A 57,463-nucleotide genomic window follows, 5' to 3' on the forward strand; every position below is an offset into this window, starting at 1 on the left:
GCATCAGGGATGGGTTTGCCCCGGCCAGCATAGGAATTTCGTTAAACTGCAGCCCTTCCATTTCAAGGCGGAAATCCGGGCCCGCGCCGCCCTGCGCGCTACGGGAACTGGCGTAGAGCATCACGCCGCTCTGACTGCCGGTACGCAGGGTAATCATTGGTTTAATCAGCGCGATTTCATCCGGTGTCGCCACGATGTAAACCGAGTCTACGCTGCCGCTACCGGTGATCTGCTCATCCGTCGGTGGGGCTGGAATAGTAAGGCCGCCCACCGTTACGCCCTGCTGCTGCGGCAGGCTCGACGTGACCGGGCTTCCGGTCAGCGCAATGCCAGAACGTCCATTCAGCCCCATCCGCAATTCCGCGGTGGAACCAAATTTTTGCGCCAGCACCACGCCGCCGCTCAGTTTTTTCCACTCATCGGCGAAAGCGTTGCTGACGCGTTCACCCAGCGTACTGCGCGGAACCAGCAGCAGCGGAGCGTGACGACCCTGTTCATGAATATGGCGGGCGGCATCGCGGGCTTCATCTTCCGGTGAGAGGGCGAAATAACAGATGTTTGCGCGATTTTCGACATGCTCAGGCTGGTTCAGTGCCAGCACATTCAGCGTCGTGTTGCTGCGCATCAGCTCTTCAACGTTGTTTTTCAACAGCGGGCCGACCACGATACTGGCGCCATCCTGCTGAACCTGGTTGAGGATCTGATCCATCGACTGAGCGCTGGTATCGTAAATTTTCAGCTCAGCGCCCGCTGACGCCGGGTTAGGTGTTGTGGCTGGCGCGGAGGCCTGCGGAGCGACAGCGCTATTCGGTTGAGCAGGAGTGGATGACGCATCCTGCTGCGTTGTTGCCGCACTGTCCGTTGCCGCACTGCTTTGTGCCGCGCTAGTGGGTGCTTCAACTTGCCGGGCGTTGGGTGCGGCAACAGCTTGCTGCGCTGTTTCGCTGGTCAGATCGCTCACATTGGCCTGGGAGGGACTGACAACGGCAGCGTTGGCCGCCTGCGCGACCTGCGGTGCAACCGCCGGGCCGGAAACCTGCGCAATGCCGTTTTTCGCCGCTTCAAAACCTTGCTGAATCGCGCGGCTAAAGACCGCTGCCTGGCCGTTTAACGGCAGCAGCAGGGCGATTTTATTGGCGGAGGCAGGTTTGAAGTTTTGCATGTTCGACAGCTGGGTGGGCAACATTTTCGCCGCCGGGTTTTGCGGGTAACGTGTCTGCCAGTCGGTAATGCCTGCTTTCAGCATTTTCGGATCGTTGCGGTTATCGAACCACATACGTTGCAGATCGAGCCAGCCCTGCAGGGTAACTTCATCGGCGTTGATCACCAGCGCTCTCGCCTGATCCTGCGTCATCGAAGCAAGGGCTTGCCAGGTAGCGTCGATATTCTTCTGTTGCTCATCCGGTTTGGCCAACAGCGGTTGCTGAGCAATCAGCGCGCGCAGCAGCGTCAGAGAAGGTTTCCCCTGCGAAGCGGTAATGCCAATCTGCCAGTAACGCGCCTGCTGGTTTTTCTCAAGTTCAGCGGGGTCGATTTTATTTAATAGCGCCAGCGTACCGGCAAAATCTTTTGTTGCGAGCTTCATTTCTGCGGCAAGCAGTGCGCGTTCACGGCGCTGGTTATCGTTCAGATCCGACGGAAGCCGGGCAAAGAGTTCGCCAGCCTGCTGGGTTTTCCCCTCTTTGAGCAGTGCACGAATGGCGAGTAATTGCCAGTTGGTCTTGCTATCATCGGTGCTTTGCTGCATCTGTTGCAGGTAATAGCCAGAATCTGCCTGGGCTTCGCCCTGCATATGCGAGGTACTCTGGTCTGTCGAATGCGTACCGCAGCCTGCAAACAGCAGGGCGGCGAGCACCACAGGCAGACAGCGCGTGGCTTTCGAACGTAGAAATCTTGACGGTAGCATACTGTATCCAGTGATAATTTTTACGCAATGTTCAATATTAAATCGGCAATACGGATGAAACAATGAAACAACACCAATCGGCGGAGAATTCTCAAGGTCAGCTCTACATTGTACCTACTCCCATCGGGAATTTGGCCGATATTACGCAGCGTGCGCTGAACGTATTGCAAGCCGTTGATTTAATTGCCGCAGAAGACACACGTCACACCGGTTTACTCCTCCAGCACTTTGCGATCAATGCCCGTTTGTTTGCTCTGCACGACCATAACGAGCAGCAAAAAGCCGAAACGCTGGTGGCGAAACTGAAAGAGGGGCAGAACATTGCGCTGGTTTCCGATGCCGGAACGCCGTTGATTAACGATCCGGGCTACCATCTGGTGCGCACCTGCCGCGAGGCGGGGATCCGCGTTGTACCGTTGCCGGGACCGTGCGCGGCAATTGCTGCTCTTAGCGCCGCCGGGCTGCCGTCAGACCGTTTTTGCTATGAAGGTTTTCTTCCCGCCAAATCGAAAGGCCGTCGCGATGCGCTCAAAGCGCTGGAAACCGAAAGCCGCACGCTGATCTTTTATGAATCCACCCACCGCCTGCTGGAAAGCCTGGAGGATATGGTCGCCGTTTGGGGTGAATCCCGCTATGTGGTGCTGGCCCGTGAACTGACAAAAACCTGGGAAAGCATTCAGGGCGCGCCGGTTGGCGAGCTGCTGGCGTGGGTGAAAGAGGATGAGAACCGCCGCAAAGGCGAAATGGTGCTTATTGTCGAAGGGCATAAAGCGCAAGAAGATGATCTACCCGCCGATGCGCTGCGTACGCTGGCATTGCTGCAGGCCGAGCTTCCGCTGAAGAAAGCGGCGGCGCTGGCGGCCGAAATCCACGGCGTGAAGAAAAACGCGCTGTATAAATACGCGCTGGATCAGCAAGGATAATACCGATGAGCCGCTACGTACCGCCCTTTACCATTACACCTGGAATTCTGAATCAGGTCATTGAAATTGGTGAATTGTTGGGACACTGGGCGGCGCAGTCGGGACGTAATTCGCCGCTGTTACGTAAAAAGAATCGCATCCGTACGATCCAGGCCTCACTGGCGATAGAACACAATAGCCTGACCACGGAACAGGTCACCGCCATTGTTGAAGGGAAGCGTGTACTGGCTCCCTTAAAAGATCTCCAGGAGGTTCGAAATGCGATTAAAGCCTATGAAGCGATGCCGCGCTGGAAAAGCCATCGCATTAAAGACCTTCTGGAAGCACACCGCATTCTGACCTATGGGCTGGTTGATCAACCGGGCCAGCTACGCACAGGTGACGTGGGGATTTACCGCGACACGCGGCTAATTCATATGGCGCCTCCCGCGTCGAGGGTCGCGAGTTTAATCGATGATCTTTTGGCCTGGCGTAAATCAACCGATCTACATCCGTTAGTTGCCAGCTCGGTTTTTCATTATGAGTTCGAATTTATCCACCCTTTTGCCGATGGCAACGGACGAATGGGGCGTTTGTGGCAGACACTCATCCTGAGTGAATGGCGCGCAGAGTTGGCATGGCTCCCGGTAGAGACGATCGTTCACTATCAACAAGAGCGTTATTATCAGGTTTTGGGTGAATGCGATCGGGCCAGTGATTGCACAGCTTTTGTCGCCTTTATGCTTGCGGCAGTTCATAAAGCCCTGGTCGAAGGGTTAGATGGTCGTCAAAGCGTGTCGGAAGAAATGTCGGAACAAATGTCGGAAAAAAGCGTGATGCTCACTGAGGCTGAACGATGCGTCCTGGCCCTGCTAGCCGAGCGGCCAGAACTGACAGCCGATGCGTTATCCAGCGCGCTCAGGGTGAGCCCACGAACCGTAGAGCGCTATCTTCATTCCTTGCAACAAAAGAACAGGCTTGAGCGTGTAGGGGCGAAAAAAGGCGGTTTCTGGCGGGTGAAATAACGCCTCAATTAAGAGGCGTTTGTCTGATACGGAAAATCAGGTCACCGGAGCCGGGTTAAAGACCGCCAGCTGGTTATGCAGGCCCCATTGATCGGAGAAGGTTTTTTTGCGACCGCTGGCGACATCCAGAATAAAGTGGAACAGTTTCCAGCCCACATCCTCAATTGTCTCTTCGCCTGTGGCGATAGTCCCGGCGTTAATATCCATTAAATCGAACCAGCGATTCGCCAGCTCCGTGCGGGTTGCCATCTTAATCACCGGTACCGCAACCAGACCGTAAGGCGTCCCGCGCCCGGTGGTAAATACCTGTACGGTAATCCCGGAGGCCACCTGCTGCGTCCCACAGACAAAATCGCTTGCCGGCGTTGCCGCATAAATCAGACCGCGTTTGGTGGGCCGCTGGCCCGGAGAGAGCACTTCGGAAATGGCACTTTTGCCGGATTTGGCGATGGAGCCCAGCGCTTTCTCCACCACGTTCGCCAGGCCGCCTTTTTTATTGCCCGGTGAAGGGTTGGCGCTGCGGTCGGTTTTACCCATATCCAGATAGTTATCGTACCAGGCCATCTCTTCCAGCAGGCGTTTACCCACCTCTTCGTTGATAGCGCGGGGCGTCAACAGATGGATGGCGTCACGTACTTCCGTCACTTCCGAGAACATCACCGTGCCGCCGCAGCGGACGATCAGGTCAGAAGCGAATCCCACCGCCGGGTTGGCCGTGACGCCGGAAAATGCGTCGCTGCCGCCGCACTGCATGCCGACAACCAGTTCTGAAGCCGGGCAGGTTTCGCGTTTGCGCTGGTTCAGTTTCGCCAGGTGACGTTCGGCCACCTGCAGAATGTCTTCCACCATCGAGCGGAAACCGACGTGATGCTCATCCTGCAAACGCACAATGCTGGCACTATCAACGGGAATCGGCTGTACATCCTCAGTGCCCTGCAGCAGACGTTCCGGCTGCAACTTTTCACAGCCGAGGCCAATCACCATCACTTCGCCGCCGAAATTCGGGTTTAACGAAATGTTGTGAATAGTACGAATCGGGATCACCGCCGCCGGCGCGTTAATCGCTACACCGCAGCCGTACAAATGATTAAGGCCGACGACGCCGTCCACGTTGGGGTATTTCGGCAGCAGATCGCGCTCAATGATTTTCACCACATAATCAACCACGCCCGCCACACAGTGGACGCTGGTGGTGATACCCAGCAAATTCTTGGTGCCGACGCTGCCATCCGCATTGCGGTAGCCTTCAAAGGTATAACCTTCCAGCGGCGGCAGCGGCTCTGGCACTTTGGTCGCCAGCGGCAGCGTATTGAGGGGCGGCGCTTTCGGCAGCTCGACCATTGATTCATCAATCCAGCTTCCGCGTACAATATCGCGCATGGCGTAACCGATCACCTCGCCGTAACGCACGATCTCCCCGTGGTGGGGAATATCCACCAGCGCCACTTTATGTCCCTGGGGAATATGTTCAATAAGTTCCAGACCGTCGGCAAATCGGGTCCCTGCTTTTAATCCATTATCATTAACAATGATCGCGACATTATCCGTGTCATGAACCTTAATATAAAACGCCCCTGGCGGTTGCTGCCTAATTTGAATGTCGGACATTGTCAAGTAATCTCCAGCTAACTGTACGATGCATTACTCAATAAAAAAGAACCACGGTTTATTCTGCAATTAATTCAGAAATAAAAACACATTTGCTGAAATAAGAATGTCAGGAGTTAAGCTATTAAAACGTGATCTAAATCACTTATTATTGTGATCCCCCGTCTAACAAGGCTGTCGAATGCAAGAATTGTGCATTAGCGCCCAGCTATCTGTGCATATGCTCAAAATATTCTTTTTTATTACGCTTAAAATTGAGCAACGCTCCAGTGTATGACATGATGACGCTGTTTATACTGATGGCTAATAAAATCGAATTGTTAATTATCTGATGCCTGTTTTTCGCGCTTAAATAAAACCAGATAACACCTATCAAAATAATTATATTTAAATTTAGTGGTGCCCGAGGAAATTATAATGACTGTTGAACATGCCGTTGAAACAAGACGGGGATTTCCCACCCGTTATTTAATTTTACTGATTATATTTATTGTAACCGCAGTGAATTATGCTGACCGCGCTACCCTCTCTATTGCCGGAACCGAGGTGGCGAAGCAGCTGAAGCTTGATGCCGTATCAATGGGCTATATTTTTTCCGCCTTCGGCTGGGCCTATTTGCTGATGCAAATCCCTGGCGGCTGGCTGCTTGACCGTTTCGGCTCGAAAAAGGTCTACACCTATAGCCTGTTTTTCTGGTCGCTTTTTACCTTCCTGCAGGGCTTTGTCGACGTTTTCCCTCTCGCCTGGGCCGGCGTTTCAATGTTTTTTATGCGTTTTATGTTGGGCTTCTCCGAAGCGCCGTCGTTCCCGGCCAATGCCCGTATTGTTGCGGCCTGGTTTCCCGCTAAAGAGCGCGGCACGGCGTCGGCAATTTTTAATGCGGCGCAGTACTTTTCTCTGGCGCTCTTCTCGCCACTGCTCGGCTGGCTGACCTTCGCCTGGGGTTGGGAACATGTCTTTACGGTAATGGGTGCGATCGGTTTTGTGCTGACTTTCGCTTGGGTAAAGTTTGTCCATAACCCAACGGATCATCCGCGTATGTCCCGCGAAGAGCTGGAGTACATTGAGAAAAATGGCGCGGTTGTGGATATGGACCACAAAAAGGCAGACGATGGCAAAAATGCGGGTCCGAAACTGGGCTATATCAAGCAGATGCTCTGCAACCGCATGATGCTCGGTGTCTTTTTTGGGCAGTACTTCCTGAACACCATTACCTGGTTCTTCTTGACCTGGTTCCCGATTTATCTGGTGCAGGACAAAGGCATGTCGATCCTGAAAGTCGGTTTTGTCGCCTCTATTCCCGCGCTGTGTGGTTTTGCCGGCGGCGTACTGGGCGGCCTGTTCTCTGACTATCTGATTAAGCGTGGCTGCACGCTGACCGTGGCGCGTAAATTTCCTATCGTGGTCGGCATGTTACTGGCTTCAAGCATCATCCTGTGTAACTACACCGATAGCACCGTGCTGGTTGTCGCGCTAATGGCGCTGGCGTTCTTCGGTAAAGGGTTTGGCGCGCTGGGCTGGCCGGTCATCTCCGACGTCGCGCCAAAAGAGATAGTGGGTCTGTGCGGCGGTGTCTTCAACGTATTCGGTAACGTGGCGTCTATCGTAACGCCGCTGGTCATCGGCTATATGGTAAAAGAGTTGCATTCATTCAACGGTGCGTTGGTATTCGTAGGCTGCTCGGCGCTGATGATGATGGTTTGCTACCTGTTTGTGGTTGGCGACATCAAACGTATGGAACTGCAGAAATAAGCAACAACTTATTAAGGTACAAAAGATGAATAACGATATCTTCCCCAACAAATTCAAGGCAGCGCTGGCGGCGCAGCAGATGCAAATCGGCTGTTGGTCTGCGCTCGGTAGCCATATCAGCACGGAAGTTCTGGGTCTGGCTGGCTTTGACTGGCTGCTGCTGGATGGCGAGCACGCGCCCAACGACGTGCTCACTTTTGTACCGCAGTTAATGGCCTTAAAAGGCAGCGTCAGCGCGCCGGTTGTGCGCGTACCGACCAACGATCCGGTGATCATCAAGCGCCTGCTGGATATCGGTTTCTATAACTTCCTGATCCCGTTTGTCGAAAGCGAAGAAGAAGCGGTGAACGCCGTCGCGGCGACCCGTTATCCGCCGGAAGGGATCCGCGGCGTTTCTGTTTCCCACCGCGCGAATATGTTCGGCACCGTGCCTGACTATTTCCGCCAGTCCAACGTCAATATCACTATCCTGGTGCAGATCGAAAGCCAGGCGGGCGTGGATAATCTCGACGCGATTCTGGCAACCGACGGCGTAGACGGCGTGTTTGTCGGCCCGAGCGATCTGGCGGCCACGCTGGGTTACATCGGCAATGCGGCGCACCCGGAAGTACAGCGCACTATCCAACATATTTTTGCCCGTGCCAAAGCGCACAACAAACCGAGCGGCATCCTTGCGCCCGTTGAAGCCGATGCCCGCCGCTATATCGAATGGGGCGCAACGGTGGTTGCCGTAGGCAGCGATCTGGGCGTGTTCCGTTCGGCGACGCAGAAACTGGCCGACACCTTTAAGAAATAATCAAACCACCCTTACAGAGAGAGACGCAATTATGACGATGAAAGTGGGTTTCATTGGCCTGGGTATCATGGGTAAACCAATGAGTAAAAACCTCATTAAAGCCGGTTACTCACTGGTGGTCGTTGACCGTAACCAGGACGCGGTTGCAGAAGTGATGGCCGCAGGCGCAGAGACGGCTACCAGCGCGAAAGCCGTGGCTGAACAGTGCGATGTGATTATCACCATGCTGCCGAACTCCCCGCATGTTAAAGAAGTGGCGCTGGGCGAAGGCGGCATTATCGAAGGTGCGAAAGCCGGAACGGTGCTTATCGATATGAGTTCCATCGCGCCGCTGGCCAGCCGTGAAATCAGCGAGGCGTTAAAAGCGAAAGGTATCGATATGCTGGATGCGCCGGTCAGCGGCGGCGAACCGAAAGCCATCGACGGCACTCTCTCCGTGATGGTCGGCGGTGACAAAGGGATTTTCGACAAATATTACGACCTGCTAAAAGCGATGGCGGGTTCTGTGGTGCATACCGGTGATATCGGCGCGGGCAACGTCACCAAGCTGGCGAACCAGGTGATTGTGGCGCTGAATATCGCCGCCATGTCAGAAGCCCTGACGCTGGCGACTAAAGCGGGCGTGAATCCGGATCTGGTTTATCAGGCTATTCGCGGTGGGCTGGCGGGCAGCACCGTGCTGGACGCCAAAGCACCAATGGTGATGGATCGTAACTTCAAACCTGGCTTCCGTATCGATCTGCATATCAAAGATCTTGCCAACGCGCTGGATACATCGCACGGCGTCGGCGCGCAGCTTCCGTTGACCGCCGCGGTAATGGAGATGATGCAGGCCCTGCGCGCAGATGGTCTCGGTAACGCTGACCACAGCGCCATTGCGTGCTACTACGAGAAACTGGCGAAAATCGAAGTCACTCGTTAACAAGAAGGGCGCACGCTGCGTCCTTGATTCCTTCTCTTTGCATCTCTTCAGGCCGCTCATGGCCTGAAGGGTGAAGTGCGCGGCACTATCAGGCTCACAATTATGAAAATCGTCATCGCCCCAGACTCTTACAAAGAAAGCCTTTCTGCTGCCCAGGTAGCGCAGGCGATAGAAAAAGGATTTCGGGAAATTTTTCCCAATGCTCAATACGTTTCCGTACCGGTTGCGGATGGCGGTGAAGGGACGGTGGAAGCCATGATTGCCGCCACAAAAGGCACGGTACGCAGCGCGAAAGTGACAGGCCCGCTGGGTGAAAAGGTCGATGCCTGCTGGGGTATTTCTGGCGATGAGCAAACCGCTTTTATTGAAATGGCGGCGGCGAGCGGGCTGGCGCTGGTTCCGCCTGAATTACGCAACCCTTTGATTACCACTTCGCGCGGCACCGGGGAATTAATTTTGCATGCGCTGGATCATGGGGCAACCAACATTATTATCGGCATTGGCGGTAGCGCCACTAACGACGGCGGCGCGGGCATGGTGCAGGCGCTGGGGGCGAAATTAACCGACGCCAACGGCACTGAAATCGGCTACGGCGGTGGCAGTCTGTTAAGCCTGAACGCCATCGATCTTTCCGGGCTCGATCCCCGTTTGCAGCGCTGCAGGCTTCGCGTAGCCTGCGATGTGACCAATCCGTTGACCGGCGAACAGGGTGCGTCGCGTATTTTTGGTCCGCAAAAAGGGGCGACGGAAGCGCTGATTGTCGAGCTGGATCAAGCGTTAAGCCACTTTGCCGATATCATTAAAAAATCACTGCGCGTCGATGTGCGAAACGTGCCGGGTTCTGGTGCGGCGGGTGGCATGGGCGCCGCGCTGATGGCTTTTCTGGGCGCAGAACTGCGAAGCGGTATTGAGATCGTCACCCAGGCACTGAACCTTGAAGAGCATATTCACGACTGCACGCTGGTGGTGACGGGCGAGGGGCGTATCGACAGCCAAAGCATTCACGGTAAAGTGCCGATTGGCGTGGCGCAGGTGGCAAAAAAATACCATAAACCCGTTATCGGTATCGCCGGGAGTTTGACCAGCGATGTGGGCGTTGTGCATCAGCACGGCATTGAGGCGGTGTTTAGCGTGCTAACCAGTATCGGTACGCTGGAAGAGGCGTTTCGCGGTGCGTTTGACAATATTTATCGCGCTTCACGCAATATCGCCGCCACCTTGCAGGTGGGAATGTTGACGGAAGGGTGACAGGGGCGCGCAAACCCTCTATACTGCGCGCCGAAGCTGACCAGACAGTCGCCGCTTCGTCGTCGTCCCTTTCGGGGGAGACGGGCGGAGGGGAGGAAAGTCCGGGCTCCATAGGGCAGGGTGCCAGGTAACGCCTGGGAGGCGCAAGCCTACGACCAGTGCAACAGAGAGCAAACCGCCGATGGCCCACGCAAGTGGGATCAGGTAAGGGTGAAAGGGTGCGGTAAGAGCGCACCGCGCGTCTGGCAACAGTTCGCGGCACGGTAAACTCCACCCGGAGCAAGGCCAAATAGGGGTTCACAAGGTACGGCCCGTACTGAACCCGGGTAGGCTGCTTGAGCCAGTGAGCGATTGCTGGCCTAGATGAATGACTGTCCACGACAGAACCCGGCTTATCGGTCAGTTTCGACTCTTAAAGACGCCCGCAGGAGAAATCTCGCGGGCGTTTTGTTTTTGAGCTGATGAGATGAATGACTGTCCACTCCGCTTTCTATGAAAGAACGCGGCTTACCGGTCAGTTTCGACCATTAAAGACGCCCGTAAGAGACATCTTGCGGGCGTTTTGCTTTTTGCGAGAGATGAATGACTGTCCACTCCGTTTTTCATGAAAGAACGCGGCTTACCGATCAGTTTCGACTCTTAACAGAACCCCGCTTCGGCGGGGTTTTTGCTTTTTGCGAGAGATGAATTACTGCCCACTCCGTTTTCTATGAAAGAATGCGGCTTACCGGTCAGCTTCGACTTCTTCTAAACAATATGTTGTTCTTTTTCAGTCCATTAAGGGCGAAAATGTGACACTGGCGGTGTTCTTTAACCGAATATTAAGAAAGGGAATTTGGCTTAAATCTAATACTTGTTGTGCATGCGGGCATTGATTGTAAAATGACCACGGCGAGCATTTCCACAATAAGTAGAGGGATTTATGACCAGATCATTGGTAAGGCTTGGGGACAAAACTACAAGTGGTGGAGAGGTCTTATCAGCTTCCTCATCGATTATTGAGGAACGAAATATTGTCTTGAATGGCGATATGGCATGGTGCCCAAAGGAAACCTGCAACGGGCTATTTCAGATAAATGGCACTGCGTACCACTTTGCGGAAGACAAACCTTGCGTAGCTACTGGGGATCGTGTGTTGTGTCACTGTAAAGACAATCAAGTGCTTGGCACGACAACAATATGGGTAGAAGATAGTCCCGAAGATCCTTTCGAGGAGCAACGCAAGCGTGCAGCAGAATGGCCGATAACAAAAGCGATTGCAGCAGCGGCAGCCCTAAGTTCTATACCTGTTTTTGCGAAATCCTGTCTACGCGGTGAAGGTTGCACAGACGCTGGAACAGATCAGGAATCCGTCGATAATTTTGGTTATGCAGGTTTTTACCGGGCATCACCTCAAGCGGCACAATTAAAAGAAGAATCCATCCAGCACGCGCAAGCGGCAAAGAAACATAAGCCAGCCGAACCAACATCGCCACCGGAAGATACTCACCCCTGGTATAAACGCCTCTTCAATTCCCCGGATACAAAACAGGCCGCGGCAGCCGCAGGAATGGCTACAGCAAGAGTAGCGACAACCTCCGGGATAACTACTGGTGCAGCGACTGAAGCCGGGTATGCGGCGTTACAGCAGATTGGCGGCACTCTTTCTACCGCTGGTCGCTGGATTGCTCCCAGCCCCCCAACAGTGCTCCTCTTTGGTATGTTCTACTCGCCAAAACTTAACAGCGGTGAGCAAGATTACATCAACAAGATGCGGCTTGAGCAGGCAGCCCAGAATAAAGAAGATGTTCCGACTCGTGTTCGCTTTCGTTGGGAAGCAGACCAGAACGGGATGATAAGGCCGAAAGGTTTTCATGTCAGTGCCAGAGGTGGGCAGGACAAGGTTCCGGTTCGAATGCTTCAGAAGAACACCACCACCGGGAACTATGAATTCTGGGAAGACGGCACAAGTAAGCCAACAATCATATGGACACCAGACGATCCTGGATATGTATCTCCATCCAATACCGGGAATCGGGACAACGTATACGTCCCTCCGAGTGTACTGGTTTACCCTGAAAGTGAAATCAATAGCCCGTGGTCAACAGAAACGCCAGCACCTGGCGAGCGTCCATTCAGGGATTATATTCTGGTACACCCAGCCGGAACATTTGACCCGATTTATGTGTACCTTAGCAAAAATCCTGATGATCCAATTTGGACAAAAACTAAGGCAGCTGCACCAGTGGAAAATGCTTACGGTCATTGGGTCAAACATGGGCATGAATTCCAAGATAAGTCCTTCAACAACTCGAAAGAGTACGTTGATGCTACCCATGATTTTGTTAGAACACCACCCGCAGGAACGTTAACGAAAGTCCGGCAGAATGGCGACGTAATGTACTATCACCCGGCGACAAATACATTTTCCGTTAAAACAAAAGACGGCGTACCAAAGACAATGTTCAAGCCTAATGGTGGTCTTGAGTACTGGGAGAAACAAAAATGACCGATTCTAAACACTCATGTCCTTGCTGTGGCCAATATGAATTTCCCGAAGAGGGAAGCTATGAGATTTGCCCCGTATGCACCTGGGAAGATGACCCTATTCAAACAGAAGAGCCTGATTATAAAGGCGGAGCCAATGTTATGAGTTTAAACGAAGCGCGTGAAGCATTCCGTCGAGGCCGAAAAGTTAAATAACATTGCTTTGCACAGGAATGCCTGATTCCATCGGCCAGGTTTTCCTGGCCTGTCTTTTCCCCTTTGCCGCTCGGTTTATCACCGCCTCTAATAAACATAGATACAAAAAGCCCGGCAAATCTCCGCGTAAAAGCGCTACCTTAGTTATATACAGTCTTGAAACCAGCCTTCGGGAGCCGCTGTTGTATGCAACAAAAAACATTGATCATTATTCAGGTGGGAGACGCCCCGGAGCCGTTGCGTGAAGCGCATGGTGATGTCCCGCACTGGTTTTGCCAGGCGATAGGTTGTTCTACCGACGACGTTGAAGTGGTTCGCGTGTTTGAAGGCGAAGCGCTGCCCGCGCCGGACGCGCGTCGGGCGGCGATTATTACCGGTTCCTGGGCGATGGTTTCTGACAGGCTTCCCTGGAGCGAAAAAACCGCCGCGTGGATCCGCGAGGCAATGGCGATAGAGATGCCGCTGTTTGGCGTCTGTTATGGTCATCAGCTGATCTCGTGGGCTTTAGGAGGCGATGTTGAATACCATCCGCAAGGGCGTGAAGCAGGTACAAAAACCGTTTACCTGAATTCGGCGGCAGCTAACGATCCGCTGCTTAGCCATCTGACTGAAAGTTTCCCTGCCCATCTTACGCACCGACAAACGGTGACGCGCTTGCCGCAAGGCGCAGCGGTGCTGGCTTCTTCCGACCATGATAACCATCAGATTGTCCGCTACGGCTCGCGCGCAATATCGGTACAGTTCCATCCGGAAATGACGCCAGAGATCGCCCGCGATCTGCTGCGTTTGAACCGTGCAAATATTGTCAAAGAGGGCACTGATGCCGACAGTCTGGTGGCGGGTGTATTACCCGCGCCGGGTGCGGCAGAGATTCTGCGCCGCTTCGTACGCGAGGTGACCGAGCGCAACGATGGGCTGCGGCTGTCTGACGCTGCCCGGTAAGCCTTTAGTAAGGTAATAAAATAAGCCCCGGTGATGTACACCGGGGCTTATGACTTAGGCTAGCGCTTCTTCTTCTGCAAGACGAACTTCGGCTTCGGCAACGATAGCTTCCAGTTCTGTCAGCATCTCTTCGAAGCCGAATCGAGCCAGGGTAGGGCGAGGGATTTGCTGTGTATCGTCAATAATGACGTTAAAGGTATTACTCATCATTTTATATACTCACTTAATGCAACTATCACACGGGTAAATCTATCAGCAAAGCGCGAAGCGGCGTATCGGCGACCAGCGTTATGTTAGCTTCGTCACGAATAAACGCACCGTCACCGCATGTTAACGCTTCTTTGCCTTCTCCGTCAGTTACGGCATGTACCGTACCGTGGATAGACTGCAAATAAGCACGCGGGCCATGCAGCTGAATTTGTAACGCTTCTCCTTTTGCCAGCTCAATATGATGCAGCCACACTTGCTGGCGAAGCTGCAGACTTCCCTCGCTACCGTCAGGGGAAGCCAGCAGCTGCTGTGATGCATCAGAAATAGTCATCTTTTGCACCGGCGGGTTTTCCCGTTCCGGGCACGCATCCAGCCAGATCTGCATCCGCGTTAACGACTTATCTTTGCTTAAATTATGTTCGCTATAGCTGATGCCCGGCTGGGTAGCTATCAGCAGCGCTTCACCGGCTTTCGCCTGAACATGATTGCCCTCGCTGTTGCGGTATTCCGCTTCACCTTCCAGAATCAGGTTCAGAATGTCCACTTTCGGATAGGTGCGTGGCTGGAACGAAGCGCCAGGCGCAAGCACTTCCTGATTCAGTACGCGCAGGGAGGCATAGCCGAGCAATTTCGGGTCAAAGTAATGTCCAAAAGAAAAGGTGTAGCGGGCCTGAAGCCAGCCGAAGTCAGCTTGTCCGCATTGTTTTGCAGTACGGGTTGTAATCATAATGGTTGACCTCTCTTTGCTTAAAACAATGTTAAAGGTATGGACGCTGCATTGTTAGCCAGATATTCTGCCCGGTATGTTCAAATTTCCTGAATGAGAACGCTTATGGCTAAAGAAAGGGCGCTGACGCTGGAAGCGTTACGCGTGATGGATGCAATTGACCGTCGCGGCAGCTTCGCTGCGGCAGCGGACGAGCTGGGACGGGTGCCTTCTGCCCTCAGCTACACTATGCAAAAACTTGAAGAAGAACTGGATGTGGTGCTGTTTGACCGCTCCGGGCACCGCACCAAATTTACTAACGTCGGGCGAATGCTGCTGGAGCGTGGACGCGTGCTGCTGGAAGCCGCCGATAAGCTCACAACCGATGCTGAAGCGCTGGCGCGCGGCTGGGAAACCCATTTGACACTGGTGACGGAAGCGCTGGTACCGACGGTTAAGCTATTTCCGTTGGTGGAGCGGCTGGCGGCAAAAGCCAACACGCAGTTATCAGTCATTACTGAAGTGCTGGCCGGGGCGTGGGAGCGGCTGGAGCAGGGGCGCGCCGATATCGTAATTGCGCCGGATATGCATTTTCGCTCCTCGTCCGAAATCAACTCGCGCAAACTCTATTCGGTAATGAACGTCTACGTGGCCGCGCCGGATCACCCTATTCATCAGGAACCGGAACCGCTGTCGGAAGTGACGCGCGTGAAGTACCGCGGCGTCGCCGTTGCGGACACTGCGCGTGAACGTCCGGTGCTGACGGTGCAGCTGCTGGATAAACAGCCGAGGCTGACGGTAAGTACTATCGAAGATAAACGTCAGGCGCTGTTATCCGGCCTGGGGGTGGCGACCATGCCCTGGCCGCTGGTCGAAGAGGATATTGCCGCAGGCCGCTTGCGCGTGGTAAGCCCGGAATACACCAGCCAGGTGGATATTATTATGGCCTGGCGGCGAGATAGCATGGGCGAAGCGAAAGCCTGGTGTTTACGGGAAATCCCGAAGCTGTTTGCCGGTAAGTGAATCCTGCAGCCAGCGCTGTGGCTCCGGGGGTTTTACAGGAAAGCTTTCGGCTGTGGGCCGAAAAGATTTTCTTGCCGTGTACCGTGCTGGCTGTAAAACGCCAGCAGCATCAGCCAGCCAATAACCGGAAACAGCAGCAGCAACAGCCAGCGCCAGCTTCGGTTTGTATCGTGCAGGCGGCGCACCTGCACCGCCAGCCCCGGCACGAGCACCAGCAGGGCATACAGCAGGCTTAAAATATGCCAGCCAACAATCTTGTCGACCACATACAGCACGCCAAAGAGAACGGTATTGACCAGCGTGAACATCCAGAACTCGCGGCGATGCGCGCGCCCGTCGAAGGTCGCGTAGTTTCTCAATACCCTAAAATACCAGTCCATTCTCAACCTCGGTCAACGGTCAATTCGTTGTTTTCTAAACAATCCCTGTAAGAATAGACGGCAAAAATACAAAGCGAGAACCCGCAGAGAAATAATTTGGGCGCGAGAACACGCGCCCGTGATATCAGGCGAAACGCAGATCGCGCCCGTGGGGTTCATCCAGATCCTGCCACGGCCCGATAGAGATAATGCCGGTCGGGTTAATGGTCTTGTGGCTGCGGTAGTAGTGGTTGCGGATATGGGCAAAATCAACGGTTTCGGCGATGCCCGGCGTCTGGTAAATGTCGCGCAGAAAGCCGTGCAAATTGAGGTAATCGCTAATGCGGTGTTTGTCGCACTTAAAGTGGGTGACATACACCGGATCAAAACGAATAAGCGTCGTCCACAGGCGGATATCCGCTTCCGTTAAGCGATCGCCGGTCAAATAGCGGTGCTGGCCGAGAATTTGTTCGAGGCGTTCCAGTGCGTTAAAGACATTGACTACCGCATCGTCGTAAGCCTGCTGGCTGGTGGCGAAACCGGCTTTATAGACGCCGTTATTAACGTTGTCGTAGATCCAGCCGTTCAGCTCATCAATTTTTTCACGCAGCTGGGGCGGATAGTAATCACCGGCTTTCGCGCCCAGGCCATCAAAGGCAGTATTGAACATGCGAATAATTTCCGCCGATTCATTACTGACAATGGTGTGATTCTTTTTATCCCACAGCACGGGAACCGTGACGCGGCCGGTGTAGTTAGGGTCGGCGTGGAGATAGAGCTGATAGAGGAATTCGTGCTGATAGAGCGTGTCGCCCGTCGCGGCCGGGAAATCATCGTCAAATGTCCAGCCATTCTCCAGCATAATTGGGCTGACCACGGAAACCGAAATAAAGGGTTCGAGCCCTTTTAAGGTACGCAGGAGAAGCGTACGGTGCGCCCACGGACAGGCGAGTGAAACATACAGATGATAACGATCTTTTTCGGCGGCAAAGCCACCTTCGCCAGACGGTCCGGGCGCGCCATCGGCGGTGAGCCAGTTGCGAAACGCCGATACCGAGCGCTGAAAACGTCCTCCGGTGGATTTGGTATCGTACCAGGTGTCGTGCCAGACGCCGTCAATCAGTTGTCCCATTTTTTCCTCCTTCTGCATAGCAAAAGCGAGGAGTAATCTCCTCGCTTGCATCTCTTCACTCAGTATAGAGCGCTTACCATTTTTTATTCAGAACGCGGTCGATACTGATAGCGCCCGGACCGGTGATACCCAGCAGCAGGAAGCCGCCAGCGATGGTCAGGTTTTTCATAAACATCAGCGAATTGACGCCTTCAGCAAAGTTGCTGTGGAAGATAAACGCGGTCAGCAGGGTGAAGCCCGCGGTAAACAGCGCCGTAGTACGGGTCAGGAAACCGAACAGAATCGCCAGACCGCCACCAAACTCAAGAAGAATTGTTAACGGCAGGAAGAACCCCGGGACGCCCATTGCTTCCATATATTGCTGGGTGCCTGCATAACCGGTAATTTTGCCCCAGCCGGCGACGATAAACAGAATCGGCATCAGAATACGAGCAACGAGGAAACCAACATCTTCTAATTTTTTCATCTTTCTCTCCAGGAAACCACAATAGCGGCTAACAGTAAATTGTCCGCAATTACGGGCGGATGCCGCGTTATTGCTGTCGATGGAGAGGATAGTAATCGTGACGGGAAAAGATTGTTAGCAAGGAAAACTGTCGAAATTATTCAAAAAAACTGAGCATATAAAAAACAAACGGGCGATAAGTGATTATCGCCCGTAAATGCCGTGCCGCGAGAACGTTTAGCGCGGTGCGTTGAGTGTGGTTTTCACTAAGCGCCACAAGCTCCACGCACCCAGACCGCGTTTGGCCCAGCGCATTAACATATTGGGATGGCGTACCGTCCAGATTGCCATCGCGCTGCTGCCTACCAGCGCCCATGAGCGCAGGCTAAGCAGGGTGTTCCAGCCGCGATCGTAAGCGCCGGTTGACTCCAGCCAGTCGCGGCGACCGGCGGTGAGATCCAGACGCTGCTGTTGGATCTCACTGAGTAAACGCGCTTTACGCTTTAGACGTTCCGCTTTGCCGCTCACTTATCTTCCTCCAGCAAGGCGCGGTCGTTTGCCAGCTCCTGGCGAGTATGGCGCAGAAACGTCGAGGCTCGCGATTTGCGCAATGTCCAGATGCCGCCAATTAATGCCAGCACCAGCAATACGACAGTGGTTGCAATCATCGCGTTCAGGCGATATTGCGGATCGATGGCCCAGATAATCAGGACCATCAGGCTCATTAGGCCAAATGCGGCGAAAAGCATGGTCAGCCCCACCATAAGCAGCAGCTGGAATAAGTTCGCTTTCTCTTCTTCCAGCTCGACAACTGCCAGCCGCAGGCGGGTTTCGACCATTTCCACAAGGATAGTCACAATGCGTTGACCTATTCCGAGTACGCTTTTGCCCGGCCCTTGCGCGTGTCGTGACTCCATCATATTAACGACGCGACAGCAGCACGCCCAGCATCACGCCTGCGGCGGCGGCGATACCTACGCTGGCCCACGGATTATCGCGCACATACTCATCGGTACGCTCTGCCGCTTCACGGGTTTGACGAGCCAGCGCATCGCCGGTTTCGCCCAGACGATGGCGGCTTTCGCGCAGCGCCTGTTCCGCTTTGGTACGTAATTTACTCAGCTCTTCCTTCGACTTATCACTGGAATTGCTCAGCACTTCTTCCAGCGTATCCGCCAGGGATTTCAGTTCAGCGCGCAAATGATCAGAATTATCTTTCGACATAATTTTCTCCGGCTAAGTGAGTGGTTATTTCCATAAAGTCAGTAGTCACGCGCCTCAAGGACTTTCAACTCTTGTTGTGCCTCTTTTAGCTTGTGCTCGCGTTTGCTCATTTTTTCCGCATCGCCTTTTTGCTTCGCCTCGTTGAACTCACGGCGGCGCTCGGCAACCTCTGCTTTCTGTTCGGCAATTTTTTTCTGATGGGCGGCGCGCAGCTTCGTGTCGGAGCAATTGGCGCGCACTTCCCGTAGCGCCTTGTTTAACCCGTTGATCCGGCTCTGATTGTTATGCTTCTCGGCATAGCTGATTTCGCGTTGGATCTCGTGTTCTTTTTCCTGGCACGGCGATGCCGCGTGAGAAAATGCGCTCACAGAAAGGAGAGCCAGCGCCAGTGCGATGCGGTTGTTCATCTTCGAGAACCTTCCATTGTTGACCGACGAAACGAAAGTGACGCCAGCGTCCAGTGACATTAAGTGAAATGTGGTTCCGTGTACTCAAGCATAGTAAGTAAACGGCTAAACACCAAAGTAAGTGAAAAGATTCAGAATCCTGGAAAGGTTAACCGAATCGATGCGTTGAATTACGCAGGCGGGTGAGCCAGGCCGAGGTGGAGTTATTGTCATCATCCTGGGCAGCGATGATATAGCCCTGAGGCAAGCTGCGATCCAGCACGGCTTTCGCCGCGGCGCTTTGGGCGCTGGAATCAAAGGTGATTAATAGCGTGTCGTTTTGCGGGGTAATGCTTTTGAAATGAATACCGTTGGCGTCGAGATGATGCCAGACAGAGAAACCATCCGGCACGCTCACGTTTTGCGTGAGCGGGCGAATCGCCAGCGTGGAGTCACTATTTTGTAGCTTCGCCCAGGTGAAAAACACCATGCCAAAGATGGCTATCGCCGTGATACCCATCAGTAATCCGCGTACAAAGGGACGTTGCAATTCCATGAACTTAACCCCGGTTGCGATATTTTTTCTTCCACAGCACCACCAGCGAGCCAGCAAGGCCAATTACCAGTAATACTACCGGAAGCAACATCAGGCAGGACATCAGCGCATCTTCGTATTTACGAAATACCGGCGTCTTACCCAACAAATAGCCTAAGGTGGTGAGTATCAGCACCCACAGCAGACCGCTCACCCAGTTAAAAAACTGGAAGCGCGCATTACTCAGACCAGAAAGTCCGGCAATAGTTGGTAACAGAGTGCGAACAAAAGCAATAAAACGGCCAATCAGCAGCGCGGATAGCCCGTGTTTATGAAAAAGATGGTGCGAACGCTGGTGATAATGGGCAGGCAGATGGGAAAGCCAGTTTTGCACGATGCGCGTATTTCCCAGCCATCGCCCCTGGATATAGCTCAGCCAGCAGCCAAGACTTGCCGCTACGGTCAGTAATAACACCGTTTGTACATAACCCAGCGCGCCTTTCGCAATCAGCACGCCAACCAGAACTAACAGGCTATCGCCCGGAAGAAACGCCGCCGGTAGCAGACCGTTTTCCAGAAATAAGATGACAAACAAAACGAAGTACAGCATGCCGATCATGCCGGGCTGCGAAAGCGTCGCGAAGTCCTGAGCCCAGAGGGCATGGAGTAATTGGTTTAAAAGTTCCATTCAAGGTTCCTGGTACATCGGTTTACGTCACGTCCAGACCGGCACGGCGATAGCTTTAATATATTATGGTCGCTCGTGGCACATTTGATGCAGCATATCCTGAGAAAAGACGCTGTGAGCAAGCACTAACTCATGCAATGACAAATGCATCCGATTGTAACAAAATTCTACATTATGAGTCAGTCGGAAAAGTGCGTTTCGGTGATGATTTTGCTTGCCGCAGCAGGGGGAGGCGAGGCTATTTACAAAGGCTGACACTCTAGACGGTTTACTTACCTTAAACCGGCGCAGGCGCAGTATAAGTATGCGCCTGACAGAGCTTTTTTACTTGCCGCCGGTCGCGACGGTATCAAGATGCACAACCGGGTTTTCTGCGAACAGATAGCGATCGGCATTGAACTCGAAATCATCGCTGGTTTCGTTAAATAGCATCAGTTTGGTGTTTTCCAGGTGCTGCCACATTGCCACCTTAGCGGCATGGGGATCTTTGCGAATCAGCGCGCGCAGAATATGGTCATGATCATCACACCAGTTATCGACGGTGCGCAAATCGATATGGTCATGCAATTTTTTCCAGTACGGGTTATGTACACGCTGCGTCCACATTTTCTCGACGATAGCCGCCAGCGCCGTGTTCTGCGTCGCCAGCGCAACCTGTACATGGAACTGCAAATCCCACTCAGAATCGCGGAAGCACTTCTCTTTGCGCGCGTTATCCTGAATTTCCATCAGCTTCATGATGTCCTGCTTCGTCACCTGAGTGGCGGCGAATTCAGCGATATTGCTCTCGATAAGCTGACGCGCCTGCAACAGTTCAAACGGACCGTAATTGGCGAACTCCATGTTTTCATCGGGAGCCTGAGTGTAGCGCGGTACATTAGAGATAACATGAATACCGGAGCCTTTGCGGACTTCGACGTACCCTTCCACTTCGAGCATGATAATGGCTTCACGAACCACGGTCCGGCTTACGCTTTTCTCATCGGCGATAAAGCGTTCAGCGGGCAGTTTGTCACCCACAAGATAGACGCCTTGCTCAATACGATTTTTAAGCTCGGCGGCAAGCTGCTGGTACAAACGTCGTGACTCGGAGATTTCCATATGTGAGCTCCTGGGAAAGAAGGGCAATGATAGATTTGTTATACCACTTTTACGGCTTTCTCACCATCGCGGAGAACAAAAAAGCCGCCCTAAGGCGGCTAATATTCGTTCTGTTTCACGCGACGCACTGTTGGGCTACCTTGCCCGTTACCGCTTTCTTTAACGGGCGATTCGCTTAGTGGCTACTGCCGTGTCGCGTGAAATTTTCAGGCTAACAAAGTCCGTGAAGCGTTAACTTTGTGCTGCCGGGCCGCCAAGGGAATGTTCTTTAACAACCTCGTCGGCGGTTTTGTTTTTCAGCACCGTCCAGATAACTACGGCACCCATCAGGTCGAACAGCGCCAGTACGGCGAACAGCGGGCTAAAGCCAATGGTATCCGCCAGTGCGCCAACCACCAAAGCAAACATGGTGCTTGCGGTCCAGGCGGCCATACCGGTCAGGCCATTCGCCGTTGCCACTTCGTTACGACCAAAGACGTCAGAAGAGAGGGTAATCAGCGCGCCGGACAGAGACTGGTGAGCAAAACCACCGATGCACAGCAGGCCGATAGCAACATACGGGCTGGTGAACAGACCAATCATGCCTGGGCCAATCATCAGTACCGCACCCATGGTAACAACCATTTTACGCGAAACAATCAGGTTCACACCGAACACGCGCTGGAACAGCGGCGGCAGGTAACCACCCACGATACAGCCGAGGTCAGCAAACAGCATCGGCATCCAGGCGAACATGGCGATCTCTTTCAGGTTAAAGCCGTAAACCTTGAACATGAACAGCGGGATCCACGCGTTAAACGTACCCCAGGCCGGTTCTGCCAGGAAACGCGGCAGGGCGATACCCCAGAATTGACGGGTGCCCAGAATCTGCCATACGGACATTTTCTTACCGTTGTTGGCCTGGTGTTGTGCTTCCTGGCCACCAATGATGTACTCGCGCTCTTCTTCGCTCAGTTTTTTCTGATCGCGCGGGTGTTTATAGAAGTAGAGCCAGGCCATTGCCCATGCAAAGCTCAGCACACCGGAGATGATGAACGCCATTTCCCAGCTGTGCATCACGATTGCCCACACCACCAGCGGCGGTGCGATCATGGCACCAATTGAAGAGCCAACGTTGAAGTAACCCACCGCGATAGAACGCTCTTTCGCCGGGAACCATTCAGACGTGGCTTTCAGGCCCGCCGGGATCATTGCTGCTTCAGCGGCACCTACCGCGCCACGCGCCAGCGCCAGACCACCCCAGCTTCCCGCCAGCGCAGTCGCGCCGCAGAATATCGCCCAGGTAATCGCAAAGAAGGCATAACCAATTTTGGTGCCCAGAATATCCAGCAGGTAGCCGGCAACGGGCTGCATAACGGTATAAGCCGCGGAATAGGCCGCGATGATATAAGAGTATTGCTGAGTGGAGATGTGCAGCTCTTCCATCAAGGTTGGAGCAGCTGCCGCTACGGTGTTACGTGTCAGGTAGCCAAGCACGGTGCCGACCGTCACCAGTGCTATCATGTACCAACGTAATCCTTTGATTTTACGCATGTAAACCTCATCGTTATGTTATTACCGCTTTTCGCGGCCATCCTTCGATCGCGTTCGCAGGATGAAAACGGGGAGGACGTCCGGGATATCCCCCGATACGGCCCAAACCTTGCCATTAGTAAGCGTGTTTAAGTCGGTATCCCTACCCAAAAGTCCGATCAACGTATTGTCGGGAATGCATTCCGTCGGCTTATATGTTCGACGGCAGGAAAGATAACTTGTCATACAACTTGAAAAGGTGAGTGACATCACAAAAGCGTTTTTCTTTGTGTGGTCTTTAGCTTCGCTGGGTCAGGCCAGTAATGGCGCGGGCTGGCGGGATGTTTGCCCGTTCGGAGTGTCAGTTTTTGTATGCTTTTATTGATCCAACTCACGAAAATATCTTCGGGTTGTAGAAATTGGTGTGATAACTTTGTCAGCATTAAAGGTAAGCATCAGACGCACTCGTTTAGAGGAAGACGATAATGACCCCGTTTATGACCGAAGATTTTCTGCTCGACACCGAATTTGCTCGCCGTCTGTACCACGACTACGCAAAAGACCAGCCGATTTTTGACTATCATTGCCACCTGCCGCCGCAGCAGATCGCTGATAACTACCGCTTTAAAAACCTGTATGACATCTGGTTAAAAGGCGATCACTACAAGTGGCGCGCAATGCGTACCAACGGCGTGCCTGAGCGCCTTTGTACCGGCGATGCGACCGATCGTGAGAAGTTTGACGCCTGGGCAGCCACTGTGCCGCATACTATTGGCAACCCGTTATACCACTGGACGCATCTTGAGCTGCGTCGCCCATTTGGTATTACAGGTAAGCTGCTGTCGCCGTCTACCGCCGATGAAATCTGGAACCAGGGTAACGAACTGCTGGCGCAGGATAAATTTTCTGCGCGCGGAATCATGCAGCAGATGAATGTGAAAATGGTCGGCACCACCGACGATCCGATTGACTCGCTGGAACATCACGCCGCTGTAGCGAAAGACACTAGCTTCAGCGTGAAAGTGCTGCCGAGCTGGCGTCCGGATAAAGCGTTCAATATTGAACAAGCCACCTTCAACGATTACATGGCGAAACTGGGCGAAGTGTCTGATACCGACATTCGTCGCTTTACGGATCTGCAAACCGCGCTGGGCAAACGCCTGGATCACTTCGCGGCGCACGGCTGTAAAGTTTCCGACCATGCGCTGGACGTTGTGCTGTTCGCCGAAGCGAGCGAAGCGGAGCTGGATAGCATCCTGGCGCGTCGCCTGGCGGGTGGAACCCTGAGCGAGAAAGAAGTGGCGCAGTTCAAAACTGCGGTACTGGTCTGGCTGGGCGCGGAATACGCCCGTCGCGGTTGGGTGCAGCAGTACCATATTGGCGCGCTGCGTAACAACAACCAGCGCCAGTTCAAACTGCTGGGGCCGGACGTAGGCTTCGACTCCATTAACGACCGTCCGCTGGCAGAAGAGCTGTCAAAACTGCTGAGCAAGCAGAATGAAGAGAACCTGCTGCCGAAAACCATTCTGTACTGCCTGAACCCGCGCGATAACGAAGTGCTGGGCACCATGATCGGTAACTTCCAGGGCGAAGGGATGCCGGGCAAAATGCAGTTCGGTTCCGGCTGGTGGTTTAACGACCAGAAAGATGGCATGGAACGTCAGATGACGCAGCTGGCGCAGCTGGGCCTGCTGAGCCGCTTTGTCGGCATGCTGACCGACAGCCGCAGCTTCCTGTCTTACACCCGCCATGAATATTTCCGTCGCATCCTGTGCCAGATGATTGGTCGCTGGGTCGCCGCAGGCGAAGCGCCGGCGGATATTCAACTGCTGGGCGAAATGGTGAAAAACATTTGCTTTAACAATGCGCGTGATTACTTCGCGATTGAACTGAACTAAAGCCGTTTGAGGTTGATATGCAATACATCAAGATCCATTCGCTGGATAACGTTGCGGTAGCACTGGCGGACCTCGCTGAAGGCGCGGAAGTCGTTGTCGACAACCAGACCGTTCGGCTGCGTCAGGCGGTAGCGCGCGGGCATAAATTTGCTCTGCAAGCCATCGCCAGCGGTGAAAATGTTGTCAAGTATGGTCTGCCAATTGGACATGCGACATCAGATATCGCGGCGGGCGAGTACATTCATTCTCATAATGCCCGGACCAATCTCAGCGATTTGGACGAGTATAGCTATCAACCTGATTTTCAGGATGAAGGCGCCCAGGCGGCGGATCGTGACATTCAGATCTACCGCCGTGCGAATGGCGAAGTGGGGATCCGCAACGAGTTGTGGATCCTGCCAACGGTCGGCTGCGTAAACGGCATCGCCCGTCAGATCCAGACCCGTTTCCTGAAAGAGACGCAGGATGCCGAAGGTACCGACGGCGTCTTCCTGTTCAGCCATACCTACGGCTGCTCGCAGCTGGGCGACGATCACATTAACACCCGCACCATGCTGCAAAACATGGTGCGCCACCCGAACGCCGGTGCGGTACTGGTGATTGGTCTGGGTTGTGAAAACAACCAGGTCGATGCCTTCCGCGAGACGCTCGGTGAATTCGATCCGGAACGTGTCCACTTTATGGTCTGCCAACACCAGGATGACGAAGTGGAAGCGGGGCTTGAGCACCTGCACGCATTGTATCAAGCAATGCGTAATGACAAACGTGAACCGGGCAAACTGAGCGAGCTGAAATTCGGCCTCGAATGCGGCGGCTCCGATGGCCTCTCCGGCATCACTGCTAACCCGATGCTGGGCCGTTTTTCCGATTATGTTATCGGCAACGGCGGGACTACCGTGCTGACGGAAGTACCGGAGATGTTCGGTGCGGAACGTATTCTGATGAGCCACTGTCGCGACGAAAGTACCTTTGAAAAGACCGTTACCATGGTCAATGACTTCAAACAGTACTTTATCGCACACAATCAGCCGATCTACGAAAACCCATCGCCGGGTAACAAAGCGGGCGGTATCACGACTCTGGAAGAGAAATCACTGGGCTGTACGCAGAAAGCGGGCGCCAGCCAGGTGGTGGATGTTCTGCGCTACGGCGAACGCCTGAAAACCCACGGTCTGAACCTGCTGAGCGCACCGGGTAACGATGCCGTTGCCACCAGCGCGCTGGCGGGTGCGGGCTGCCATATGGTGCTGTTCAGTACCGGTCGCGGTACGCCTTACGGCGGGTTTGTGCCGACGGTGAAAATCGCCACCAACAGTGAACTGGCGGCGAAGAAGAAACACTGGATCGACTACGATGCCGGTCAGCTGATTCACGGCAAAGCGATGCCGCAACTGCTGAACGAATTCGTCGATGTTATCGTTGATATCGCTAACGGCAAAAAGACCTGCAACGAGAAAAACGATTTCCGCGAGCTGGCTATCTTCAAAAGCGGCGTCACGCTCTAACGTGTAAACTTTCGCGCCATGCAACAAGGCTCGTTCATGTTCCCGGTCGCCGGGAAATGGATAAGCTAGCCGCGTTGCCTGGCGCGATGTTTTTTCCGCAATGCGTTATCCGGAACCGTTTTTACCCTACAAGGATTTTCCATGACCACGTATTGGCTTGCCCAGGGCGTTGGCGTGATTGCCTTTCTGGTGGGTATTACCACCTTTATCAACCGTGATGAACGGCGCTTCAAAAAACAACTCTCGGTCTACAGCGCCATTATTGGCGTGCACTTTATGCTGATGGGCGCTTTTCCCGCCGGTTCCAGCGCCATGCTTAACGCTATCCGCACCCTGATAACCTTGCGTACCCGCAATCTGTGGGTAATGGTGCTGTTTATCGCGCTGACGGGCGGCTTAGGGTTGGCGAAATTTCACCACCTGATAGAGCTATTACCGGTTGCCGGCACCATCGTCAGTACCTGGGCGCTGTTTCGCTTTCAGGGTTTACCGATGCGCTGCGTGATCTGGTGCTCAACGGGCTGCTGGGTGATCCACAATATCTGGCTCGGATCGATAGGCGGTTCGCTGATCGAAGGCAGTTTCCTGGTGATGAACGGCCTGAATATTATTCGCTTCTGGCGGATGCAAAAACGCGGCATCGATCCGTTTAAGATCGAAACCGCGCAGCAACAAGAGAAACCTGCCGCCCGCTGACGGCAGGCGTTTACTCCAGCCCTTTTTTCTTGTCGTTCTGATGGTTAACCCAGGCGTTAATCACCATCGTCAGCACCAGGATCCCACCGACCACGCCCAGCGAGATGGCAATCGGGATATGGAAGAAGTCGACAATCAGCATTTTGACGCCAATAAACACCAGAATCACTGACAGGCCATATTTCAGCATCGAGAAGCGCTCCGCCACGCCCGCCAGCAGGAAGTACATCGCACGCAGCCCCAAAATGGCAAACAGGTTAGAGGTCAGCACAATAAACGGATCGGTGGTGACGGCGAAGATCGCCGGAATGCTGTCGACGGCGAAAATCACATCGCTCAGTTCAACGAGGATCAGCACCAGCAGCAGCGGCGTGGCAAACAGCAGGCCATTTTTGCGCACAAAAAAGTGCTCATTCTCAATGGTATCCGTCATGCGCAGATGGCTGCGCAGCCAGCGCACCAGCGGTTTGTCGCCAATGCCGGTTTCATCCTCTTTCGCCAGCGCCATTTTGATCCCGGTAAACAGCAGGAATGCGCCAAAGACATACAGCAGCCACGAGAACTGGGTGATCAGCCAGCTGCCGGCGAAAATCATAATCGTGCGCAGCACAATCGCCCCGAGCACGCCATAAACCAGCACGCGGCGCTGCAGGGCAGCAGGCACCGAGAAGTAGCTAAACAGCATCAGCCAGACGAAGACGTTATCCACCGCCAGGGCTTTTTCAATCAGATAACCGGTGAGGAACGCCAGCGCCTGGGTATCGGCGACGGCGCGACCTTGCGTTTGCGAGAGATACCACCAGAAGGCGGCATTAAAGAGTAATGAGAGGGAGACCCAAACGACCGACCAGACGGCCGCCTGCTTCATGGACATCGTCTGCGCGCCGCGACGTCCCTGAAGCAGAAGGTCGATGGCCAGCATAATCACCACCACGATGGCGAAACCGCCCCATAACATCGGTGTGCCGACAGTATTCATATTCAATCCTCACTAAAACAAAAACGGCTAACATCGGAAGAGGTTAGCCGCTTGCTTTAGATGCAGGGAGTCTCGCCTTCCGGCAAGGTCTCACTTACGTCTCTTTCGACGCCCGGCGACCGGATGCGTAAACGCATCGTAATGACGATCCACCGGCAATGAAGTTACTCCCCTTTGCGCGTAACAAAATATGTCAGCGTGGTGATTCCGTCAATGACACCTCGGCTCTGCTTTACGAACTTTTACGCAGGGAGCTGGGCACTGATATCATCCGCCGGGAAAACAACCCCCGTTTGACGGCGGATCTCCGTAAGCAGTTTGGCTGTGATCCGGCTAACCGCCAGCCCCGGATGGTTAACCTCGTTCTGTTCCACCAGACGGGCAAACGTCTCGGCTTCATAGAGCATAGTGTTGATATGTTGCGGCTGCGTCAGCTCCTGCGCTTTACCGCCGCGCGGCACAAACGAGACGTTCTGGCATTCGGAGATTTTCTCAATCACCAGCGATCCCGCTTCGCCCTGAATTTCACTGGCCAGCACCGAATCGCTTACTTTTGAGTGCTGCAGCGTGACGCTGAAATCACCGTAATGCATTACCACCACGCCGTGGGCATCGACGCCGCTTTCCAGCAGGCTGGCGCAGGCCAGGACGCTATGCGGCTCGCCCCACAGCGCCACGGCGGAGGCCAGGCAGTAAAAGCCAATATCCATAATCGAACCGTTAGAGAAGGCAGGATTAAAGGTATTGGGATTCTCGCCGTTGAGATAGCGCTGGTAGCGCGAGGAATACTGGCAGTAGTTAATAAAGGCCTTGCGCAGCTTACCCGCTTTCGCCAGCGACTGTTTCAGTAAGATGAAATTGGGCAGGCTGGCGGTTTTGAAGGCTTCAAACAGCACCACCTGATTTTCCCGCGCGCAGGCGATAGCCGCTTCCACTTCACGCAGATTAGAGGCCAGCGGTTTTTCGCAGATCACATGCTTTTTGTGGCGCAGAAAAAGCTGGCTTTGGGAAAAGTGCATGGCGTTCGGGCTGGCAATATAAACCGCATCAATCGCTTCGCTTTGCGCCATATCCTCAAGGGAGGTAAACAGATGTTCGACGGGATAGTCGCTGGCGAAATGTTGCGCCTGTTCAAGGCTGCGGGAAAAAACGGCGGTGAGTTTATATTTGCCCGTCTCATGGGCGGCATCGACAAACTGGCGGGTGATCCAGTTGGTGCCTATGACAGCGAAACGTATCATACAGACGCTACTTCTCCGTAAAGGGGGTCTTAAATCACTCTAGCATGACGGGGTGACAAAACCAGTATGCGGCAGCGCAGAAGCACAAATGGCGTTGTCCGACCCGCGAAACTACTTTAGCGCCAGATGGGTGAGCCACAGGCGGGTATCAAACTCCAGTTGGTGATATTGCGGCTCCATATGGCAGCACAGCTGATAGAACGCTTTGTTGTGGTCTTTCTCTTTCAGATGCGCCAGTTCATGTACCACGATCATGCGCAAAAACGCCTCCGGCGCGTCGCGAAAAACCGTCGCCACGCGAATTTCCGCTTTCGCTTTTAACTTACCGCCCTGCACGCGAGAGATCGCCGTATGCAGACCAAGTGCGTTATTTAACACATGGATTTTACTGTCAAACATCACTTTATTGACCGGCGCGGCGTTACGCAGAAACTGATTTTTCAGCCCCTGCGTATAGTTATAGAGCGCTTTATCAGTGGTGATATCGTGCTTTTGTGGGTAGCGCTTTGCCAGCACCTCGCCAAGCCTGTTCTGTTCAATCAGGGAAGTGACCTGCGTAAGCAAGGATTCAGGGTAGCCCTGAAGATAGAGAAGGGTATTCATGGCGAAATGTGTTTACATCTCCGGTTAATTAAGCGATAAAACGCGCGAATTTTAGCATTGCGGAGGGGCGATGAGCCAGGTTGAATTACTCGGACAGACATTCACTTTAGACAGATTCCCTGTCGGCGTGGAAGAGGCGGCGCTGCAAGCGTGGGATGCGGCGGATGAATACCTGCTGCAACAGGTGAATGAGGTCGACGGCCCGGTTCTCGTCTTTAACGACAGCTTCGGCGCGCTGGCCTGTGCGCTGGCGCAGCATCACCCGGTTTGCGTTAATGACTCCTTTATTGCCGGTCTGGCGACGCAGCATAACTTGCGCATTAACTCGCTGGACGAAAACAGCGTTACGCTGCAGGACAGCCTGAGCCCGCTGCCGGCGAATCCGGCGCTGGTGCTGATTAAAGTGCCAAAACAGCTGGCGCTGCTGGAGCAGCAGCTGCGCGCCTTACGAAGCGTTGTCACGCCGCAGACGCGCATTATCGCCGGGGCGAAAGCGCGCGATGTTCATAACTCGACGCTGGCGCTGTTTGAGAAAATCCTCGGCCCGACCACCACTACGCTGGCGTGGAAAAAAGCGCGGCTGATTAACTGCACCTTTAACGCGCCGGAACTCAGCGAGAACGACATGATCGCCCGCTGGCCGCTGGACGGGACCGACTGGACGATTCACAACCATGCCAATGTCTTTTCCCGTAGCGGGCTGGATATTGGCGCGCGCTTTTTCCTCCAGCATCTGCCGGAAAATATCGAAGGCGAAATGGTGGATTTAGGCTGCGGCAACGGCGTGCTTGGCCTGCAACTGCTGGCGCAGAACCCGAACAGCCGCGTGCTTTTTGCCGACGAGTCGGCGATGGCGGTGGCCTCCGCGCGGCTCAATGTTGAGGCGAACCTGCCGCAAGCCGCTGAGCGCAGCGACTATATGATCAATAATTCCCTCTCCGGGCTGGAGCCGGATCGCTTTGACGCGATTGTCTGTAACCCGCCGTTTCATCAGCAGAGCGCCATTACCGACCATATTGCATGGCAGATGTTTAACGATGCCCGTTTCTGCCTGAAATATGGCGGCGAACTGCGCATTGTCGGTAATCGTCATCTCGACTATTACCGCAAGCTAAAGCGTGTTTTCGGTAACTGCGAAACCCTCGCCACCAACAATAAATTCGTGGTACTGAAAGCGGTGAAAGTACGTAAAAAACGCTAACAGAAGTCGGCCCGCAGCGCGGGCCGCTTTGTTCTAGATGGCCAGCGCCAGCTTCGTGCCCTGCGCAATCGCCCGCCGGGCATCCAGCTCCAGCGCCACGTCACAGCCGCCAATCAGATGCACCGTTTTACCCGCTTCGCGCAGCGGCTCCGCCAGCTCGCGTTTTGGCTCCTGGCCTGCGCAGATCACCACATGATCCACCGCCAGCAGTTGCGGTTCGCCGCCGATCAACACGTGCAAACCTTCATCGTCAATCTTTTGATAACTCACCGCCGGGATCATTTTCACCCCGCGCGACAGAAGCGTCCCGCGGTGGATCCAGCCGGTGGTTTTGCCTAAGCTTTCGCCGGGTTTACTGGCTTTACGCTGCAGCATCACAATCTGTCGTGGGCTTTTCGGTAGCTGCGGGCCTTCCGGGCGCAGGCCGCCGGGTTCATTCAGGCTGGTATCAATGCCCCACTCCACGCAAAACTCGGCGATATTCTGGCTGGTCGGTTCGCCTGGCTGGCTTAGATACATCGCCGTATCAAAGCCGATCCCGCCGCAGCCAATAATGGCCACGCTTTCCCCCACCGGCACTTTATCGCGCAGCACGTCGAGATAGTTCAGCACTTTTGGATGGTCGATCCCGTCGATCGGCGGCATTCGCGGTTCGATGCCGCAGGCCATGATCGCTTCGTCAAACTCCATAAGCATTGACGGATCGACGCGTTGATTTAGACGCAGTGCGACGCCCGTTAAATCGATCATCCGGCGGTAGTAGCGCAGGGTTTCATAAAACTCCTCTTTACCGGGGATCTGTTTGGCGACATTAAACTGCCCGCCGATCTCCGCCTGGGCGTCAAACAGCGTGACGCTGTGGCCGCGTGCGGCGGCATTCACCGCAAACGCCAGCCCGGCAGGACCTGCGCCAATCACCGCCAGGTTTTTCTTAAGCTGTGCGGGCAGCACCGGCATCAGTGTTTCATGACAGGCGCGGGGGTTAACGAGGCAGGAGGTGACTTTGCCGGCGAAGATCTGATCGAGGCAGGCCTGGTTACAACCGATGCAGGTATTGATCTCATCCGCGCGGCCACTTTGCGCTTTCGATAACAGCTCGGCATCGGCGAGAAACGGGCGCGCCATCGACACCATATCCGCATCGCCGTGGGCGAGGATCTCCTCTGCCACCTGCGGATCGTTAATGCGGTTGGTGGTGATCAGCGGGACGTTGACTTTGCCTTTCAGCTTGCGCGTCACCCAGCTAAAAGCACCGCGCGGCACCGGCGTAGCAATGGTTGGAATGCGCGCTTCGTGCCAGCCAATCCCGGTATTGATCAGCGTCGCGCCCGCGGCTTCTACCGCTTGCGCCAGTTCGATGGTCTCTTCCAGCGTACCGCCGCCTTCCACCAGATCCAGCATCGACAGGCGGTAGATAATAATAAAGTCACGGCCCACGCGTTCGCGCACGGCGCGCACCACGGCCAGCGCAAAGCGCATGCGACGGGCATAATCGCCGCCCCATTCATCTTCGCGTTGGTTGGTACGTGCGGCGAGGAATTCATTAATCAAATAGCCTTCCGAACCCATCACTTCAACGCCGTCGTAACCCGCCTGCTGGGCCAGCTGTGCGCAACGGGCGAAATCTTCAATTAAAGCGAGAATCTCATCGTGGCTCAGTTCATGAGGGGTAAAGCGGTTGATCGGGGCCTGGATTGCCGAGGGCGCAACCGGGCGCGGCTGATAGCTATAACGCCCGGTATGCAGAATTTGCAGGGCAATTTTGCCGCCCTCCTGATGCACCGCCTCGGTTACCCGCTGGTGATGGGGAAGCTGGCTGGCATCGTGCAGTACCGCGGCCCCTTCCATCGTCACGCCGGAAAGGGCAGGGGCGACGCCGCCGGTAACGATCAGCGCAACACCGTGGCGAGCGCGCTCGGCATAGAACGCCGCCAGCCGCTCTGCGCCATCGGGGCGCTCTTCCAGCCCGGTGTGCATGGAGCCCATCAACACTCGGTTTTTTAGCGTGGTAAAGCCCAAATCGAGAGGGGCGAACAGCGACGGGTAATGGCTCATGCTCTCTTCCAATGTAAAATAATTGTTATGTGGTCGGATGAGTTCTACTTTAGCCGTCGCGGCGTAAAAGGGAAAAGGCGGAGCGAATGATTGTGATGGGATTCAAATATCCCCCTCCTGAGCGGAGGGGGAAAAGCGTCAGGAACTGGTGGTCAGGCCGGGCGCTTGCCATAACGAGGTGGTTAAACCGCTGTCGACCAGGCCAAGCTGATCGGCATAAATTTTCTGCCATTTCAGCATCATGTCGTCATACAGCTCACGATACTCCGGGTTCGGCGTAAATTCGCGGCTCCAGCGCACCAGCCGTTCACCCGTTGCCGCCATATTGTCATACAGCCCGGCACCAACGCCTGCGGCAATCGCGCAGCCGAGGGCGGTTGCTTCTTTCACCTCCGGCACGCGCACCGGCAGCCCCGTCACATCGCTGAGGATCTGGCTCCACAGCGCGCCTTTCGCCCCGCCGCCAGCAAACACTAAATTGTCGAACTGCACGCCGGAGAAATGCGATATCTGCGCCAGATTGCAGGCGGAAACTATCGCGGCGTTCTCTTCCAGCGCTCTGAAAAGCGTTGCTTTATTGCATTTTTCCGCGTCGATAGAGAGGTTAATAAACGACGGTGCAGCGTGATACCACTGCTTAAAATGCATCGCATCGGAGAAAATCGGCATCACGCCCCAGGAACCCGCCGGAACCCGGCTCGCCATCTCTTCAAGCAGCGCATAGGCATCCATCCCCATGCGCTCGGCAATCAGCTTCTCTTCGGCGCAGAACGCATCACGAAACCAGCGCATCGTTAAGCCGGTGAAAAAGCTTATCGACTCGGCCTGCGCCATACCGGGAATAACATGGGGATTAACGCGAATATTCATCTGCGGATCGGTACGTACCTGCGGCAGATTCACCACCTGCTGCCAGAACGTGCCGCCGAGCACGGCACTTTGCCCGGCGCGCACCACGCCCAGCCCAAGGGTGCCTAGCTGCACATCGCCGCCGCCCATCACCACCGGCGTGCCTTCGCGCAGGCCGCACTCTTGCGCAGCCTGGTGCGTCACTTCCCCCAGCAGGCTACCGGTCTCTTTCACCGGTGATAATAAATCCGCCCGTAACCCGGCCATATCCAGCAGGTCGGGACGCCAGTCGCGGGTAAAGAGATCGAGCATACCGGTTGTTCCGGCATTGGAAGGATCCACCGCCAGCCAGCCGGAAAGGCGCGAGGCAAGCCAGTCGCTGATCATGGTAATAGTGGCGGTATCGCGATAGATCTCCGGGCGGTGGTGCGCCAGCCATAACAGACGCGGCATCGCGCTGAGGGCCAGCGTCTGGCCGGAAACGCGATAGACTTCGGCTTCGAACTGCCAGTCGTGGATCTCTTTTAACTCGGTCACTTCATGGCTGGCGCGAGAATCAACGTTGGCGCAGGCCCAGATGGCATCGCCATTACGGTTATAGAGCACAATGCCTTCGCGCATGGAGCAGCAGGCGACGGACTGAATATCCGCCCCGCTAAGCCCGGCGTTTTGTAGCGCCTGGCGAATGCACTGACAGGCAAGCTGCCAGTTGCTATGAATATCGAACTCCATCGAGCCGGGGACGTTTTCCACACTGAGGTGTTTCCACTCGGCCTGGCCGACGGCAATTTGTCGCCCGCTTAAGTCGAAGATCACTGCCCGGATGCTGCCCGTTCCTGCATCTAACGCTAAAAGGTAACTCATGGGTTGTGCCCCCTCGCCAGCATCATAGATGAAACTGTGATCCTCGTACGGTCGTAAATATAGTTCAGCGCCTACGCTTTTGAACGTTCTTCACTCCAAAATCACTTGTTCTATCACAGCTTTTTGCGGGAGGCAGAATGGCGGATTTAGATGACATAAAAGATGGCAAAGAGTTTGGCATTGGTACGCCACAGCAGAATGTGCCCTTCACCCTAAAGGGCTGCGGCGCGCTCGACTGGGGCATGCAATCGCGACTGGCGAGGATTTTTAACCCGCAAAGCAATCGCACGGTGATGCTGGCGTTCGATCATGGTTATTTTCAGGGGCCGACCACCGGTCTTGAGCGTATTGATTTGTCTATAGCCCCGCTGTTTGCCGAAACCGATGTGCTGATGTGTACCCGCGGGATTTTGCGAAGCGTAGTGCCGCCAGCCACCAATAAACCGGTGGTGTTACGCGCTTCCGGCGGTAACTCAATGCTGTCGGAACTTTCCAATGAATGCGTGGCGGTGACCATGGAAGATGCGCTACGGCTGAATGTCTGTGCGGTGGCGGCGCAGATTTATATCGGCAGCGAGCATGAGCACCAGTCGATCAATAACATCATTAAACTGGTGGATGCCGGTAACCGTTACGGCGTGCCGACGATGGCCGTTACCGGCGTCGGGAAAGAGATGGCGCGCGACGCCCGTTATTTTTCGCTGGCCAGCCGAATCGCTGCCGAAATGGGCGCGCAGTTCGTGAAGACCTATTTTGTCGACGAGGGATTCGAAAAAGTGACCGCCAGCTGCCCGGTGCCGATTGTCATCGCTGGCGGGAAAAAGCTGCCGGAGCATGAGGCTCTGGAGATGTGCTTCCGCGCAATCGATCAGGGCGCGTCCGGCGTGGATATGGGGCGCAATATCTTCCAGTCCAGCGCGCCTCTCGCCATGCTTAAAGCGGTAAAAAAAGTGGTCCATGAGAAAATGCACGCCCGCGAGGCTTACCAGTTCTGGCTGGAAGAAAAACAAGGAGAGCAACCATGAATGTCACGTTAGTGGAGATCAATATCAAACCCGATCGCGTCGACGAGTTTTTACAGGTGTTTCGCGCTAACCATGAAGGGGCGATTCGTGAGCCGGGGAATTTGCGGTTTGATGTGTTGCAGGACCCGAAAGTGAAAACCCGCTTTTTTATTTATGAAGCCTATCAGGATGACGCCGCCGTACAGGCTCATAAAGAGACGCCGCACTATCTGGCCTGCGTGGAGAAGCTTGAGGAATTAATGTCGGAGCCACGTAAAAAACGCTGTTTTATCGGCGTGATGCCGGAGTAGCAAAAAGCCCCTCTCCCCGCACGGGGGAGGGGTGAAAGGGGTAACTCAGGCAAGCTCGGTGGTGACCCGCAGCGCCGCCAGCGCGTTGGATGCCGCTTTCAGCACCTGCTCACACTGTTCAATGGTTAACGTCAGCGGCGGTTCGATACGAATAGTCTTCGCGTTATTGAGGGTGCCCGCCACCAGCACGCGCTGGCGGAACATCTCACTGGCAAAGTTGTAGCCCGTTTCGTTATCGACAAACTCAATCGCCATCAGCATTCCGCGACCGCGAACATCCTGCACCAGATCCGGATACTGACGCGCCAGCGCGCCAAAACCATCCAGCAGCATGTCGCCTTTCTGCTCCGCCTGCGCTGGCAGATTCTCCTCCAGCAGCACATTAATGGTCGCCAGCGCTGCCGCACAGGCCAGCGGATTGCCGCCGAAAGTAGTGGTATGCAGGAAGGGGTTATCAAACAGCACGGAGAACACTTCTTCCGTCGCCACCGTTGCACCGATAGGCATCACGCCGCCGCCCAGCGCTTTGGCAAGACAGAGAATGTCCGGCTGCACGTTTTCATGTTCACAGGCAAACATTTTCCCGGTACGTCCCATCCCGGTTTGCACTTCATCAAGAATGAGTAGCGCGCCAAACTCATCGCACAGCTTACGTACCGCGGTTAAATAACCCGCTGGTGGGATAATCACGCCGCCTTCACCCTGAATCGGTTCGAGAATAACCGCCGCAACATCATCGCCGGTTTTGTGACATTCGCTGAGCAGCATGCGCATCGCCTCGATATCGCCAAACGGCACATGGCGAAAGCCCGGCAGCAGCGGCATAAAGGGTTTGCGGAAGGCAGACTTGGCGGTAGCGGAAAGGGCGCCAAGAGATTTACCGTGAAACGCGCCGCTGGTGGCGACAAAGGTAAATTTGCCGCGTGGCGACTGGTACGCTTTGGCGAGTTTCAGCGCCGCCTCGACGGATTCCGTACCGCTATTGCAGAAGAAGCTGTATTTGAGTTTGCCGGGCGTTAACGCCGCCAGGGTTTTTGCCAGCAGTGCGCGTAAAGGATCGAGCAGTTCCTGGCTATGCAGAGGTTGTTTGGCGAGTTGATTCTGAACGGCGGAAACCACAACTGGATTACGGTGCCCCACATTAAAGATACCAAAGCCACCCAGACAGTCTAAAAACTCCTGACCCTGGGTGTCGACAAGCGTATTTAAACTGCCTGCTTGCCACTCTACGGCTCCGTAATCCCCGCCGGCGGTAACAGATTTTCGGTACTCTAAAAACCCCGGATTAACATGCTCTTTAAAGTAATCCACCACCTCTCGATTTAATGCCTTCATCTCCTCATGGTCGAGTGTTCGCTTTTCAATGAGATTCAGTGCGTGAGCGCTGCACGCTAAAGCTGATGCGCTGGAAGGTAACCTGTTCAAAATAAGCTCCAGGGGCCGGCGTATCACATGATACAGATATAATTATTGCAGGGTTTACGCCACTTCAGAGCGGGCGATTTAATTCGGGATAAACGCCTGTGGACCACCGGGGTGCGCAAGATTTAATCACGCCGGTGCGTTATTATCCCTCTCTTTTGTGATTAAAAATTGTTCAGTAGAGACATCCCGACGGCAGTATTGCGCCAAACTAGTGCAATAAATGCGCAATTTAAGGGCGTTTAGCCCGGCTAATTCGGTTGATAACGCAACGAAACTATTAAAATCAGCATGTTAGCGAGCCTGCAAATAACTAGGTTTTTGTACGAACTGCGATCTAAATCAAATTTAACAACTAAAGATAAAAACATTAGCGCCGAAATAACATTTGCCAGAATTTTTAACAGCTCTATAACCTGCACAGGACGCAACCATGTCTTCTCCTCCTTTTGTCAGCCAGCAGCGCTTTATGCTGGACGATGACACCACGCTTATGTCTACCACCGACCAGCAAAGCTACATCACCCACGCCAACGATGCGTTTATTCAGGCCAGCGGCTATTCACATAATGAACTGCTCGGCCAACCCCACAATCTTGTTCGCCACCCGGATATGCCAAAAGCGGCGTTTGCGGATATGTGGTTCACCCTGAAAAAAGGGGAGCCGTGGAGCGGTATCGTCAAAAACCGCCGTAAGAATGGCGATCATTATTGGGTGCGGGCCAATGCTGTGCCGATGGTGCGCGACGGCAAAGTGACGGGCTATATGTCGATTCGCACTCAGGCGCAGGAAGAGGAGATCGCCGCCGTTGAACCGTTGTATCAAGCTTTAAATGCAGGTCGCAGCAATAAACGTCTCTATAAAGGAATGGTGATAAGCCAACGCTGGTGGGGAAAAGTCGCGGCAATGCCGCTGCGCTGGCGGGCGCGCAGCATAATGACGTTGCTGTGGGGTGCGCAAGGAATCGGCTTGTGGCTCAGCGGTGCACACGCTGTAACGCTGGCGGTAAGCACGCTGGCAATGTGGCTGGGCTGCCTGGCCTTCGAGTGGCAGATTGTCCGCCCGGCAGAAAACGTAGCCCGCCAGGCGTTAAGCGTCGCCACCGGAGAACGAAACAGCGTCCAGCCGTTGAACCGCAGCGACGAGTTAGGCTTAACCCTGCGCGCGGTCGGCCAATTGGGGCTGATGTGCCGCTGGTTAATCAACGACGTTTCGACGCAGGTGCATAGCGTGCGAAGCGGCAGTGAGACGCTGGCGAAAGGCAATCAGGATCTCAATGAACGCACCCGCCAGACGGTGGTGAATGTGCAGCAGACCGTCGCGACCATGAGCCAGATGGCGGCGTCGGTACAAAATAATTCACAAACCGCCTCTGCTGCGGACCAACTCTCCAGCTCTGCCAGCAGCGCCGCCACTCACGGCGGCAAAGCGATGGAAACCGTGGTGAAAACCATGGATGAGATTGCCGACAGCACCGGGCGCATCGGCTCTATCACTACGCTGATAAATGATATTGCTTTTCAGACCAATATCCTCGCATTGAATGCGGCGGTAGAAGCGGCGAGAGCGGGCGAGCAGGGTAAAGGGTTCGCGGTCGTCGCGGGGGAAGTGCGCCATCTGGCGAGCCGCAGCGCCAGCGCGGCAAATGATATTCGCAAACTGATCGACGCCAGCGCCAGCAAAGTGCGGTCCGGCTATGACCAGGTCCACGCCGCAGGCCGCACGATGGATGATATTGTCACGCAGGTGCAAAACGTGACGGCATTAATCGGCCAGATAAGCCAGTCAACATCGGAGCAGGCGACGGGACTTTCCGAGCTGACGCGCGCGGTGGCAGAGCTGGATGCCATTACGCAGAAAAATGCCGATCTGGTTGAAAAAAGCGCGACGGTGTCGGCGATGGTTAAACATCGTGCTGGCCGTTTGCAGGATGCCGTCTCCGTACTGCATTAATTGTTTAACGAATTAAAAACCACCGGTAGCGTTACCGGTGGTTTTTTTTACTCATCTTGACCTTCTGCTGCTGCAAGGACGCTATCGTCCGCTGTTTAATGAATCAGTTATTAAATACTCTTCGCAAAGTGAACTATTACTTTTTGCGCATAAGTTTATTCACAATTAACAATATATGTAGCGATATTAATATTTTTACAGAAAAATAGTTTTTCCGTAGATATAACGATCGATAAATGTTCATCAATCGTTGTTGGCTATCATCTGATGCGTTAAGTAACTAAAAAAACGATCAAACTCATAAAGTTAGCGCTAACGTTACCGATAACGCCTACTGGCGACACTCTTTTTAATTTGTGTCAGGGACTTAAGCGCGTCAGTCGGATAATGGCGTGGAACTTTCGTCAATAAATAAACAGATCCGTGGAGAATATATGTTTTTACGTGATGTAAAAATCGGCACGAAATTATTTCTGGCGTTCGGCTTTTTTATTGCGTTGATGATAGTGAGTTCCTCTCTTTCGCTGTTCAGTTTGAATCGCGCCAATAATGGTATGCAAGGAATAGTACATAACGATTATCCGACGACGGTAAAAGCCAATCTGCTGATTGATAACTTCCAGACCTTTATCAGCACCCAACAATTGATGCTGCTGGATAGCGACGGCAAATGGTCGGGAGAATCGCAAAAGCAGCTTGCCGAGATCAGCGCCCGCATTAGCGCCCTGCTGGAGGATTTGTCGAAAAACCTGCGTGATGAACCGTCGCAAAAGATCCTTGCCGAAATCCGCACCGTGCGCCAGCAGTACCTTGATTCGCGCTTTCGCATTCTCGACGCGGTGAAAAGAAACGATCGTGCCGGGGCGATTCAAGAGATGATGACCAACACCATTGTCATTCAGAATGCCTATAAAGATCGCGTTCAGGCGCTGATTGCGATTCAGGACCAGCACATGCGCGACGCAGGCGAGTCAGTGCAGAACGACTTCAGCTCCAACCGTTTACTGCTGATCCTGCTGGCTATTTTTAGCATTGGTCTGGGCAGCCTGATTGGCTGGTATATCGTGCGGATGATTACCCGCCCGCTTCGTGAAGCCGTAACCTTTGCCGAAGCGATTGCCGACGGCGATTTGACCCGCACGATACAGTCTCATCACCGTGATGAAACCGGCGTGCTGCTGCATGCGCTGATGGAGATGAAAAACCGCCTTGTCGATATTGTGCACGAGGTGCAAAACGGCTCCGAGAGTATCTCAAGCGCCGCGGCGCAGATTGTCGCCGGCAACCAGGATTTAGCGGCGCGTACTGAAGAACAGGCCAGTTCCGTCGAGCAGACGGCGGCCTCGATGGAGCAGATCACCGCAACGGTAAAAAACACCGCCGACCATACCTCGGAAGCCACCAACCTCTCTGCCGGTGCGGCGACGGTAGTCAAGAGCAACGGCGAGATGATGAAGCAGGTCACCGAGAAGATGCGGGTGATTAACGAAACCTCGAACCGGATGTCCGATATCATCAACCTGATTGACGCGATTGCTTTCCAGACTAACATCCTGGCGCTGAACGCGGCGGTAGAAGCGGCGCGGGCCGGTGAACACGGGCGGGGGTTTGCGGTGGTGGCCGGTGAAGTACGCCAGCTGGCGCAGAAAAGCGCCTCTTCCGCCAACGATATTCGTCATCTTATTGAAAGCTCGACCACTCAAACTCGCGAAGGGATGGCGCTGGTGGAAAAAGCCAGCGGGCTGATTAACGGCATGGTCACCAACGTGGAAGAGATGGACATGATCCTGCGCGAGATTGGCCAGGCCAGCCGTGAGCAGACCGACGGCATTTCGCAAATCAACAGCGCGATTGGCCTGATTGACTCCACCACGCAACAGAACTCGAGCCTGGTGGAAGAGTCCGTAGCGGCAGCGGCGGCGCTCAACGATCAGGCGCTACATCTGCGCGAGCTGATACAAGTGTTCCGCCTGCGAGAAAGTACGGCGGTTTAATCAAGCTGTGAAATCTCCAGCGCCGCGCGGTCAATAATGCCAATTATCTGTTTAAGCTGCGCGGCGCTGACTTCCTCCTGATTGACCCGTAAATCCAGCACCGCTTTGAAATTATCCAGCGCCCGCTTCATCTGCGGGTTTTTTCGTAGCTGATAGCCAGCATTACGCGCTTTAACACGCGCTTCAATCTGCGCAAGGGAAGCCTCATTTTTTGCCAGCCACTGCGCGCCCTGCGGCGTAATGGCGATGGCTCTGCGCCCGTTCTCCTCATCGTCCACGGTGATAAGTTGCTGCTCCTGTAAGGCATCCAGCGTTGGGTAAATTACACCGGGGCTCGGCGAATAGTTGCCCTCGGTCAGGGTTTCAATGGCTTTGATCAACTCGTAACCGTGGCTGGCGTTCTGGCCGAGCAGGTGCAGGATCACCAGCCGTAATTCGCCGTGGCCAAAAAAGCGCTGGCGTCGGCCGCCGCCGTGATGATGTTCGCTGTGAGTACGGTCGTGATGATGGCGCATAGCTGACTCCTGAATTAATTTGATATATCTAATTTATATCTAAAAACTATAATATGTACAAAATGAATAATGATTTTTATTTAATTAATTGATATTTATGTTATTTATTTTTCCGTTTGTCACCTTGTGCGCTTTGCTTCTTCTATATCGTAAAAAGATCTTGCCTTCTGGCTAATCAGCAATCATTATCATTTGCACAGTATTTTAGATATATCTATTTACCTTCACCAGAGCTGATTATGACAACCGACCCTCAACGTTATCCCGAACGCGTGCGCAATGAACTGCGTTTCCGTGAATTAACCGTACTGCGTGTTGAACGCCCGGGTAGCGCCTTCCAGCGCATTGTACTCGGCGGCGAGCAGCTCGCGGGCTTCTCCTCCCGTGGCTTTGACGATCACAGCAAAATATTCTTCCCGCAGCCGGGCACCCACTTCGTGCCGCCGGTGGTCAGCGATGAAGGTATTGTCTGGGGTGATGGCCCGCGCCCGGCATCCCGGGATTACACGCCGCTTTACGATGCCGTGCGTCATGAGCTGGCGCTCGATTTTTTCATTCACGATGGCGGCGTGGCGAGCAACTGGGCGATGCAGGCGCGGGCAGGGGATAAGCTGACTATTGGCGGGCCGCGCGGTTCGCTGGTGGTCGCGCCAGATTACGCCTGGCAGCTGTATGTCTGCGATGAATCTGGTATGCCAGCGCTGCGCCGACGTCTGCAAACCCTCAGCCAGCTTGCCGTGCGCCCGCAGGTGAAAGCGGTGATAACCATTGCGGATGCGTCGTACAAAGATTATTTCGCCGATCTCAGCGGCTTTGATATTGAGTGGATTGTGGGACATAACCCGCAGGCCGTTGCCAGTAGGCTTGAAACGTTAAGCGTGCCGGGACAGGACTACTTTATCTGGCTAACCGGGGAAGGTGAGGTGGTGAAATCGTTGATGGGCCGCTTTGAATCTGCCGATATCGACCCGCAACTGGTGCGTGCGCAGGCTTACTGGCACCAGAAATAAGCGCGAAGCCCGGCGTGATTACCGGGCTTGCTGCCCTCAGGCGACTTCGTCAAATTCCGCTTCGCTAACCTGCTGTTCCAGCGCCTGGCGAATCTCGGCCAGCGCTTTCTCCTGCTGGCGGAAGTAAGTTTCCCTGTCGCCTAACGTCGAAACCAGCTGCCAGGACTCCTCTTTTTCCAGCCGCGCCAGCTCTTCAATCAGCGTGGCGATATGCTGTTTAACTTCGAGGATACGCTGGCGCAGGCGCTGCAGATCGTTAAGACGATCGCTGGCCATTAGCGGTTCAAGCCCTTTCTGCAGGCGGGTCAATAGCGAGCGAATCGCGCTGAGATCGCCGCGCTGCCGTGCCTGGTTAAGCTGCACCATCATGCTGTGGGCATCGTTTTTCAGTTCGCTATCCACCAGATCCGGGTGGCACAGCTTACTGGCCTGACGCCACAAGCGCTTCAGTTCATGGCGCTCGTCTTCGCTCATTTGCTGCTCGAAGCTAAAACGTTTTTCCGCGTCATGCTGCTGTTCCTGGTAGTTTTCATACTCCTGACGCGCTTCATCCCGCGCCTGGCGTGCAGGTTCTTCTTCACGCGTCAGCCCGCTTTCCAGCTCTTGCGCTTCCGCCAGCAACGAGGCAATCAGTTCGCTTTGCTGCTGCAGATGCTTACGCGCTTCTGCCGCCTGCATCGAGTGCGGCGGCATACGCTGCCAGCGCTGCGTCAGCGTAACCAGCACTTCCACCGCTTGCGACAGGTATTTCTGACAGCGCAGATAATCCGCTTCACGGCGGCGCGCTTCCGCTTCCTGGCGACGCACGGCCGCTTCGGCCAGGGTTTTACGCAGCCGCAGGATCTGCGACATTAACGGTCCAAGGCGGGTTAAATAGAGATCGTTGAATTCATCCAGCAACTGGATACGCGCATTGCGTTTATCAATCAGCTCGCGCATTTGCTCTTCCAGCGCTTTCAGCTCCAGCTTGCTGGCGGCAACCTGCGGATCCTGCCAGCTGACGACCGAGCGCTGGTTCTGTAGCCAAAGGGTAATCGCACGTATCGCATCGCTGTAATTCTTCTCTTCAAGGGCGTGTACGATAAACGCTAACTCCGGGTCCGTAACGTCTTCTTTGAGTAAAGGAAGCTGGCTGAGGATGATGCTGTCATCCTCCAGTTCAATGGCGTATTTGATGATTTCAAGCCGTTTTATGGGTTTGTTCATGGCGTTTCGTCAAAGCGCGTTGAGCGTGTTAAAGGGAGTTGTGATTCATCAAATCTGGACCATAGAGATAAATCTCGCAACAGTCGGCAGCCATATTACATGGGACATATTTCAGGCGTTAGTGTTTCTGTGAAAATTGCGCTTATGGCGCCTTTTTGAGACGAAACGTGCGAAAAGTGGCGTTAGGGCAAGATAGATGCTCCGGCGACACAGCGAGTCGCCGCCGGGGTTTAGCGCTATGTTAACTGTCCACACAGCTATACCAACGGTGTGCTCTCCGGAAGCCCACGAACGCGGATCGGTTCTTTAATGGCGTTGGCGTCGAGCAGCCGTTGAAGGGCGGAGATCGCCGTGTCGGTCAGTTCGTGCCCTTTGGTCAGCACCATCAAACCGTTGGTGGTACGAATATCTTCATCTACCACCCAACCCGGCATCAGCTCGCGAATGCGCGCAGAGCGCACTCCGGTGACATTGGCGCGGAAATCTGACAGAGATTTGATGATGTATTCAGGCAGAGCGGGATGCGCCGCGCGCAGAATTTCCCACGGCCGCTCGAGGCTAAATCCCCGTGCCGCATTACGCTCCAGTTCAAGGGCCGCGCGCAGGAGATGTGCACCGCGTAAAACTTCCAGCGGAACATCCGGCGACGGTTCTTTTGCCTGATGACGGATAATCCCGGCGACCAGTTCAAGTCGGGGAATATTTTCCACCAGCTTGCCGGCGACTTCCGGATGCCCCAGCAACAATTTTTTCTCGTCTTCTGAGAGTTTGCGCTGGGCTGCATCGGCCTGCACGATATCGGCAGGAATACCCACGCAGCCTATCTGGCTTAGCGAAGCCGCAATAGTGTAGATCCACTCATCGGGCCATTCTAGCTTCGGCAGTGCATGGCGGACGCAGGATTGTGCGAATGCGGCTCGCTGGAAGGCCCACGGTGCCACCATTGCCAGCACTTCCGTTAATGTTTTGACCGAGGCGGTCAGGGTGGTTGCCAGCAGCTCTTTTTCAGCGCGCACGAGACGATACTGGCGTACTGCGTCGTTAAGGGCTGAAACCAGCTCCTCTTTCGGACAGGGTTTGCAAAGATAGCGGAAAATAGCACCTTTATTGATGGCGGCAATAGAGGATTGCACATCGGCCTGCCCGGTCAGCAACAGACGGACGCTATCGGGCGAAATTTCCCGCGCTTTCGCCAAAAAGGTCGCGCCATCCATACCGGGCATGCGCATATCAGACATGATCACCGCAAAGGGTTCTCCCCAACGAATCGCGTCGAGACCGGCTTCGCCGCTGGGGGCGACCACAAGCTCAAATTCTCCAAACAGATTGCGCTCCATCGCGGCGAGCACATTAGGTTCATCGTCTACGCACAGCACCCTGGGCAAGGTGGTATCAGTCATAAAGGGTTTCCTGTAGGTTAGCGAACGTCTGCTGCCATAACGGGAGCTGGTTTAGCATGCCTGTTGTTGCAAGGTAGTCACTGTCGGGCATACGGTGATTGGCTAGTGCGACGGCAACATGCACCACACCCGCCGCGCCGAATGTGTTATGGCCGAAACGCGCCGGATTATCGTGACCCGCCACGATCTCGACAATCTCCAGGGGTAATCCCCACATCGCCAGCAGGTATGCACCAACCGCAGCCAGCGGGGAAGTATCATCACGGGTGGTCACTGGTTCGTCGGTTTCGCTTATTTCGGGGATCAGTTGCGCAACATTCGCCAACAACGCGGCGGTGGATTCGAGTCCGTGATGCCCGACAATATGGGCGGCGAGGGCGGACGCCAGAAAAGCGGTGCGCTGTAACGCGCTGGGGTGTGATGCTTTTTGCGCCTCGACACGCGCATGAGAGGTCATTACCAGCAGCGATATCCTGTCCACGCCTAGTAGCGTAATGGCACTGGCAATATCATAAACTGGCGATCCTTTACAAAACCAGGCGGAGTTCGCCAACTGCATAATTTTGGCGCTCAATGCCGGGTCGCGGCCCAGCAGTTCGGCAATTTGTTGGCTATTGCTCGCGGCGTTCTCAAGAAGATGCTGAACCTGCATAAAGATATCTGGCGCAGCAGGTAAATGCGTAATCCTACCGACGCAATCAAGCACCCACGGTTGTGGGAACAGTGTGCGTAAAGCGAAGGCGTTTTCAATTATCTCTGATAATGTTGAACTGTCGCAGGGTTTAGAGACTAAACGATGCGCGACGTCCAGCATGCGCTGGGTTGAGTCGGGGTCTGAATAACCAGATAAAATGATGCGGATCGTCCCCGGCCAGCGCTCGCGGACCTGGCTGAGTAACTCGGCACCGTCCATAAAAGGCATGCGCATATCGGAGATCACCACATCCGCCGGGGTCTCTCCCAACATCGTTAACGCTTCAGGTCCACTGGTGGCGAAGCGGAATTCCCATTGGCTATCCTGCAGCATAAAAGCCCGCTCAATGCCGGAAAGCACACGGCTTTCGTCATCTACGAACATTACCTGCATGGTGGATCATCCTCATTATTCGCAGTGAACGGAAACTGCAGGATAAAGGTTGAACCGACGCCTTCTGTTGATTCGCAACGAATTTTCCCGCCGTGTTTGTCCACAACGGTGGAATAAACAATCGCCAGCCCTTGTCCTGTCCCTTTGCCCACCGCTTTGGTGGTGAAAAAGGGGTCGAAAATGCGATCGCGGATGGCGTTGGGGATACCGCTGCCATCATCCTGGATACGGATTTCTAAATAGTCACCGTTCTGTAGTGCGGAGATAATAATGCGTCCTTTTTCTTTAACCCCTTCTTGCAGGGTATCTGCGATGGCGTGAGCGGCATTGACCACCAGATTCAGAATGGCCTGGCCAACCATGTCACGTAGGCAAGGCAATTGCGGTAGGTTGTCGGCAATATGCGTTTCGAGTTCCGCGACATATTTCCACTCGTTGCGGGCCACCGTGACGGTGGTATTGATCACGTCGCGTATATCTATCCGCTCCTTCACGTTTTTCGAAGGGTGAGAGAATTCTTTCATGGCGGCGACAATACGGGCTATGTGCTCAAGCCCTTCCAGCGATTCATCCAGCGCGCCTGGAATTTGTCGGCGCAAGAAATCAATCCTGGTGCGCTTAAGCGTCATGTCAAACTCAGCCATGCGCGGATCGTCAGCCATTTTTTCTCGTGCCACGTCCGCAAGGGTCAGAGCGGCATTCAGCAACGTTAGCAGCGAGTCAGTTGCACCTTTGATAAAACCCACGTTGTCCGCAACATATTGTGTTGGCGTATTGATTTCGTGAGCGATCCCGGCCGCCAGTTGCCCGATAGATTCCATCTTTTGCGCTTGCAATAGCTGAGATTGTGCCAGGCGGAGATCGGCCAGCGCTTTTTCCAGTTCGTGGCGCTCGTTTTCAAGTTCCATGGTCTTACGCGCCACCACTTTTTCCAGCCCGACATTTTGCTCAAGGATGGCAAAAGGCGTTGCGTGACTGTGTCTGGCTTGCTGAGCGATACGGCGTTTCAGTACATCGATGGTTTTATCGCGGGCGGCAAGCTTGCGCGCGTAATCGGCAAGCGACAGCGTCGCGGCGGAGGTTTCGGGAAAAGATGACATGTTTTCTATCCTCCAATGGCGACACCGGTGAATGTCTGGTTCACATGCAGCCCGTTGTATTGTTCACCATAGGTTGAAAATCCCACCACCCGGTTTTGCACCATGATGTCGCCGATCTGTTGTTCCAGTCCCTCTTTTTCGAACTGGATGCGACGCAGGATGCAGTCGCAGCCGATAATGACCGCCGGGTTAGGAATGGTTTCGTGGACTTTTTCAAAAGCCTGACTAAAGGTTTCGATGGGATCTTCGGCTTTGCCGATAGAGACGATCAATCCCTCTTCAATCGCGCAATAGCAGGTGAGCGAGAGATCATCGTTCATTTTCTGAATGGAACGCACGTAGGGTTCATCGCCAAAAGAGAGCACCAGCGGATTGCGCGAGAATACCGTCGGCGTTAATGCTTCGACGCTCAGACCAAGGGATTCTGCGTATATCTGAGCGGCAGGCTCGCCATTAATCTCCATGATCAGCCTTTTTTCAGCGTCTGCCTCAGTGATAACGAGTTCAATATCGCTGGGAACAAAGTGCTGGATCTTAAATGTGGCGACCGGGGAACTGGTTTCGATTACCGCGAAAACCGCGGCATCCGACAGGAAATGGCCATTGCCATCATAGACGTAGCTTTTTTCAAAACGCAGATCGTCCCCGGCAGAGCCACCAATAATGGGCACATTACCTATTTGCTGGTAAAGATTCGCCACCAGGCGCTCTTCGGCCATCGAGAGACCATCGACCAGCAGCAGTCCGAAACGATGAAGATCGGGCCTCTCCTCACTGTCGCGGCGGATAGTGTCCGCAATCTCGTTAATGACGGGAGTGTACTCAAGCAACGGGTGAATCATAAATGTGCGTGCGCGAAAGCCGCTACCCAGCCCGAGGCCTAAGAGGCCAGAATGTTGAAAACCTTCCGTGCCGATATGACCAGAAGAGGTGCACCCGAAGCAGGAACAAGAAAATGTATTTTTTAATTCGCGACCTAATACAGCAAGATCATAATCGGGAGAGCAAAAAAATATAATGGTTTCAACTTCATCACCTCCAATTTGCGCGGCAAACTGGGCAACCGCTTCGACCGGGTCAGGAGATTCACTACTGGCGTAGATGGGCTGGAAATTCACGGTATACTCCCCTCACTCTGTACAGCGGCTTTCGCCTCTGCTGTCGACTGGTAGATAAATTGATGAATATTCCTATTTACGAAGATTAGGAGCAGCAGGCTTAAATATCAATACGGCAGGCTTTTAATTTATCAGGCTTTTTACATCTTTTTTAAAAGAACGTGCGTTGTTTCGCTAATTAACAATGTTGCTTTGCATGCTCAGTATTTACATTTGTCTGAGGGGGAAAGAGAGGTTCTGCTTCTGTTAAAATTTTGTCTCCAGCAACATTCACCCGCTATCAGCACGGATTATCATTTTAAAAGGCTTTTTTAAATAAGCCATGTAATGTCATCGTTCTTATTAGATCATTAAAATGATATTGCTTAAGCCGGAGAGAAAGGGGGGTACTTAAAAACGCAGGGCAGATAAGCTAAATTGCATTTTTATTATGATGGTCAATGGTTTACCCCTTCGTTCGCCATTGACCGTTGGTATCCTTTAGCTATTAAGCAGTCGCTGTTTCTGAATCTGGAACTCTTCTTCGGTTAAAATGCCTTCTTCTTTCATCTGCGCCAGACGGGCGATTTTATCCATGGCGCTGGTAAAAGATTGTGATTCGCTTCCGGCTTGCGCCGCATTGTTTTGTGCGGAGGAAAAATAGCGTTCTCTGACTTCGTTGACCAAATTGGTAAAAGGAATCACCGTGAGTTTGGGAACATTTTTGATAGTAAAATTTTTACCCGTCGTCGAAATGGTTATTTCGCCAAGAAGTAACCCGGTTTTACCCCCGACGCTAACCACATTTTCCAGATTGATATCCACCTGTTTTAAGCCGAACAGCAATCCCTTATCGAGAAAGATGACGCGTTTATTGGTTAAGGTAATCAACCATGTATTGCCATCCATCGCACCGCTGGCGATTGCCTGGGGGATCTCGTCTGCGCCCAGAATGTTGGGCAGGTGGAAAAACTCTTTCTTGGTGCCAAACGAAGCATCGGTGACGTGTAACGCAAGGCGTTTCATCTCTTCTTTTAACTGCGCTTTTGTCGCTGTTTTGTAATCTAACATGCCTGTTCCTTGAGCGGGTTTACATTGAATACAATTTGTTCTGGGACCTTGATATCATCAGAATCAACCTTTGTTATGCCTGCGGCGCAAACCCCTCAGCTTCCAGCTGAAACGCGGGTAAACATACCGGGTTTTTTCACCCGCAACTGCTAAGGTCCGCAGGCATTTTCTGTCCTCACGGCGAAGCGCTAGCGTGTACCGCCGTTCTGACGTCAGCACGATGATTGCGGCGTCGGATAGCGTTGTAAAGACTTCAATGTAATCAAATGGATAGGGTATTTACCCGAAATTTGAACGGCGCGATGTAGGGAAGGTGTAAAAGGGAGGTTTTATTGCTCGTTAAAGACGAAGAAATAAGTAAGCCAGCTTTGCTGGTGGCTTACTTATATAAATTTAAAGACAAAATTTTTTCCAGTTGTGTGGGAAGTTATGATCAGGCTGTTGGACGTTCATTCCAGGCATCGGCAAATTGAATATTTCCATCGACAATACGCCATGTTATTTTTTCATATTGCAAGCTCACGCTTTCCATATGATTAAGCTGTGAATTTCCCATAAGTTTTACGTTAGGTACACCACAGTTAACACTGGTTATCTTTACACCTTCCATAGTAACCGTGTAGTAGCAAACCTCTTGTCCTGCATCATTAATATGATAGAAACGAACCTCTGCGCTCTTAAGCGTTTGGCCTGTTGCGGCGGCTTTATAAAGATACGGCGTCGAACTGTCTACTTCTTTTTCGAAATTGAAAGAGGAGTGTTTTCTCGTTCCTGTAATCCTTCCATTACTAGTATCAACAGGGATAGCGAGCCCATGACTCATCCCGATGATTTCAATACTACCTTCACGGTCTTGTACATCTACTGACCCTTTAATGTCTGCACCACCATCATCCTTAAGCCACAAATACGGGGGGATTGGCATCATTTTCTCCTTATTAATTTTATAATAATAAAATATATTATTGTACTAATTGATATGTGAATGACTAACGAAATATAAAAAATAATATCCTCGATTTTTTCAATACCAGGCTCTCTATTTCCATATGTTAACTCCACTAACCAGAATGTGAACTTATTATTCAGCCAGGTATTGGGATCGCCAAGCGTTCGACCGCTAACTAACATAATAATTAAGAAAAGAATACCTTTAAGGACACGTATCACCATAAGCAATAACCTCAATTGTGCCATAGGTATCAATATTACTTTCCGCTATTATTGATTTGTCAGTTTGCAGGAGGGAATCTCTTAGTCGAAGGAAGTCAGAACGATGGGGTAATGTTATACATCCTTCACTAATTTGTCCCGGATGTAATCTAAAGCCACCCCGTTCAATACCATTAATCCAGGTATTATCATCGATTAATCCATCTGCTCGATAAAGGGCAAACCATTCACTATGGTCAATGTGATAATAAAATGTGCTCTTATAGGTATCAATGGCCATTGAACGCAGACGGTTACCAACCGAACCTGTCGGACGGTCTACGATATGATAAATCCCTGGTGGTATGGGGCCTTGCTGGACTATCGCACCGCAACCCCCTTTGTTTCTGTATACCCCATTACCACTAAAGGCAATGAACACGCCAATGCCATCGAAATGAAGGGGAGAATAGTCTGCGTTATTAAGCTCAAACCTGCCGTGTAATGGCATTCGTACTATCCTTGTGAATGAAGATAAGAGGGTGATTATATTTGATGATGATTTATTTTGAGTGTTAAAAATCTGAAAATGCTAATTATTTTTAGCTATTATGCTATGGAATTTATTCAAGCAATAAATTTAAGAAATGAATGGTTTTTTACAGGGAAGAGTAATATGAAATATTGTTGAATGGTTCTAATATTTCAGGATGCCTTTGTTTTTATTAAAGAAAAGTAGCTTGTATTTACAACAGGGTAAACAAGTAACGCTTAATCGAACGGATACAGCACTTGCACTTAACAATAAGCGATCGCTAAAGCCAGCCAGTGAAAAGAGACACTTTTCCAACTGGCTGGCCAGGATCGTATTCTAGATAATAAAATCTTCAAATTTTTTGGCATTATCTACCAGATAGGCTGGGAATTTATCTTTAGTTAAATCCTGCCGTACCATTTTACGGTCGCGTCCCCATATATCTTTTGCATTGGTGAGCGCATTGATAATATGTTCTCTATTATTAAGATGAGGGAGATCATACTCGGTGTGTGATATCGTAGACATCTTTTCAGAAATACGCTCGGGCTTCATAATCCATGAGAAGTGCCAGCCCGCATCGGGCATGATTTTATGACGTAATTTAAAAAGAGTCTTAGAAATAAATCCTTTATGCGTGCGATATTTTTTTATATTTCTGAACTCTTCCGGTTTGCCTTTAAAATAACCTTTTAAATTGCGGAAGGTCGTTGCACGTGGCAGCTTGCACAGCCTTTTACTTCCATCAGGATTAAATACTTGTAGGTTAAACTGATAGTTATAAAAACCCATATATAGCGTCGTACATAAGGTTTTAGGGTTAATAGCTCTAATAGCATCGGGAGAGAATATTTCATCGACATCAGAGACAAGGATCAGATCATCGTCCTGCGCCTGATTTAAACCCTGCATAATAGCGTTCCGCTGCGCGGCTTCGTTCGCCCATGCATCCACTTCATCCGTCATACCATTAGCTTTTTTCTTAATAGGTTCTTCATCGTGGACAACATAGATTATCTTGTCTTTGAAACGGGAAAATTTATCAATATCGAAATGCAACTTTCTTGGCTTGCCGGTAAATGTATGAGTTGATTCCACAATCACAAAGCGATCAACAACGTCAACGAGTGTGTTTAAACGAATATCAAGTAACATGTCTTCGTCATAATACAAAAAACAGTCATAAATCATAATTTTCATTCTCTAATTATTCGGTAAAACAAAGCGTTACCCGTCATTCAGCTTTTAGGAATTTTCGTATAATAAATAGCATTAGTAAAGCCATTTGGCAGAAAAAGATTTTAGCTTATGTGTGTTCATAACTAAAATTTATATGGTGAATTTTTGTTCAATATATTCTGGCGCAGAGTCATTTTTTAAGCGTTAGCCCAGCCATTCCTTTACCCCGGTTCGCCGTTTTTTTTATTCTTACACGCCTCGTGAATGCATCAGGTATTTGCGGCTGGGTTGCTATACTCTTTGGGTTGCAGCGCGCATTGCGCTTACGTTTCCCGGCAACAGGACGTTTCTTTCCATCGGGCCAGGAGAATTTATGACGGTGCTGTATAACGTGGCGATTGTGTTACTGACGGTCGCCATGATGGAGATTCTGGCGACACTGACGCATAAATATGTCATGCACGGTTGGGGATGGGGCTGGCATCTTTCCCACCACACGCCGCGCAAAGGCTGGTTTGAAATCAACGATCTCTACGCTGTGGTGTTTGCTGGCGTGGCGATTTTGCTTATCGCGCTCGGCGCGGGTGGCCGCTGGCCGCTGCAATGGATAGGTGCCGGAATGACGCTCTACGGCGCGCTCTACTTTATTGCCCATGACGGCCTGGTCCACCAGCGCTGGCCGTTTCGTTATGTGCCGCGTCGGGGTTACCTGAAACGGCTCTACATGGCGCACCGGCTGCATCACGCGGTGCGCGGGCGCGAAGGCTGCGTCTCGTTTGGTTTTCTTTATGCGCCGCCGGTCGCTAAGCTGCAGGCGGTGTTGCGTGAGCGTAATGGTCGTCCTGCGCGTGCGGACGCTGCCAGAGCGTCAACGGGCGAGGCGTCGAGGTCGCGCCGCGAGAGCTAAACGCCATCGCGGCACCTTTGGCCAGCAGGGCCAGCTTTTCGGCTTTGCTGGTGCCCTGACGCGACTCCCACGCGTTGACGCCCGCGCGTTTTACTTTCACCCCAATCTCCCGGTATACGCCGTGCGCGGTGGCGATAGCCCAGGCGCTGCGCAGCGGCAGGCCCGCCAGCCCGGCGCGTGCCGAGGCGTAATACGGCTCCGCTTCATCCACGAGGCGGGCGGCAAGGCGCGCAATCTGCACACGATGCTCACGCGCCGCCAGTGCCTCGCGGCGCAGCCCTTCCTGCAGCAACCACTCGTCCGGCAGATAACAGCGCCCGATGGCAGCATCCTCGACAATATCTCGCGCAATATTAGTAAGCTGAAACGCGAGGCCCAGATCGCAGGCGCGATCCAGCACCGCTTCATCGCGCACGCCCATGACGCGCGCCATCATCAGGCCCACCACGCCTGCTACGTGATAGCAGTAACGTAGGGTGTCATCAAAAGTGCGGTAGCGTTCGTCACGCACGTCCATCGCGAAGCCTTCCAGATGATCGAGCGCCAGCGCAGGCGGGATCTGATGCTGTAAGGCGACCTCCTGAAACGCGGCAAAATTTGGCTCTGTCATCGGTTTGCCCGCGTAGGCCTCAAGCGTTAACTCGCGCAGCATATTGATGCGCGCCTGAGGCGTCTCTGTGGCGGCTGACGGCGCGCGAAACCCGAGCACCTGACCGTCGGTCACGTCGTCGCAGTGACGACACCACGCATAGAGCATCAGCGCGCTGCGTCGCGTCTGCGCATCAAAGAGTTTTGAGGCGGTGGCGAAGCTTTTCGAACCGGCTTCAATGGTTTCGGTGACGTGTGTCAGCAGCGGTTTATCGCCCATGCGTGTCCTCCAGCATCAGCCCGGCGGTGGCTTTTGCTGAGCCGATAACACCGGGAATGCCCGCACCGGGGTGTGTACCCGCACCGACCAGATAGAGGTTGTCGATACGGCTGTCGCGGTTGTGCGGGCGGAACCAGGCGCTTTGCGTGAGGATGGGTTCCACCGAGAACGCCGAGCCCTGATACGCGCCGAGCTGGTCGCGGAAATCGAACGGCGTAAACATGCGGTGCGTGACCAGTTGCTCGCGCAGGCCCGGCATATAGCGCTGCTCCAGATAATCGAAAATGCGATCGCGCAGGCGCGGGCCTTCGACATCCCAGTTCAGATTAGCGGTGCCAAGATGCGGTACCGGGGCCAGCACGTAATAGCTGCCGCAGCCCGGCGGCGCGAGCGACGGGTCGGTCACGCAAGGCGCATGCAGGTAGAGCGAAAAATCCTCCGCCAGCGTGTCGCGCTTGAAAATATCCTCAATCAGCTCTTTGTAGCGCGGCCCGAAACAGACCGTGTGATGCGCAAGCTGGCTGTGGTGATGATTGAGGCCAAAATAGAGTACGAACAGTGAGTTGCTCATGCGTTTGCGGCGCAGCGACGCTGCCTGCGCCACGCCGCGTGGATGATGGCCGAGCAGATTGTTGTAGGTGTGCACCACGTCGGCGTTCGATGCCACGGCGCGGGCCGGGATGTGGCGTCCATCCGCAAGCGTGACGCCGCAGATCTTATCGCCCTGGGTATCGAGGCGTGTGACCTGCGCGTTGAGTTCGATTTCGCCGCCCAGATCGGTAAAGAGTTTCGTCAGCCCGTTGACCAGCGCGCCGGTGCCGCCGCGGGCGAACCAGACGCCCCACTGGCGCTCCAGCGCATGAATAAGCGTATAGATGGACGAGGTCGCAAACGGGTTGCCGCCCACCAGCAGCGAGTGAAATGAGAAGGCCTGGCGCAGATGCTCGTTTTCAATGTATTTCGACACCATGCCGTAAACGCTGCGCCATGCATGCAGGCGCGCCAGTTGTGGCCCGGCGCGCAACATATCGCGAAACGATAAAAACGGCACCGCGCCAAGCTTCAGATAGCCTTCTTTAAATACCGCCTGCGAATAGGCGAGGAACCGGCGATAACCTTCTACATCGCGCGGGTTAAAAAGCGCGATCTGCGCCTCCAGGCTTGCCTGATCGTTATCGTAATTAAAGACCTGGCCGTTCTCCCAGCAGAGACGGTAGAAGGGCGCGACGGGCAACAGATCGACGTAATCGGCAATATTTTTCCCGGCAAGCGTAAACAGCTCCTCGATAGCCGAAGGGTCGGTAATGACGGTGGGACCGGCGTCGAAGGTGAAACCCTGATCTTCGTAAACATAGGCCCGTCCGCCGGGTTTATCGCGCTGCTCCAGCAGCAAAACAGGCGTGCCCGCCGCCTGTAAGCGGATAGCCAGGGCCAGGCCACCAAAGCCGGACCCGATAATAACCGTTTTAGTCATGATGAAAAGCTCGCAGCCGGGGTGTTTGCTTAAGCACGGCCTGCAAGGCTTCGCCCACCGGTACCGGGGGTTTGCCTGTCAGCAGCCGCACCTTATCCAATGGGGTCAGTCGTCCGGCGTAAAACCGGGCGATAAGCCCCGCATTTAATCCATAAAAGCGCCGCATGACCTGCCAGCGGCGGTCTGGTTTGCCCGCCAGAAACAGCATGCGGTTAAGCAGGCGAAAAAAGCGCTGATGCCGCCACTGGCGCTGCGCATAGCCCGCCGTCAGGGCGTATAACGCCTGAGCTGTTTCAGGCGGCTGTGCGGCGATACTGTCAGCAAGCGCCGCCGCGTGCGGCAGCGAATAACCGGTGGTAGCGTGAAACAGTCCGGCGCGCAGGCCGCTGCGCGCTATGCCCTGCGCCTCGCGCCAGAATGCCTGCGGTGCGCCTGTGAGCATAATCGGCAGATTGCCGTGTTCTTCACGCTCGAGGGTTGTAAGCGTCCAGTTGTGTGTGCGGGCGTAACTGGCGATGTTGTCCCGCGCCCGCGCCGGATCAAGCGTCGCGCTGTCGATATAGTGCGTGTCTTCAATCAGCAGCGTGTTGGGCGTGAGCGGCAGCGTATAGACAAACCGGTAGCCGCCTTGCTGCGCCACAGTAGCGTCCATCAGGATCGGACGCGTCAGGCCGTGGGGCGCCGCGAGTTTCCACTGCTGGCCGAGAAACGCCTGCTGGCCCACCGTCAGGTGTGGGCTTGTCTGCCAGCCGCGGCCATCAAGCACTGCGCGGGCACGCAACGTGCGCCCGTCCGCCAGCGTCACAGCCTCAGGTGTGAGGGCGGCGACAGGCGCGTTACACCAGAGCTTGTCGCCGAGCGTGTGAGTCAAGACTTCGGCAAAACGTCCGGACGTCACACTGTAATAGCCGCCATCAAGCGTGCGCGTCAGCGCCGGGAAGCGCACCTCATAACCGTCCCAGCGGTGCGCCACCAGTGGCGCAAGCCAGGCGTGTTGCGCGGGTGTGATGTCATCGCCATGAAACGACCAGGTGTGGTTGCCGCCGGGCTGTTCGCCTGCCTCCAGCAGCAGTATGTTCAGCGAAGGGGCGAGCGCGCGCAGACGCAGAGCGATAAGCCCGTTCGCGAGGCCACCGCCCGCGAGAATAAGATCCCATTGTGGTGTCATGATACCGCCTGCGC

At 53.8% G+C, this 57,463-nt stretch carries 55 protein-coding genes and 1 other RNA gene (2 of these 56 cut by a window edge); 21 read left to right on the forward strand and 35 right to left on the reverse strand.

Going from position 1 to position 57,463, the window contains the following annotated elements:
* Positions 1-1,906, reverse strand: the 5' portion of a protein-coding gene (locus tag RW65_RS11275) for a penicillin-binding protein activator (RefSeq protein WP_039056835.1). 224 nt of this gene lie to the left of the window's left edge; the window shows 1,906 of its 2,130 coding nt (coding positions 1-1,906); its start codon is at positions 1,904-1,906; its stop codon lies beyond the left edge, outside the window.
* 62 nt (positions 1,907-1,968) lie between these two features.
* On the opposite strand from RW65_RS11275, the gene rsmI reads away from it, so the two are divergent.
* Entirely contained in the window at positions 1,969-2,829 is an 861-nt protein-coding gene (gene rsmI / locus RW65_RS11280; RefSeq protein ID WP_039056836.1) for a 16S rRNA (cytidine(1402)-2'-O)-methyltransferase, read from the forward strand.
* Between the two features lie 5 nt (positions 2,830-2,834).
* Positions 2,835-3,833: a Fic family protein gene (locus RW65_RS11285; protein ID WP_039056837.1), complete on the forward strand. Its 999-nt coding sequence runs from the start codon at positions 2,835-2,837 to the stop codon at positions 3,831-3,833.
* Between the two features lie 36 nt (positions 3,834-3,869).
* Here RW65_RS11285 and garD read toward each other — a convergent pair whose 3' ends face one another.
* A complete protein-coding gene (garD, locus tag RW65_RS11290; RefSeq protein ID WP_039056838.1) occupies positions 3,870-5,441 on the reverse strand; it encodes a galactarate dehydratase in 1,572 nt (523 codons plus the stop codon).
* Positions 5,442-5,858: 417 nt separating this feature from the next.
* Here garD and RW65_RS11295 point away from each other — a divergent pair, with 417 nt between their 5' ends.
* From RW65_RS11295 to RW65_RS11320, 8 genes are all read left to right on the forward strand, one after another.
* Positions 5,859-7,193 carry an MFS transporter gene (locus RW65_RS11295; protein ID WP_039056839.1) on the forward strand — a complete coding sequence of 445 codons (1,335 nt, stop codon included), beginning with the start codon at positions 5,859-5,861 and terminating at the stop codon, positions 7,191-7,193.
* 25 nt (positions 7,194-7,218) lie between these two features.
* Positions 7,219-7,989, forward strand: coding sequence for a 2-dehydro-3-deoxyglucarate aldolase (garL, locus tag RW65_RS11300; protein WP_039056840.1), 771 nt, complete (start codon positions 7,219-7,221; stop codon positions 7,987-7,989).
* A 31-nt stretch (positions 7,990-8,020) separates the two neighbouring features.
* The gene (garR, locus tag RW65_RS11305) at positions 8,021-8,911 is read left to right on the forward strand and encodes a 2-hydroxy-3-oxopropionate reductase (RefSeq protein ID WP_039056841.1); all 891 of its coding nucleotides are present in this window, start codon (positions 8,021-8,023) and stop codon (positions 8,909-8,911) included.
* Between the two features lie 102 nt (positions 8,912-9,013).
* Entirely contained in the window at positions 9,014-10,159 is a 1,146-nt protein-coding gene (gene garK / locus RW65_RS11310) for a glycerate 2-kinase (protein ID WP_039056842.1), read from the forward strand.
* 32 nt (positions 10,160-10,191) lie between these two features.
* Positions 10,192-10,570, forward strand: an RNA gene (gene rnpB, locus RW65_RS21415) — RNase P RNA component class A.
* A gap of 511 nt (positions 10,571-11,081) precedes the next feature.
* Positions 11,082-12,647: an S-type pyocin domain-containing protein gene (locus tag RW65_RS11315; RefSeq protein WP_072037747.1), complete on the forward strand. Its 1,566-nt coding sequence runs from the start codon at positions 11,082-11,084 to the stop codon at positions 12,645-12,647.
* Positions 12,644-12,841, forward strand: coding sequence for a CPCC family cysteine-rich protein (locus RW65_RS21905; RefSeq protein ID WP_072037748.1), 198 nt, complete (start codon positions 12,644-12,646; stop codon positions 12,839-12,841). The genes RW65_RS11315 and RW65_RS21905 overlap by 4 nt, the downstream gene beginning before the upstream one ends.
* A 186-nt stretch (positions 12,842-13,027) precedes the next feature.
* A complete protein-coding gene (locus RW65_RS11320) occupies positions 13,028-13,783 on the forward strand; it encodes a glutamine amidotransferase (RefSeq protein WP_039056844.1) in 756 nt (251 codons plus the stop codon).
* 54 nt (positions 13,784-13,837) lie between these two features.
* Here the strand turns inward: RW65_RS11320 and RW65_RS23360 are convergent, their stop codons facing one another.
* Both RW65_RS23360 and RW65_RS11325 read right to left on the reverse strand, forming a co-directional pair.
* Positions 13,838-13,993 (reverse strand): protein YhaL, encoded by a 156-nt coding sequence (locus tag RW65_RS23360; RefSeq protein WP_156123994.1) that lies wholly within the window; start codon positions 13,991-13,993, stop codon positions 13,838-13,840.
* Between the two features lie 25 nt (positions 13,994-14,018).
* Positions 14,019-14,720, reverse strand: a complete 702-nt coding sequence (locus RW65_RS11325; RefSeq protein WP_039056845.1) for a pirin family protein — start codon at positions 14,718-14,720, stop codon at positions 14,019-14,021.
* A 105-nt stretch (positions 14,721-14,825) separates the two neighbouring features.
* Between RW65_RS11325 and RW65_RS11330 the strand changes: the two genes are divergently transcribed.
* Positions 14,826-15,722, forward strand: coding sequence for a LysR family transcriptional regulator (locus tag RW65_RS11330; protein WP_039056846.1), 897 nt, complete (start codon positions 14,826-14,828; stop codon positions 15,720-15,722).
* 32 nt (positions 15,723-15,754) lie between these two features.
* On the opposite strand, the gene RW65_RS11335 is transcribed toward RW65_RS11330, so the two are convergent.
* The 11 genes from RW65_RS11335 to RW65_RS11385 form a co-directional block, all read right to left on the reverse strand.
* Positions 15,755-16,102, reverse strand: coding sequence for a DUF805 domain-containing protein (locus RW65_RS11335; protein WP_039056847.1), 348 nt, complete (start codon positions 16,100-16,102; stop codon positions 15,755-15,757).
* Between the two features lie 124 nt (positions 16,103-16,226).
* Positions 16,227-17,213, reverse strand: coding sequence for a glutathione S-transferase family protein (locus tag RW65_RS11340; protein WP_039056848.1), 987 nt, complete (start codon positions 17,211-17,213; stop codon positions 16,227-16,229).
* A 73-nt stretch (positions 17,214-17,286) separates the two neighbouring features.
* On the reverse strand, positions 17,287-17,679 hold the full coding sequence (locus RW65_RS11345; protein ID WP_039056849.1) for a DoxX family protein: 393 nt from the start codon (positions 17,677-17,679) through the stop codon (positions 17,287-17,289).
* Positions 17,680-17,895: 216 nt separating this feature from the next.
* Positions 17,896-18,186, reverse strand: coding sequence for a YqjK-like family protein (locus tag RW65_RS11350; protein WP_039056850.1), 291 nt, complete (start codon positions 18,184-18,186; stop codon positions 17,896-17,898).
* Positions 18,183-18,578, reverse strand: coding sequence for a phage holin family protein (locus RW65_RS11355; RefSeq protein ID WP_039056851.1), 396 nt, complete (start codon positions 18,576-18,578; stop codon positions 18,183-18,185). Before RW65_RS11355 ends, RW65_RS11350 begins: the two co-directional genes overlap by 4 nt.
* 1 nt (position 18,579) lies before the next feature.
* Positions 18,580-18,882, reverse strand: coding sequence for an ElaB/YgaM/YqjD family protein (locus RW65_RS11360; RefSeq protein WP_039056852.1), 303 nt, complete (start codon positions 18,880-18,882; stop codon positions 18,580-18,582).
* 38 nt (positions 18,883-18,920) lie between these two features.
* On the reverse strand, positions 18,921-19,289 hold the full coding sequence (locus RW65_RS11365; RefSeq protein ID WP_039056853.1) for a DUF1090 domain-containing protein: 369 nt from the start codon (positions 19,287-19,289) through the stop codon (positions 18,921-18,923).
* Positions 19,290-19,437: 148 nt separating this feature from the next.
* Positions 19,438-19,824 (reverse strand): EnvZ/OmpR regulon moderator MzrA, encoded by a 387-nt coding sequence (mzrA, locus tag RW65_RS11370; RefSeq protein ID WP_039056854.1) that lies wholly within the window; start codon positions 19,822-19,824, stop codon positions 19,438-19,440.
* A gap of 4 nt (positions 19,825-19,828) precedes the next feature.
* Positions 19,829-20,491 (reverse strand): DedA family general envelope maintenance protein YqjA, encoded by a 663-nt coding sequence (gene yqjA, locus RW65_RS11375; protein ID WP_039056855.1) that lies wholly within the window; start codon positions 20,489-20,491, stop codon positions 19,829-19,831.
* A 324-nt stretch (positions 20,492-20,815) separates the two neighbouring features.
* A complete protein-coding gene (gene exuR / locus RW65_RS11380) occupies positions 20,816-21,592 on the reverse strand; it encodes a transcriptional regulator ExuR (protein WP_039056856.1) in 777 nt (258 codons plus the stop codon).
* A gap of 231 nt (positions 21,593-21,823) precedes the next feature.
* A complete protein-coding gene (locus tag RW65_RS11385; RefSeq protein WP_039056857.1) occupies positions 21,824-23,125 on the reverse strand; it encodes an MFS transporter in 1,302 nt (433 codons plus the stop codon).
* Positions 23,126-23,589: 464 nt separating this feature from the next.
* On the opposite strand from RW65_RS11385, the gene uxaC reads away from it, so the two are divergent.
* The 3 genes from uxaC (at position 23,590) to RW65_RS11400 (ending at position 27,203) form a co-directional block, all read left to right on the forward strand.
* Positions 23,590-25,002 (forward strand): glucuronate isomerase, encoded by a 1,413-nt coding sequence (gene uxaC / locus RW65_RS11390; protein ID WP_039056858.1) that lies wholly within the window; start codon positions 23,590-23,592, stop codon positions 25,000-25,002.
* 17 nt (positions 25,003-25,019) lie between these two features.
* A complete protein-coding gene (locus tag RW65_RS11395; RefSeq protein WP_039056859.1) occupies positions 25,020-26,507 on the forward strand; it encodes a UxaA family hydrolase in 1,488 nt (495 codons plus the stop codon).
* A 141-nt stretch (positions 26,508-26,648) separates the two neighbouring features.
* The gene (locus tag RW65_RS11400) at positions 26,649-27,203 is read left to right on the forward strand and encodes a YgjV family protein (RefSeq protein ID WP_039056860.1); all 555 of its coding nucleotides are present in this window, start codon (positions 26,649-26,651) and stop codon (positions 27,201-27,203) included.
* A 10-nt stretch (positions 27,204-27,213) separates the two neighbouring features.
* Here the strand turns inward: RW65_RS11400 and RW65_RS11405 are convergent, their stop codons facing one another.
* The 3 genes from RW65_RS11405 to RW65_RS11415 all read right to left on the reverse strand — a co-directional run bounded on the left by RW65_RS11405 (position 27,214) and on the right by RW65_RS11415 (position 30,026).
* Positions 27,214-28,182 (reverse strand): TerC family protein, encoded by a 969-nt coding sequence (locus RW65_RS11405; RefSeq protein ID WP_039056861.1) that lies wholly within the window; start codon positions 28,180-28,182, stop codon positions 27,214-27,216.
* Between the two features lie 242 nt (positions 28,183-28,424).
* Positions 28,425-29,423 (reverse strand): Gfo/Idh/MocA family protein, encoded by a 999-nt coding sequence (locus RW65_RS11410; RefSeq protein WP_039056862.1) that lies wholly within the window; start codon positions 29,421-29,423, stop codon positions 28,425-28,427.
* Between the two features lie 111 nt (positions 29,424-29,534).
* Positions 29,535-30,026 carry a M48 metallopeptidase family protein gene (locus RW65_RS11415; RefSeq protein ID WP_039056863.1) on the reverse strand — a complete coding sequence of 164 codons (492 nt, stop codon included), beginning with the start codon at positions 30,024-30,026 and terminating at the stop codon, positions 29,535-29,537.
* A 70-nt stretch (positions 30,027-30,096) separates the two neighbouring features.
* On the opposite strand from RW65_RS11415, the gene rlmG reads away from it, so the two are divergent.
* Complete coding sequence (gene rlmG / locus RW65_RS11420; RefSeq protein WP_039056864.1) at positions 30,097-31,227, forward strand: 23S rRNA (guanine(1835)-N(2))-methyltransferase RlmG; 1,131 nt, start codon at positions 30,097-30,099, stop codon at positions 31,225-31,227.
* Positions 31,228-31,260: 33 nt separating this feature from the next.
* On the opposite strand, the gene RW65_RS11425 is transcribed toward rlmG, so the two are convergent.
* Positions 31,261-33,282 (reverse strand): NADPH-dependent 2,4-dienoyl-CoA reductase, encoded by a 2,022-nt coding sequence (locus tag RW65_RS11425; protein WP_039056865.1) that lies wholly within the window; start codon positions 33,280-33,282, stop codon positions 31,261-31,263.
* A gap of 138 nt (positions 33,283-33,420) precedes the next feature.
* Positions 33,421-34,995: an autoinducer-2 kinase gene (lsrK, locus tag RW65_RS11430; protein WP_039056866.1), complete on the reverse strand. Its 1,575-nt coding sequence runs from the start codon at positions 34,993-34,995 to the stop codon at positions 33,421-33,423.
* 137 nt (positions 34,996-35,132) lie between these two features.
* Between lsrK and lsrF the strand changes: the two genes are divergently transcribed.
* Together lsrF and lsrG are read left to right on the forward strand one after the other, a co-directional pair.
* Positions 35,133-36,020, forward strand: a complete 888-nt coding sequence (gene lsrF / locus RW65_RS11435; RefSeq protein ID WP_039056867.1) for a 3-hydroxy-5-phosphonooxypentane-2,4-dione thiolase — start codon at positions 35,133-35,135, stop codon at positions 36,018-36,020.
* A complete protein-coding gene (gene lsrG, locus RW65_RS11440; protein ID WP_039056868.1) occupies positions 36,017-36,310 on the forward strand; it encodes a (4S)-4-hydroxy-5-phosphonooxypentane-2,3-dione isomerase in 294 nt (97 codons plus the stop codon). The genes lsrF and lsrG overlap by 4 nt, the downstream gene beginning before the upstream one ends.
* 45 nt (positions 36,311-36,355) lie before the next feature.
* Here lsrG and ygjG read toward each other — a convergent pair whose 3' ends face one another.
* The gene (gene ygjG / locus RW65_RS11445) at positions 36,356-37,735 is read right to left on the reverse strand and encodes a putrescine aminotransferase (protein ID WP_082022438.1); all 1,380 of its coding nucleotides are present in this window, start codon (positions 37,733-37,735) and stop codon (positions 36,356-36,358) included.
* A 430-nt stretch (positions 37,736-38,165) separates the two neighbouring features.
* Between ygjG and RW65_RS11450 the strand changes: the two genes are divergently transcribed.
* The gene (locus tag RW65_RS11450; RefSeq protein ID WP_039056870.1) at positions 38,166-39,686 is read left to right on the forward strand and encodes a methyl-accepting chemotaxis protein; all 1,521 of its coding nucleotides are present in this window, start codon (positions 38,166-38,168) and stop codon (positions 39,684-39,686) included.
* A gap of 434 nt (positions 39,687-40,120) precedes the next feature.
* Positions 40,121-41,680 (forward strand): methyl-accepting chemotaxis protein, encoded by a 1,560-nt coding sequence (locus tag RW65_RS11455; RefSeq protein WP_039056871.1) that lies wholly within the window; start codon positions 40,121-40,123, stop codon positions 41,678-41,680.
* On the opposite strand, the gene RW65_RS11460 is transcribed toward RW65_RS11455, so the two are convergent.
* On the reverse strand, positions 41,677-42,195 hold the full coding sequence (locus RW65_RS11460) for a PadR family transcriptional regulator (protein ID WP_039056872.1): 519 nt from the start codon (positions 42,193-42,195) through the stop codon (positions 41,677-41,679). The genes RW65_RS11455 and RW65_RS11460 overlap by 4 nt on opposite strands.
* Positions 42,196-42,434: 239 nt before the next feature.
* Here RW65_RS11460 and RW65_RS11465 point away from each other — a divergent pair, with 239 nt between their 5' ends.
* A complete protein-coding gene (locus RW65_RS11465; RefSeq protein WP_039056873.1) occupies positions 42,435-43,205 on the forward strand; it encodes a siderophore-interacting protein in 771 nt (256 codons plus the stop codon).
* Between the two features lie 36 nt (positions 43,206-43,241).
* On the opposite strand, the gene RW65_RS11470 is transcribed toward RW65_RS11465, so the two are convergent.
* From RW65_RS11470 to RW65_RS11510, 9 genes are all read right to left on the reverse strand, one after another.
* Positions 43,242-44,411, reverse strand: coding sequence for a DNA repair protein (locus RW65_RS11470; RefSeq protein WP_039056874.1), 1,170 nt, complete (start codon positions 44,409-44,411; stop codon positions 43,242-43,244).
* 257 nt (positions 44,412-44,668) lie between these two features.
* Positions 44,669-45,811 (reverse strand): response regulator, encoded by a 1,143-nt coding sequence (locus tag RW65_RS11475; protein WP_039056875.1) that lies wholly within the window; start codon positions 45,809-45,811, stop codon positions 44,669-44,671.
* Positions 45,804-46,898: an HDOD domain-containing protein gene (locus tag RW65_RS11480; protein ID WP_039056876.1), complete on the reverse strand. Its 1,095-nt coding sequence runs from the start codon at positions 46,896-46,898 to the stop codon at positions 45,804-45,806. Before RW65_RS11480 ends, RW65_RS11475 begins: the two co-directional genes overlap by 8 nt.
* The gene (locus tag RW65_RS11485) at positions 46,889-47,998 is read right to left on the reverse strand and encodes a sensor histidine kinase (RefSeq protein ID WP_039056877.1); all 1,110 of its coding nucleotides are present in this window, start codon (positions 47,996-47,998) and stop codon (positions 46,889-46,891) included. The genes RW65_RS11480 and RW65_RS11485 overlap by 10 nt, the downstream gene beginning before the upstream one ends.
* A 5-nt stretch (positions 47,999-48,003) precedes the next feature.
* Positions 48,004-49,116, reverse strand: coding sequence for an FIST N-terminal domain-containing protein (locus RW65_RS11490; protein WP_039056878.1), 1,113 nt, complete (start codon positions 49,114-49,116; stop codon positions 48,004-48,006).
* 480 nt (positions 49,117-49,596) lie between these two features.
* Positions 49,597-50,166 (reverse strand): PH domain-containing protein, encoded by a 570-nt coding sequence (locus tag RW65_RS11495; protein WP_039056879.1) that lies wholly within the window; start codon positions 50,164-50,166, stop codon positions 49,597-49,599.
* Between the two features lie 433 nt (positions 50,167-50,599).
* On the reverse strand, positions 50,600-51,091 hold the full coding sequence (locus tag RW65_RS11500) for an Hcp family type VI secretion system effector (protein ID WP_039056880.1): 492 nt from the start codon (positions 51,089-51,091) through the stop codon (positions 50,600-50,602).
* Between the two features lie 228 nt (positions 51,092-51,319).
* Complete coding sequence (locus tag RW65_RS21910; protein ID WP_072037749.1) at positions 51,320-51,829, reverse strand: DUF2778 domain-containing protein; 510 nt, start codon at positions 51,827-51,829, stop codon at positions 51,320-51,322.
* Between the two features lie 360 nt (positions 51,830-52,189).
* Positions 52,190-53,044, reverse strand: coding sequence for a glycosyltransferase family 17 protein (locus RW65_RS11510; protein WP_039056882.1), 855 nt, complete (start codon positions 53,042-53,044; stop codon positions 52,190-52,192).
* Positions 53,045-53,405: 361 nt separating this feature from the next.
* On the opposite strand from RW65_RS11510, the gene RW65_RS11515 reads away from it, so the two are divergent.
* The gene (locus RW65_RS11515) at positions 53,406-53,939 is read left to right on the forward strand and encodes a sterol desaturase family protein (RefSeq protein ID WP_039056883.1); all 534 of its coding nucleotides are present in this window, start codon (positions 53,406-53,408) and stop codon (positions 53,937-53,939) included.
* Here the strand turns inward: RW65_RS11515 and crtB are convergent.
* The 4 genes in view from crtB to RW65_RS11535 are tightly spaced (each overlapping or abutting the next) and all read right to left on the reverse strand, a layout consistent with a single transcriptional unit that may run on beyond the window.
* Entirely contained in the window at positions 53,836-54,807 is a 972-nt protein-coding gene (gene crtB / locus RW65_RS11520) for a 15-cis-phytoene synthase CrtB (RefSeq protein WP_039056884.1), read from the reverse strand. The two genes, RW65_RS11515 and crtB, sit on opposite strands and share 104 nt — an antisense overlap.
* On the reverse strand, positions 54,797-56,281 hold the full coding sequence (locus RW65_RS11525; RefSeq protein ID WP_039056885.1) for a phytoene desaturase: 1,485 nt from the start codon (positions 56,279-56,281) through the stop codon (positions 54,797-54,799). Before RW65_RS11525 ends, crtB begins: the two co-directional genes overlap by 11 nt.
* Entirely contained in the window at positions 56,274-57,449 is a 1,176-nt protein-coding gene (gene crtY / locus RW65_RS11530; protein ID WP_039056886.1) for a lycopene beta-cyclase CrtY, read from the reverse strand. Before crtY ends, RW65_RS11525 begins: the two co-directional genes overlap by 8 nt.
* Positions 57,446-57,463 carry the 3' portion of a glycosyltransferase gene (locus RW65_RS11535; protein ID WP_039056887.1) on the reverse strand. Its footprint extends 1,254 nt past the window's final position, so the window shows 18 of its 1,272 coding nt (coding positions 1,255-1,272); its start codon lies beyond the right edge, outside the window — the gene reads right to left on this strand; the stop codon is at positions 57,446-57,448. Before RW65_RS11535 ends, crtY begins: the two co-directional genes overlap by 4 nt.

Source organism: Enterobacter sp. Bisph1 (assembly GCF_000814905.1).
Taxonomy (GTDB): Bacteria; Pseudomonadota; Gammaproteobacteria; order Enterobacterales; family Enterobacteriaceae; genus Kosakonia.

Coding starts and splice junctions, on each gene's coding strand:
- rsmI (WP_039056836.1), top strand. CDS start 1,969: ATGAAACAACACCAATCGGCGGAGAATTCTCAAGGTCAGCTCTACATT.
- RW65_RS11285 (WP_039056837.1), top strand. CDS start 2,835: ATGAGCCGCTACGTACCGCCCTTTACCATTACACCTGGAATTCTGAAT.
- garD (WP_039056838.1), bottom strand. CDS start 5,441: ATGTCCGACATTCAAATTAGGCAGCAACCGCCAGGGGCGTTTTATATT.
- RW65_RS11295 (WP_039056839.1), top strand. CDS start 5,859: ATGACTGTTGAACATGCCGTTGAAACAAGACGGGGATTTCCCACCCGT.
- garL (WP_039056840.1), top strand. CDS start 7,219: ATGAATAACGATATCTTCCCCAACAAATTCAAGGCAGCGCTGGCGGCG.
- garR (WP_039056841.1), top strand. CDS start 8,021: ATGACGATGAAAGTGGGTTTCATTGGCCTGGGTATCATGGGTAAACCA.
- garK (WP_039056842.1), top strand. CDS start 9,014: ATGAAAATCGTCATCGCCCCAGACTCTTACAAAGAAAGCCTTTCTGCT.
- RW65_RS11315 (WP_072037747.1), top strand. CDS start 11,082: ATGACCAGATCATTGGTAAGGCTTGGGGACAAAACTACAAGTGGTGGA.
- RW65_RS21905 (WP_072037748.1), top strand. CDS start 12,644: ATGACCGATTCTAAACACTCATGTCCTTGCTGTGGCCAATATGAATTT.
- RW65_RS11320 (WP_039056844.1), top strand. CDS start 13,028: ATGCAACAAAAAACATTGATCATTATTCAGGTGGGAGACGCCCCGGAG.
- RW65_RS23360 (WP_156123994.1), bottom strand. CDS start 13,993: ATGATGAGTAATACCTTTAACGTCATTATTGACGATACACAGCAAATC.
- RW65_RS11325 (WP_039056845.1), bottom strand. CDS start 14,720: ATGATTACAACCCGTACTGCAAAACAATGCGGACAAGCTGACTTCGGC.
- RW65_RS11330 (WP_039056846.1), top strand. CDS start 14,826: ATGGCTAAAGAAAGGGCGCTGACGCTGGAAGCGTTACGCGTGATGGAT.
- RW65_RS11335 (WP_039056847.1), bottom strand. CDS start 16,102: ATGGACTGGTATTTTAGGGTATTGAGAAACTACGCGACCTTCGACGGG.
- RW65_RS11340 (WP_039056848.1), bottom strand. CDS start 17,213: ATGGGACAACTGATTGACGGCGTCTGGCACGACACCTGGTACGATACC.
- RW65_RS11345 (WP_039056849.1), bottom strand. CDS start 17,679: ATGAAAAAATTAGAAGATGTTGGTTTCCTCGTTGCTCGTATTCTGATG.
- RW65_RS11355 (WP_039056851.1), bottom strand. CDS start 18,578: ATGATGGAGTCACGACACGCGCAAGGGCCGGGCAAAAGCGTACTCGGA.
- RW65_RS11360 (WP_039056852.1), bottom strand. CDS start 18,882: ATGTCGAAAGATAATTCTGATCATTTGCGCGCTGAACTGAAATCCCTG.
- RW65_RS11365 (WP_039056853.1), bottom strand. CDS start 19,289: ATGAACAACCGCATCGCACTGGCGCTGGCTCTCCTTTCTGTGAGCGCA.
- mzrA (WP_039056854.1), bottom strand. CDS start 19,824: ATGGAATTGCAACGTCCCTTTGTACGCGGATTACTGATGGGTATCACG.
- yqjA (WP_039056855.1), bottom strand. CDS start 20,491: ATGGAACTTTTAAACCAATTACTCCATGCCCTCTGGGCTCAGGACTTC.
- exuR (WP_039056856.1), bottom strand. CDS start 21,592: ATGGAAATCTCCGAGTCACGACGTTTGTACCAGCAGCTTGCCGCCGAG.
- RW65_RS11385 (WP_039056857.1), bottom strand. CDS start 23,125: ATGCGTAAAATCAAAGGATTACGTTGGTACATGATAGCACTGGTGACG.
- uxaC (WP_039056858.1), top strand. CDS start 23,590: ATGACCCCGTTTATGACCGAAGATTTTCTGCTCGACACCGAATTTGCT.
- RW65_RS11395 (WP_039056859.1), top strand. CDS start 25,020: ATGCAATACATCAAGATCCATTCGCTGGATAACGTTGCGGTAGCACTG.
- RW65_RS11400 (WP_039056860.1), top strand. CDS start 26,649: ATGACCACGTATTGGCTTGCCCAGGGCGTTGGCGTGATTGCCTTTCTG.
- RW65_RS11405 (WP_039056861.1), bottom strand. CDS start 28,182: ATGAATACTGTCGGCACACCGATGTTATGGGGCGGTTTCGCCATCGTG.
- RW65_RS11410 (WP_039056862.1), bottom strand. CDS start 29,423: ATGATACGTTTCGCTGTCATAGGCACCAACTGGATCACCCGCCAGTTT.
- RW65_RS11415 (WP_039056863.1), bottom strand. CDS start 30,026: ATGAATACCCTTCTCTATCTTCAGGGCTACCCTGAATCCTTGCTTACG.
- rlmG (WP_039056864.1), top strand. CDS start 30,097: ATGAGCCAGGTTGAATTACTCGGACAGACATTCACTTTAGACAGATTC.
- RW65_RS11425 (WP_039056865.1), bottom strand. CDS start 33,282: ATGAGCCATTACCCGTCGCTGTTCGCCCCTCTCGATTTGGGCTTTACC.
- lsrK (WP_039056866.1), bottom strand. CDS start 34,995: ATGAGTTACCTTTTAGCGTTAGATGCAGGAACGGGCAGCATCCGGGCA.
- lsrF (WP_039056867.1), top strand. CDS start 35,133: ATGGCGGATTTAGATGACATAAAAGATGGCAAAGAGTTTGGCATTGGT.
- lsrG (WP_039056868.1), top strand. CDS start 36,017: ATGAATGTCACGTTAGTGGAGATCAATATCAAACCCGATCGCGTCGAC.
- RW65_RS11450 (WP_039056870.1), top strand. CDS start 38,166: ATGTCTTCTCCTCCTTTTGTCAGCCAGCAGCGCTTTATGCTGGACGAT.
- RW65_RS11455 (WP_039056871.1), top strand. CDS start 40,121: ATGTTTTTACGTGATGTAAAAATCGGCACGAAATTATTTCTGGCGTTC.
- RW65_RS11460 (WP_039056872.1), bottom strand. CDS start 42,195: ATGCGCCATCATCACGACCGTACTCACAGCGAACATCATCACGGCGGC.
- RW65_RS11465 (WP_039056873.1), top strand. CDS start 42,435: ATGACAACCGACCCTCAACGTTATCCCGAACGCGTGCGCAATGAACTG.
- RW65_RS11470 (WP_039056874.1), bottom strand. CDS start 44,411: ATGAACAAACCCATAAAACGGCTTGAAATCATCAAATACGCCATTGAA.
- RW65_RS11475 (WP_039056875.1), bottom strand. CDS start 45,811: ATGACTGATACCACCTTGCCCAGGGTGCTGTGCGTAGACGATGAACCT.
- RW65_RS11480 (WP_039056876.1), bottom strand. CDS start 46,898: ATGCAGGTAATGTTCGTAGATGACGAAAGCCGTGTGCTTTCCGGCATT.
- RW65_RS11485 (WP_039056877.1), bottom strand. CDS start 47,998: ATGTCATCTTTTCCCGAAACCTCCGCCGCGACGCTGTCGCTTGCCGAT.
- RW65_RS11495 (WP_039056879.1), bottom strand. CDS start 50,166: ATGTTAGATTACAAAACAGCGACAAAAGCGCAGTTAAAAGAAGAGATG.
- RW65_RS11500 (WP_039056880.1), bottom strand. CDS start 51,091: ATGCCAATCCCCCCGTATTTGTGGCTTAAGGATGATGGTGGTGCAGAC.
- RW65_RS21910 (WP_072037749.1), bottom strand. CDS start 51,829: ATGCCATTACACGGCAGGTTTGAGCTTAATAACGCAGACTATTCTCCC.
- RW65_RS11510 (WP_039056882.1), bottom strand. CDS start 53,044: ATGATTTATGACTGTTTTTTGTATTATGACGAAGACATGTTACTTGAT.
- RW65_RS11515 (WP_039056883.1), top strand. CDS start 53,406: ATGACGGTGCTGTATAACGTGGCGATTGTGTTACTGACGGTCGCCATG.
- crtB (WP_039056884.1), bottom strand. CDS start 54,807: ATGGGCGATAAACCGCTGCTGACACACGTCACCGAAACCATTGAAGCC.
- RW65_RS11525 (WP_039056885.1), bottom strand. CDS start 56,281: ATGACTAAAACGGTTATTATCGGGTCCGGCTTTGGTGGCCTGGCCCTG.
- crtY (WP_039056886.1), bottom strand. CDS start 57,449: ATGACACCACAATGGGATCTTATTCTCGCGGGCGGTGGCCTCGCGAAC.